The 56,333-nt window shown below is 65.8% G+C and carries 56 protein-coding genes (2 of these 56 running past the window's edge); 42 read left to right on the top strand and 14 right to left on the bottom strand.

Annotated elements, in window-relative coordinates:
• On the bottom strand, positions 1-12 hold the start of the coding sequence (locus QTI66_RS23420) for a BLUF domain-containing protein (protein ID WP_286562355.1). 387 nt of this gene lie to the left of the window's left edge; only the first 12 of its 399 coding nucleotides appear in the window; it begins with the start codon at positions 10-12; its stop codon lies beyond the left edge, outside the window.
• A gap of 102 nt (positions 13-114) precedes the next feature.
• Between QTI66_RS23420 and QTI66_RS23425 the strand changes: the two genes are divergently transcribed.
• Both QTI66_RS23425 and QTI66_RS23430 read left to right on the top strand, forming a co-directional pair.
• Positions 115-885, top strand: a complete 771-nt coding sequence (locus QTI66_RS23425) for a Crp/Fnr family transcriptional regulator (RefSeq protein ID WP_444815039.1) — start codon at positions 115-117, stop codon at positions 883-885.
• Positions 886-983: 98 nt separating this feature from the next.
• Complete coding sequence (locus tag QTI66_RS23430) at positions 984-2,297, top strand: polysaccharide biosynthesis protein (RefSeq protein ID WP_286562356.1); 1,314 nt, start codon at positions 984-986, stop codon at positions 2,295-2,297.
• A gap of 100 nt (positions 2,298-2,397) precedes the next feature.
• Here the strand turns inward: QTI66_RS23430 and QTI66_RS23435 are convergent, their stop codons facing one another.
• Positions 2,398-3,327: a glycosyltransferase family protein gene (locus tag QTI66_RS23435; RefSeq protein WP_286562358.1), complete on the bottom strand. Its 930-nt coding sequence runs from the start codon at positions 3,325-3,327 to the stop codon at positions 2,398-2,400.
• Positions 3,328-3,580: 253 nt separating this feature from the next.
• Here QTI66_RS23435 and glmU point away from each other — a divergent pair, with 253 nt between their 5' ends.
• Positions 3,581-4,993, top strand: coding sequence for a bifunctional UDP-N-acetylglucosamine diphosphorylase/glucosamine-1-phosphate N-acetyltransferase GlmU (gene glmU / locus QTI66_RS23440; protein ID WP_286562360.1), 1,413 nt, complete (start codon positions 3,581-3,583; stop codon positions 4,991-4,993).
• Positions 4,994-4,999: 6 nt separating this feature from the next.
• Here the strand turns inward: glmU and QTI66_RS23445 are convergent, their stop codons facing one another.
• On the bottom strand, positions 5,000-5,491 hold the full coding sequence (locus tag QTI66_RS23445; RefSeq protein WP_286562361.1) for an Lrp/AsnC family transcriptional regulator: 492 nt from the start codon (positions 5,489-5,491) through the stop codon (positions 5,000-5,002).
• A 142-nt stretch (positions 5,492-5,633) separates the two neighbouring features.
• On the opposite strand from QTI66_RS23445, the gene glmS reads away from it, so the two are divergent.
• From glmS to QTI66_RS23470, 5 genes are all read left to right on the top strand, one after another.
• Positions 5,634-7,514, top strand: coding sequence for a glutamine--fructose-6-phosphate transaminase (isomerizing) (gene glmS / locus QTI66_RS23450; RefSeq protein WP_286562363.1), 1,881 nt, complete (start codon positions 5,634-5,636; stop codon positions 7,512-7,514).
• Positions 7,515-7,766: 252 nt separating this feature from the next.
• Positions 7,767-9,350, top strand: coding sequence for an MFS transporter (locus QTI66_RS23455; protein WP_286562365.1), 1,584 nt, complete (start codon positions 7,767-7,769; stop codon positions 9,348-9,350).
• Between the two features lie 180 nt (positions 9,351-9,530).
• Positions 9,531-9,713 carry a hypothetical protein gene (locus QTI66_RS23460; RefSeq protein ID WP_286562367.1) on the top strand — a complete coding sequence of 61 codons (183 nt, stop codon included), beginning with the start codon at positions 9,531-9,533 and terminating at the stop codon, positions 9,711-9,713.
• Between the two features lie 203 nt (positions 9,714-9,916).
• A complete protein-coding gene (locus QTI66_RS23465; RefSeq protein WP_286562369.1) occupies positions 9,917-10,612 on the top strand; it encodes an SCO family protein in 696 nt (231 codons plus the stop codon).
• A 152-nt stretch (positions 10,613-10,764) separates the two neighbouring features.
• Positions 10,765-11,103, top strand: coding sequence for a VOC family protein (locus QTI66_RS23470; protein WP_286562370.1), 339 nt, complete (start codon positions 10,765-10,767; stop codon positions 11,101-11,103).
• A gap of 46 nt (positions 11,104-11,149) precedes the next feature.
• On the opposite strand, the gene QTI66_RS23475 is transcribed toward QTI66_RS23470, so the two are convergent.
• Entirely contained in the window at positions 11,150-12,040 is an 891-nt protein-coding gene (locus QTI66_RS23475) for a LysR family transcriptional regulator (RefSeq protein WP_286562372.1), read from the bottom strand.
• Positions 12,041-12,179: 139 nt separating this feature from the next.
• Here QTI66_RS23475 and QTI66_RS23480 point away from each other — a divergent pair, with 139 nt between their 5' ends.
• The 10 genes from QTI66_RS23480 (at position 12,180) to QTI66_RS23525 (ending at position 22,233) form a co-directional block, all read left to right on the top strand.
• Positions 12,180-12,731: a PCC domain-containing protein gene (locus QTI66_RS23480; protein ID WP_286562373.1), complete on the top strand. Its 552-nt coding sequence runs from the start codon at positions 12,180-12,182 to the stop codon at positions 12,729-12,731.
• On the top strand, positions 12,724-13,122 hold the full coding sequence (locus tag QTI66_RS23485) for a PPC domain-containing DNA-binding protein (RefSeq protein ID WP_286562374.1): 399 nt from the start codon (positions 12,724-12,726) through the stop codon (positions 13,120-13,122). Before QTI66_RS23480 ends, QTI66_RS23485 begins: the two co-directional genes overlap by 8 nt.
• Before the next feature lie 36 nt (positions 13,123-13,158).
• A complete protein-coding gene (locus QTI66_RS23490) occupies positions 13,159-13,965 on the top strand; it encodes an SDR family NAD(P)-dependent oxidoreductase (protein ID WP_286562375.1) in 807 nt (268 codons plus the stop codon).
• A 44-nt stretch (positions 13,966-14,009) separates the two neighbouring features.
• A complete protein-coding gene (locus QTI66_RS23495; protein WP_286562377.1) occupies positions 14,010-15,179 on the top strand; it encodes an acetyl-CoA acetyltransferase in 1,170 nt (389 codons plus the stop codon).
• Positions 15,176-16,765 (top strand): acyl-CoA synthetase, encoded by a 1,590-nt coding sequence (locus tag QTI66_RS23500; RefSeq protein ID WP_286562379.1) that lies wholly within the window; start codon positions 15,176-15,178, stop codon positions 16,763-16,765. Before QTI66_RS23495 ends, QTI66_RS23500 begins: the two co-directional genes overlap by 4 nt.
• Positions 16,766-16,808: 43 nt before the next feature.
• A complete protein-coding gene (locus QTI66_RS23505; RefSeq protein ID WP_286562380.1) occupies positions 16,809-17,825 on the top strand; it encodes a TRAP transporter substrate-binding protein in 1,017 nt (338 codons plus the stop codon).
• A gap of 323 nt (positions 17,826-18,148) precedes the next feature.
• Positions 18,149-19,945 (top strand): TRAP transporter large permease, encoded by a 1,797-nt coding sequence (locus tag QTI66_RS23510; protein ID WP_286562493.1) that lies wholly within the window; start codon positions 18,149-18,151, stop codon positions 19,943-19,945.
• A gap of 13 nt (positions 19,946-19,958) precedes the next feature.
• Positions 19,959-21,116: an alpha-hydroxy acid oxidase gene (locus tag QTI66_RS23515; RefSeq protein WP_286562381.1), complete on the top strand. Its 1,158-nt coding sequence runs from the start codon at positions 19,959-19,961 to the stop codon at positions 21,114-21,116.
• Positions 21,117-21,132: 16 nt separating this feature from the next.
• Positions 21,133-21,657 (top strand): gamma carbonic anhydrase family protein, encoded by a 525-nt coding sequence (locus QTI66_RS23520; RefSeq protein WP_286562382.1) that lies wholly within the window; start codon positions 21,133-21,135, stop codon positions 21,655-21,657.
• 144 nt (positions 21,658-21,801) lie between these two features.
• Positions 21,802-22,233, top strand: a complete 432-nt coding sequence (locus QTI66_RS23525) for a hypothetical protein (RefSeq protein WP_286562383.1) — start codon at positions 21,802-21,804, stop codon at positions 22,231-22,233.
• Positions 22,234-22,613: 380 nt separating this feature from the next.
• Here QTI66_RS23525 and QTI66_RS23530 read toward each other — a convergent pair whose 3' ends face one another.
• Entirely contained in the window at positions 22,614-24,098 is a 1,485-nt protein-coding gene (locus QTI66_RS23530) for a P-loop ATPase, Sll1717 family (RefSeq protein WP_286562384.1), read from the bottom strand.
• Between the two features lie 128 nt (positions 24,099-24,226).
• On the bottom strand, positions 24,227-25,645 hold the full coding sequence (locus tag QTI66_RS23535; protein ID WP_286562385.1) for an aminotransferase-like domain-containing protein: 1,419 nt from the start codon (positions 25,643-25,645) through the stop codon (positions 24,227-24,229).
• 95 nt (positions 25,646-25,740) lie between these two features.
• On the opposite strand from QTI66_RS23535, the gene QTI66_RS23540 reads away from it, so the two are divergent.
• The 4 genes from QTI66_RS23540 to QTI66_RS23555 all read left to right on the top strand — a co-directional run bounded on the left by QTI66_RS23540 (position 25,741) and on the right by QTI66_RS23555 (position 29,167).
• A complete protein-coding gene (locus QTI66_RS23540; protein ID WP_286562386.1) occupies positions 25,741-25,929 on the top strand; it encodes a DUF2970 domain-containing protein in 189 nt (62 codons plus the stop codon).
• A complete protein-coding gene (locus QTI66_RS23545) occupies positions 25,929-26,642 on the top strand; it encodes a c-type cytochrome (RefSeq protein ID WP_286562388.1) in 714 nt (237 codons plus the stop codon). The genes QTI66_RS23540 and QTI66_RS23545 overlap by 1 nt, the downstream gene beginning before the upstream one ends.
• Positions 26,639-27,916, top strand: coding sequence for a c-type cytochrome (locus QTI66_RS23550; RefSeq protein WP_286562389.1), 1,278 nt, complete (start codon positions 26,639-26,641; stop codon positions 27,914-27,916). Before QTI66_RS23545 ends, QTI66_RS23550 begins: the two co-directional genes overlap by 4 nt.
• Positions 27,917-28,042: 126 nt before the next feature.
• Positions 28,043-29,167: an MBL fold metallo-hydrolase gene (locus QTI66_RS23555; protein ID WP_286562390.1), complete on the top strand. Its 1,125-nt coding sequence runs from the start codon at positions 28,043-28,045 to the stop codon at positions 29,165-29,167.
• 118 nt (positions 29,168-29,285) lie between these two features.
• On the opposite strand, the gene QTI66_RS23560 is transcribed toward QTI66_RS23555, so the two are convergent.
• From QTI66_RS23560 to QTI66_RS23585, 6 genes are all read right to left on the bottom strand, one after another.
• On the bottom strand, positions 29,286-29,492 hold the full coding sequence (locus QTI66_RS23560) for a type II toxin-antitoxin system VapB family antitoxin (RefSeq protein ID WP_286562391.1): 207 nt from the start codon (positions 29,490-29,492) through the stop codon (positions 29,286-29,288).
• Between the two features lie 125 nt (positions 29,493-29,617).
• Positions 29,618-30,688 (bottom strand): MBL fold metallo-hydrolase, encoded by a 1,071-nt coding sequence (locus QTI66_RS23565; RefSeq protein ID WP_286562392.1) that lies wholly within the window; start codon positions 30,686-30,688, stop codon positions 29,618-29,620.
• Between the two features lie 58 nt (positions 30,689-30,746).
• Positions 30,747-32,138, bottom strand: coding sequence for a class II fumarate hydratase (locus QTI66_RS23570; protein ID WP_286562393.1), 1,392 nt, complete (start codon positions 32,136-32,138; stop codon positions 30,747-30,749).
• A gap of 2 nt (positions 32,139-32,140) precedes the next feature.
• Positions 32,141-33,115, bottom strand: a complete 975-nt coding sequence (locus tag QTI66_RS23575; protein WP_286562394.1) for a tripartite tricarboxylate transporter substrate binding protein BugD — start codon at positions 33,113-33,115, stop codon at positions 32,141-32,143.
• A 30-nt stretch (positions 33,116-33,145) separates the two neighbouring features.
• Positions 33,146-34,561, bottom strand: coding sequence for a cation:dicarboxylate symporter family transporter (locus tag QTI66_RS23580; protein WP_286562395.1), 1,416 nt, complete (start codon positions 34,559-34,561; stop codon positions 33,146-33,148).
• A 23-nt stretch (positions 34,562-34,584) separates the two neighbouring features.
• Positions 34,585-35,961 carry a class-II fumarase/aspartase family protein gene (locus QTI66_RS23585; RefSeq protein ID WP_286562397.1) on the bottom strand — a complete coding sequence of 459 codons (1,377 nt, stop codon included), beginning with the start codon at positions 35,959-35,961 and terminating at the stop codon, positions 34,585-34,587.
• 103 nt (positions 35,962-36,064) lie between these two features.
• On the opposite strand from QTI66_RS23585, the gene QTI66_RS23590 reads away from it, so the two are divergent.
• Positions 36,065-36,823: a GntR family transcriptional regulator gene (locus QTI66_RS23590; RefSeq protein WP_286562398.1), complete on the top strand. Its 759-nt coding sequence runs from the start codon at positions 36,065-36,067 to the stop codon at positions 36,821-36,823.
• Between the two features lie 22 nt (positions 36,824-36,845).
• On the opposite strand, the gene QTI66_RS23595 is transcribed toward QTI66_RS23590, so the two are convergent.
• The gene (locus tag QTI66_RS23595) at positions 36,846-37,592 is read right to left on the bottom strand and encodes a hypothetical protein (protein WP_286562400.1); all 747 of its coding nucleotides are present in this window, start codon (positions 37,590-37,592) and stop codon (positions 36,846-36,848) included.
• 158 nt (positions 37,593-37,750) lie between these two features.
• Entirely contained in the window at positions 37,751-38,212 is a 462-nt protein-coding gene (locus tag QTI66_RS23600) for a transcriptional repressor (RefSeq protein ID WP_286562401.1), read from the bottom strand.
• Between the two features lie 261 nt (positions 38,213-38,473).
• Between QTI66_RS23600 and QTI66_RS23605 the strand changes: the two genes are divergently transcribed.
• From QTI66_RS23605 to QTI66_RS23695, 19 genes are all read left to right on the top strand, one after another.
• Positions 38,474-40,834: a TonB-dependent receptor gene (locus tag QTI66_RS23605; protein WP_286562402.1), complete on the top strand. Its 2,361-nt coding sequence runs from the start codon at positions 38,474-38,476 to the stop codon at positions 40,832-40,834.
• 16 nt (positions 40,835-40,850) lie between these two features.
• The gene (locus QTI66_RS23610; protein WP_286562403.1) at positions 40,851-41,537 is read left to right on the top strand and encodes a Fe2+-dependent dioxygenase; all 687 of its coding nucleotides are present in this window, start codon (positions 40,851-40,853) and stop codon (positions 41,535-41,537) included.
• Between the two features lie 38 nt (positions 41,538-41,575).
• Complete coding sequence (locus QTI66_RS23615) at positions 41,576-41,881, top strand: PepSY domain-containing protein (RefSeq protein ID WP_286562404.1); 306 nt, start codon at positions 41,576-41,578, stop codon at positions 41,879-41,881.
• Positions 41,882-41,904: 23 nt separating this feature from the next.
• Positions 41,905-42,459 (top strand): cytochrome b/b6 domain-containing protein, encoded by a 555-nt coding sequence (locus QTI66_RS23620; protein ID WP_286562405.1) that lies wholly within the window; start codon positions 41,905-41,907, stop codon positions 42,457-42,459.
• A 78-nt stretch (positions 42,460-42,537) separates the two neighbouring features.
• Entirely contained in the window at positions 42,538-42,870 is a 333-nt protein-coding gene (locus QTI66_RS23625; protein ID WP_286562494.1) for a hypothetical protein, read from the top strand.
• A 78-nt stretch (positions 42,871-42,948) separates the two neighbouring features.
• Positions 42,949-43,932 (top strand): YcjF family protein, encoded by a 984-nt coding sequence (locus QTI66_RS23630; protein ID WP_286562407.1) that lies wholly within the window; start codon positions 42,949-42,951, stop codon positions 43,930-43,932.
• Between the two features lie 419 nt (positions 43,933-44,351).
• Positions 44,352-45,329: a Bug family tripartite tricarboxylate transporter substrate binding protein gene (locus QTI66_RS23635; RefSeq protein WP_286562495.1), complete on the top strand. Its 978-nt coding sequence runs from the start codon at positions 44,352-44,354 to the stop codon at positions 45,327-45,329.
• Between the two features lie 13 nt (positions 45,330-45,342).
• On the top strand, positions 45,343-46,158 hold the full coding sequence (locus tag QTI66_RS23640) for an SDR family oxidoreductase (protein ID WP_286562408.1): 816 nt from the start codon (positions 45,343-45,345) through the stop codon (positions 46,156-46,158).
• Between the two features lie 24 nt (positions 46,159-46,182).
• Positions 46,183-46,731 carry a cupin domain-containing protein gene (locus tag QTI66_RS23645; RefSeq protein ID WP_286562409.1) on the top strand — a complete coding sequence of 183 codons (549 nt, stop codon included), beginning with the start codon at positions 46,183-46,185 and terminating at the stop codon, positions 46,729-46,731.
• A gap of 11 nt (positions 46,732-46,742) precedes the next feature.
• Entirely contained in the window at positions 46,743-47,615 is an 873-nt protein-coding gene (locus tag QTI66_RS23650) for an alpha/beta fold hydrolase (RefSeq protein WP_286562410.1), read from the top strand.
• Between the two features lie 15 nt (positions 47,616-47,630).
• Positions 47,631-48,461 carry an IclR family transcriptional regulator gene (locus QTI66_RS23655; protein WP_286562411.1) on the top strand — a complete coding sequence of 277 codons (831 nt, stop codon included), beginning with the start codon at positions 47,631-47,633 and terminating at the stop codon, positions 48,459-48,461.
• Between the two features lie 20 nt (positions 48,462-48,481).
• Positions 48,482-49,321 carry an SDR family oxidoreductase gene (locus tag QTI66_RS23660; protein WP_286562412.1) on the top strand — a complete coding sequence of 280 codons (840 nt, stop codon included), beginning with the start codon at positions 48,482-48,484 and terminating at the stop codon, positions 49,319-49,321.
• Positions 49,314-51,023 (top strand): thiamine pyrophosphate-binding protein, encoded by a 1,710-nt coding sequence (locus QTI66_RS23665; protein WP_286562414.1) that lies wholly within the window; start codon positions 49,314-49,316, stop codon positions 51,021-51,023. Before QTI66_RS23660 ends, QTI66_RS23665 begins: the two co-directional genes overlap by 8 nt.
• 10 nt (positions 51,024-51,033) lie before the next feature.
• Positions 51,034-51,834, top strand: a complete 801-nt coding sequence (locus tag QTI66_RS23670; RefSeq protein ID WP_286562415.1) for an aspartate dehydrogenase — start codon at positions 51,034-51,036, stop codon at positions 51,832-51,834.
• A gap of 23 nt (positions 51,835-51,857) precedes the next feature.
• Positions 51,858-53,357, top strand: coding sequence for an aldehyde dehydrogenase (locus QTI66_RS23675; RefSeq protein WP_286562417.1), 1,500 nt, complete (start codon positions 51,858-51,860; stop codon positions 53,355-53,357).
• A 1-nt stretch (position 53,358) separates the two neighbouring features.
• Positions 53,359-54,330: a VOC family protein gene (locus tag QTI66_RS23680; protein WP_286562418.1), complete on the top strand. Its 972-nt coding sequence runs from the start codon at positions 53,359-53,361 to the stop codon at positions 54,328-54,330.
• A 5-nt stretch (positions 54,331-54,335) separates the two neighbouring features.
• Positions 54,336-55,340 (top strand): Bug family tripartite tricarboxylate transporter substrate binding protein, encoded by a 1,005-nt coding sequence (locus QTI66_RS23685; protein WP_286562496.1) that lies wholly within the window; start codon positions 54,336-54,338, stop codon positions 55,338-55,340.
• A 46-nt stretch (positions 55,341-55,386) separates the two neighbouring features.
• On the top strand, positions 55,387-55,605 hold the full coding sequence (locus QTI66_RS23690; protein WP_286562419.1) for a recombinase-like helix-turn-helix domain-containing protein: 219 nt from the start codon (positions 55,387-55,389) through the stop codon (positions 55,603-55,605).
• A 41-nt stretch (positions 55,606-55,646) separates the two neighbouring features.
• A protein-coding gene (locus QTI66_RS23695; protein WP_286562421.1) for a Rieske 2Fe-2S domain-containing protein crosses the window boundary here: on the top strand, positions 55,647-56,333 show its 5' portion. The gene runs 336 nt beyond the window's last position; the window shows 687 of its 1,023 coding nt (coding positions 1-687); its start codon is at positions 55,647-55,649; its stop codon lies off the right edge, out of view.

Raw genomic sequence — 56,333 nt, forward strand, 5'->3', positions numbered from 1 at the left:
AGACTCGGGCATGCAGGTCGAAAGAGTGATGGCCGGGAAAGTCTATGAAGCGCTTCAGCATCGTGAAATGTGAAAAGACACTTCCCGGCCGCCCCGCGCGCCTATAGTGGGCGCGTGAAGTCCGGGGAACCACTGGCCGCCGTCGCGCCACCGCAAGTCGAGAACCCGTGCGCGCACTGCCTGCTGCGTGCGAGCGGGGAGTTCCTTCCCGTTTCGCGCGCGGAGCGCGAGGCCATCGAGTCCTTTCGCAAAGGTGCCCGCGTCGTCAAGGCGGGCCGCGCCATCATCGATGAGCACCGTGCCAGCCGTCAGCTGTTCACGCTTTATTCGGGATGGGCATTCCGCTACAAGACCTTGAGCGACGGACGCCGGCAGATTCTCAGCTTTCTGCTGCCGGGCGACTTCTTGGGGCTGCAGGACGAGTTCGCGGATGGCCAGACGCATGGCGTGGAGGCGGCCACCGACGTTTCGCTGTGCGCCTTCGAGCGCGGTGAACTGTGGGAACTGTTCCGCTCGCAACCGAAGCTGGGCTACGACATCACCTGGCTGGCCGCGCGCGAGGAAAAAATCGTGGACGACAACCTGGTCAGCACCGGCCGGCGCAACGCCTCCGAACGCGTGGCGATGCTCTTGATGCACCTTTACCGCCGCGCACAGCGCGTGGGCATGGAGCGGGAGGGCTGGGTCGAGTTTCCTTTCAACCAGCAGCACATTGCGGATGCGTTGGGTTTGTCGCTGGTGCACACCAACAAGACCTTGCGCAGCCTGGCGCGACAGGGCCTGCACCGGATCGACAGTGGCTGGCTGCGCATCCTCGACCCGCAGGCCCTGGAGACGCTGGGCGACTATTTCGAACGGCCTGTGCGGCCTATGCCACTGATCTAGGGGCTTTCGCCCGCGCTGCGGGGCTGGATGGCGGTGGCTTCGCTTATTGTCGGGGCGGCATTTGCCATATCACTCGCGATACCAGCGCCCACTCCTTCATGAGCCTCATTGCCCGACTACGCCAGATTGCAATGGTCAGTGGCGTCGAAACATTCGGGGTGGCGATGGGCGGGGTGTCTGGCCTGCTCATCGTCAATGTGCTGCCCAAGGAGCAGTACGCGATCTACACGTTTGTGCTGGCATGCGTCACCCTCATGGCGGGCATCAGCGAATTGGGACTGTCGCATTGCGTCCTGCCCGTGGTGGGCCAGCGCGCCAGCGACCAGCATTGGGTGGTGGGCGTGTGCCATCAGATCTTCAGGCGGCGGTGGATGCTCATGTCCGCCGGCGTCGTGATCGTGTTGCCCTACTGGTTCTACACCTCGCAGGAGCATCACTGGCACAGCGCGCCGCATTGGGTCTCGGGGCTGCTGATGCTGGGGGTGGTCCTGCTCACGCTGCGCGAGAGCTTCCTGCACGTGGTGCTGCTCATCATGCGGCACATCCCTTCGCTCAACCGCATTGCGTTTGCCTCGCACACGGTGCGCTTTTCGCTGGTGGGCGCGGTGCTGCTCTTGCCGCTGGCAGCGTGGTCGGTGCCGGCATTGTTCGCGGCGACGGTGCTGGCCCTTGCAGTGTCGGTTCAGCTTCTGAAGCGGGCGTTCGCGCGCCACGGCATCGAAGACTGGCGCCTGAACGCCGACGAATGCCGCGTCGTCGACCGCGAGGCCTTGCGCGTGGCGCTGCCGCTGGTGCCCTCGGCCATCTTCTTTCATGTGCAGGGTGTCATCACGGTGCTGATCGTCTCCATCTTCGGAACGACGGACATGATGGCCGAGGTGGGTGCCTTTGGCCGGCTGGCGCTGGTGCTGACGGTGTTCGACCGCGTCACCAACATGTTGTTGTTTCCGGCCCTGGCGCGTTCGCCGGCGGGAGCGCGCTTTGTCTCGCGCCTCACGCGCATCCACGGTGCCTACCTGGTCATGATGTTCATGGTACTGGCCACCGCCGTGGCCTGGCCGCACTACTGGATGCTGCTGCTCGGACGCCAGTACGCCAGCATGGAGCCGTACCTCTGGATGGTGGTCGTGTCCTCCATCCTCATGAGCGCGGCGGGTTTTGCATTTCGCACGCTGGCCGTTCGCGGCGCCACGCAGAGGCAATGGGTCACGATTCCCCTCGTGATCCTGGTGCAGATCGTTTTTGTTGCGCTGGTGGGCGTCGACAACCTCAAGCTGGTGCTGGCCTTCAACCTCGTCACGAGCTGCACGCACTTTGCCTACCAGTACGGCATGTTGATCGCCAGTTTGCCCGGCTGGCGCAAGGAGCCTGCCGACGTGGCAACTGAGGCGAGTCAGCCCAAGGCTGACTGAGGAGACGTCGTCGAACAAGCCCCTCGTTGGGGCGGCTTCAGTGATGCCTCATGAACCGGGCGACGACGGAAGCAGCGTCTCCTTGTTTCCGCTCGAATTTCTAGGATTTGCGGTAGAAGCGCCCTATGGCTGCGGCCACGCCCAAGCTCATGCGCCGCAGCGCGAAGTGCAGGTCCGAATAGATGCGAATCGGCTGGTTGGCATATTGGTAGTACGCCTTGGTGGCAGGCGTGGGCGGCCGCCCCTTCAGGGCCCGGCGGATGTGCCGGCCCAGCCAGGGCTTGTTTGACCCGATGGCGTGCGAGAAGTAGTAACCGCCCTGCTGAAAGTCCATGGCCTCGGGACCGGCAGCGTTCAGTGGTGCGTGGTGCGCCATGAGCGCGAAGTTCATCGCGTCCTGGTCGGTCGAGTGGAACATGTCGTGCGCATGCCCGCTCTTGATGTGCTTGAGGCCGTCGTTGTACTCCAGCACATGCTCGCAGAGGTGACTCCACAGCGGCAGGAAGTCGGCGTACTGGCGTGGCACGCTCAGGAAGCCCGAGTTGAAATAGTGCGCGAGCTCCCGGCAGACACGAACTCCCCGATTGGCAAACCAGTCCGCCCACATGAGGCGCTTGGGGTGGCGCGGGGGCAGGGACCAGTTGATGTCTTCAATGATGCCGATGCCGCCGGAGAACCAGCATTCGATGTCGGACCAGCCGCACTTGACCACGATGTCCGGGTCCACATAAGCGACGGTGTCGCAGTCGGGGGACAGGTCTTCGAGCACGCGCAGCATGAAGGCGGGCTTGTAGTAAGCGAAGAACATGGGCGTCTCGAGCTTGACGAAGCAGATGCTGAATTCGTCGGTGATGCCAAGGCGCCCGGTTGTCGCGTCGAAGGAAGGGGACGTGACGATCCACTGCGCCAGGTCGCCCCGATATCCTGCCCACAACTCGCCGGCATATCGGGACGCTGCGAGCGAATTGGCCAGCGCTGCCACGCCGTAGTGGTAGTGGCCCTCGAACAGGGTGCAAAGTGTCGTTTTCATCAAGTGCGTTTGACCATGGATGCCGCGGCTCGGGTAGCGGGCCAGTGTAATCAAATCTGCCTCATGGCTACATGAAGTTACGGAGGTAAACATCAAGTTACGCACGGTCAGGGCCCGTTTTTGGCGAGTTTTGTTGACCCGGCGGCGAGTTCCGAAGGGTTTGTGCGTTCAAGCAAGCGTCGCGCCCGGAATGACAGCGCAGGCGCATCGATAATTCCCGCCAGTTTGCGAAACAGATCTGGAACAGAAACGAATGGCACCCATTCCCCAAGAAATCGACGGCCCCGTTGACGTCGTCGTGATGGCAGCCGGCAAGGGCACCCGCATGAAAAGCAGCCTGCCCAAGGTGCTGCACCGCCTGGCAGGCCGCGCGCTGGTGTCGCATGTGATCGACACCGCCATGCGGATTCATGCGCGCAAGGTGGTGGTCATCACCGGCCACGGCGCCAACGAAGTGGAAGCGGCCCTGGGTGGGCCCACGGACAAACCCATCGAATTCGCCCGCCAGATGCCCCAGTTGGGCACCGGGCACGCCGTGCAGAAGGCGCAATCGCACCTGCCCGATGACGGCACGGTCGTGATCCTGTCGGGTGACGTGCCCCTCATCGGCGAAGACACGCTCAAGGGCCTGATTGCCGCCAGCGCCGGCCGCCACATGGCCCTCTTGACCATCGATTTCGACGACCCGACGGGTTACGGGCGCATCGTGCGCGACGGCGAGGCCGTGCAGGCCATCGTCGAGCACAAGGACGCGACGCCCGCCCAGCGCGGGATCCGCGAGGTGTACAGCGGCGTGATGGCCGTGCCCGCCCGGCTGCTCAAGCCCTGGCTCGCGCGGCTGGACAACAAGAACGCCCAAGGCGAGTTCTACCTGACCGACATCGTCCGCTTCGCGACGGTCGACGGGGTCTCGGTCGTGGCCTATCGCACCGACGACGCGCTGCAGGTGGCGGGCGTCAACGACCCCGCCCAGTTGGCGCAACTGGAGCGTGCCTTCCAGCGGCGGCAGGCCGACGCCTTGCTCAAGCAAGGCGTTCGCATGGCGGATCCGTCACGCTTCGACCTGCGCGGAACATTGGCCTGCGAGGCCGACGTTGAAATCGACGTCAACTGCGTCTTTGAAGGCGCCGTGTCCCTGGGCGCGGGTGTTCGCATCGGCGCCAATTGCGTGATTGCCAATGCGCGCATCGAAGCCGGCGCCGTGATTCATCCCTTCACGCACATCGACGGCGAAAAAGCTGGCGTGACGGTGGGGCCGGCCTCGCTCGTGGGGCCGTTCGCGCGGCTGCGTCCCGGCGCCCGCCTGGGGGCCGAGGTGCACATCGGCAACTTCGTCGAGGTCAAGAATTCGACCCTGGCGGCCGGGGCCAAGGCCAACCACCTGGCCTACCTGGGCGACGCCACGGTCGGTGCGCGCGTCAACTACGGCGCGGGCAGCATCACGGCGAACTACGACGGCGCCAACAAGCACCGCACCATCATCGGCGATGACGTGCACGTGGGCAGCAACTGCGTGCTGATCGCGCCCGTCACCATCGGCGCGGGTGGCACGGTGGGCGGTGGATCGACGGTGAGCAAGAGCACCGAGCCGGGCGGCCTGACGGTGGCGCGCGCCCGGCAGGTGAGCTTTCCGAACTGGCTGCGTCCGGTCAAGAAGAAGCCCTGACGGACTTCAAGGTTGCGGCGGAAGCTGCACCCTGGACTGGAACTTCGCCCGCTTGACGCTGAAGAAGGCCTTCACGTTGCGCACATTGGCGTCTGCCGTGAACAGGCGCTGGGCGAGCTCGAGATAACCGGGCATGTCGCGTGCGCCAACGATGAGGACGAAATCGGGCCCGGGCGAGACGCGGTAGCACTGTTGCACCGACTCATCGGCGATGACGCGCGCCTCGAAGGCGTCGAGCGCTTCCGCCCCCTGTCGGTCCAGCGACACCTCGACCACCGCCTGGATGCCGTGCCCGACCAGGGGCGCCAACTTGTCGGGTGACAGGATGGCCACCTGACGCTCGATGACTCCCGACTGCCGCAGACGCTGCACCCGGCGCAGGCAAGTAGGCGGAGACACGTGAACCAGTTGCGCAAGTTGCTGATTTGTTCTGGACGCGTCTTCCTGAAGTGCGTCCAATAGGCGCAAATCGATCACGTCGATGATCAAAGATTCCATGGATCTTAAAAAAACGGAATAAATGAAAAATTCAACCTCATGCTGAAATTTTATTCCGAAACGACCACGAAAGAGAAAGCATTGTTCGCGGCCGGCGGCCTACCATCACCGCCTTCCCCAAAAGTACTTCGAAAGACATCCCATGTGCGGCATCGTTGGCGCAGCCTCCCATCGCAATATCGTCCCGGTCCTCGTCCAGGGTCTGCAACGCCTTGAATACCGCGGCTATGACTCCTGTGGCGTGGCAGTCCATGCGGGCGCATTGACCCGCACGCGCACGACCTCCCGCGTGGCCGACCTCGTCGACCAGGTGCGCGACGACAAGGTCGAAGGGCTCACCGGTATTGCGCACACGCGCTGGGCCACGCACGGTGCACCTGCAGTGCACAACGCACATCCCCATTTCAGCCACGGCCCGAACGCGCCGGTCGACAGCGACAAGCCGCCGCGCGTGGCCATCGTGCACAACGGCATCATCGAAAATCACGAACCCCTGCGCGCGGCGCTGCAGGCGCGCGGCTATGTGTTCTCGAGCCAGACGGACACCGAAGTCATCGTCCACCTCATCGACAGCCACTACGACGGCGATCTGTTCGAAGCCGTGAAGGCCACGGTGCAACAGTTGCAAGGCGCCTACGCCATTGCCGCCATCTGCCGTGACGAGCCGCATCGCGTCGTTGGTGCGCGCGCGGGTTCACCCCTCATCCTGGGCGTGGGCAAGGGTGGCGAAGAAAACTTCCTGGCGAGCGACGCCATGGCGCTGGCCGGCGTGACGGACCAGATCGTCTACCTTGAAGAAGGCGACGTGGTCGACATCCAGCCGGGCAAGTACTGGATTGTCGACCGCGCGCACAAGAGCGTGACGCGCCCGGTGCGCACCGTGCACGCGCACAGCGGGGCGGCCGAACTCGGCCCTTACCGCCACTACATGCAGAAAGAAATCTTCGAGCAGCCGCGCGCCATTGCCGACACGCTCGAAGGCATCGAAGGCATCGCTCCCGAATTGTTCGACGGCCTGTCGAGCGACGGCGCCACGAAGGCCAGCGCGCACCGCGTGTTCCAGGACATCGACAACGTGCTCATCCTTGCCTGCGGCACGAGCTACTACAGCGGCTGCACGGCCAAGTACTGGCTCGAATCGATTGCGAAGATCCCGACCCAAGTCGAGATCGCGAGCGAATACCGCTACCGCGAATCGGTGCCGAACCCCCGGACGCTGGTGGTCACCATCTCGCAATCGGGCGAAACGGCCGACACGCTGGCGGCCCTCAAGCATGCCCGCAGCATGGGCATGGAGCGGACGCTGACGATCTGCAACGTGTCGACCAGCGCGATGGTGCGAGAGTGCAAGCTGGCCTACATCACGCGCGCTGGCGTCGAGATCGGCGTGGCATCGACCAAGGCCTTCACCACGCAGCTGGCGGGTTTGTTCCTGCTTACGTTGGCGCTGGCCCAAGCCAAGGGACGCCTGAGCGCAGAAGACGAGGCGATGCACATCAAGCAGATGCGCCACCTGCCCGTCGCACTGCAATCGGTGCTGGCGCTGGAGCCGCAGATCATCAGCTGGTCGGAAGACTTTGCACGCAAGGAAAACGCGCTCTTCCTCGGTCGCGGCCTGCACTACCCGATCGCGCTCGAAGGCGCGCTCAAGCTCAAGGAAGTGACCTACATCCACGCCGAGGCCTATGCCGCCGGCGAACTCAAGCACGGCCCGCTGGCGCTTGTCACCAGCGAAATGCCGGTGGTCACCGTGGCGCCGAACGATGCCCTGCTGGAAAAGCTCAAGAGCAACCTGCAGGAAGTGCGTGCCCGCGGTGGCGTGCTGTACGTGCTGGCCGATGCGGACACGCACATCGAGAGCAGCGATGGCATTCACGTCATTCGCATGCCGGAGCACTACGGTGCGCTGAGCCCGCTGCTGCACGTGGTACCGCTGCAGCTGCTGGCGTATCACACGGCGTGCGCGCGTGGGACGGATGTGGACAAGCCCCGGAACCTGGCCAAGTCGGTGACGGTGGAGTAAGCACTCAACCGCCGCCGCCGCCGCCGCACGCGCGGGTGCGTGCGGCGGCCAATCTTGACGGGCAGTAGCCAGTCTTCGAACGCCATTGCCTTCGGGCGCATCAGCGCCTGAGGTACGCAACGCCCGTGTGTCCCTCGTATGGGAGGTTTCGCCCGCGACGACCTCCGCACACAATAGGATAGGCGCCTTGATCGGGACCATGACGTCTGCTGCGATGTGCAGCGCGCGCGTTTCCACCTTGAGCAGGCTTCGATGACCTCTTCTTCCCATTCGCTGTGGGCTCCTTTGCGCCTGCCCAGTTTCCGGGGCCTCTGGGCCGGCAGCGCCATCTATTTCACGGGAAATGCCATGCAGGTCATGGCGGCTTCTTGGCTGATGGTGGAGCTGACAAGCTCCTCTTTCCTGGCGGCCCTGGTGCAGACGGCCGTGTTCTTTCCGATGTTCCTGCTCGCGATGCCGGCGGGGGTGCTGGCCGACACCATGGATCGACGGCGGCTCATTCTCAATGCGCTGCGCGTCCAGGTGGGCGTCCTCCTGATCTTGTCGCTGCTCGCGGTGTTGGGGTGGGCGGGGCCCGCGACGCTGCTGGCGTTCACCTTCGCCGCAGGCTGCTGCACGGCGCTGCTGTCGCCCGCCTGGAACACAAGCCTCGCGGACACGGTGCCCCGCGCGGAAATGCCGCAAGCCATCACGGCCATGTCGATTGCATGGAACAGCGCACGCGCGCTCGGACCATCGATTGCCGGCTTCGTCTTCGCTTGGCAGGGTGCGGGGTGGGTGTTCGCCATGGCGGTGATGAGCGCCGGGGCGTTGATGTTGGCGGTGCGGCGCTGGCCGCCCGCCCCACATGCGAAGTCGCTGCTGCCGCCCGAGCGCCTGTGGAGCGGCACGCTCGCCGGCCTGCGCTATGCGCGGCATTCCCCAGTGATCCTGGCGCAACTATTGCGCACCATCGCCTACAGCGGAACGGGTTCGGCGTTGTGGGCTCTGCTGCCGGCTATCGCGGCACAGCAGCTGCAACTGGGCGCCACGGGTTTCGGCTTTCTGATGGGCTGCCTGGGAACGGGCGCGGTCGCCACCGGGTTGGTGCTTGGCAAGCTGCGCGCACGCCTGGGCTTGGAGCGACTGGTCGCGACGGGCTGCCTGGTGTTCGCCAGCGTGATGCTCGTCGCGGCGCTCGTGCGCATCCCCGCCGTGGTCTTCGTGGCATTGGCCATCGGGGGCGCCGCATGGATGGCGGTGATGGCCACCTTCAACACGGCGACCCAGTCCAGCACCCCGCCGTGGGTCCGGTCTCGTGCCGTCGCGTTGCACACCCTCAGCGCGCTGGGCTCGTTCGCCATCGGCTCGGCGTTCTGGGGCGTGGTCTCCGGCGTGGCCGGGCTGACGGTTGCGCTGATCCTCGCCGCCCTGGCCATGACGGCGGGCATCCTGCTCGCCCGCTGGTTTCCGCTGCGCATGGGGGAAGGGCCGGAGATCACGCCTGTCGCGTTCTGGGAAGACATGTACATCAAGGAGCAGCCGCTTCCGGACGATGGCCCGGTGGCCGTGGAACTGAGCTATCACATCCGCGCCGGCGAAGCCGACGAGTTCCTGCGTGCGGTGACACAACTGCGCGCTTCGCGAAGACGCGATGGCGCCATCATGTGGCGTGTGTACCGCGACTTGGGCGATCCGTCGCTCTACCTGGAGCGCTTCATCGTCGCGTCCTGGGCCGACTATTTGCATCAGCGCGCACGGGCCACGCTGGCGGACCAGGAGCTTGAACGCCGCGTGCGCGAATTCCTGGAAGAGAGCGAGGCGGTGACGACCCAGCACTACATCGCGGTGCGGTGAGGCAGGAAGGCGGGTTTGGTCTTGTCCGGGCGTTCAGGGCAATGTGCGCTCGCGGGACGCAGGGCAAGCTGTGTGATCGCTTCGCGTGGCTCGTCCCGGCCTCCCCAATTTTGAGGAGGTCAAGAATGTAACGCGTCGTTACATTTGTTTTGTACTTTCCCCTGCGCCAAGAAGCCACCGATGACGAAACGCCAGCATCCGACCGTGACCCTGCTACAACAGCGCCTGGAGGAGGCGCAGGTGAATGGCGATGCCGAAGCAGCGAGCGAGATCCGCGCCCAACTTGCGCGCATCGAAATACGCGAACTCAGTCCAAAGCAGCTTGCGGCCCAAGCGCAACATATCGCAAGCCAGTGCGAATAGGGGCGACGATTCCTGTCCTTGCAGGCTGAGGCGCGCAATCGCGGCCGGCCCTGCGTGCCTTGGGTCGCGGAGGATTTCACCATTTGACGCTGTGATTTGACGGTGTGCCGAATCCGGCTAACGCCTCGCCTCGCCGCTGCCTTACCGTTCGCCCTCATCCCCTGATCACATCAAGACGAGAGGAGAGCAGCAATGCGCCATGTTTGGACGGCGAGCAGCGCCGCGAGGGCGAACGGGATTCGCCGGGCCAGCCCATGACGCGTTCCGGTCACCTGCAAGCTCCGGGGCGAAGGGCCTTTCTGGCAGCGCTGCCATGCGTGGCGATGGTCGCTATTGGCGCGCCGAAGCTTGCGACGGCTCATCCCGGTCACTCGCCGCCGGCGCCAGGGAGCACTCCGTCGAGGCAGACGATGGTGCAGCCCACGCGGCCGCTCGCGCGCATCGCGCTTCGCATGGCCCGCGGCGGATCGTCTGATCTGCGCTCGCTCCTCGACGGGCGGGTAACGGCCGTGCAGCTCATGTTCACAGGCTGCGGTACGACCTGCCTGACGCAAGGCGCGCTCTTTGCGGCCCTGCAGGACAGGCTGCTGTCCGGCAAGCCCCGCGACCATCGTTTGCTGTCGATCAGCATCGATGCGCTGGGTGACGATCCGAAGGTGTTGTCCGATTGGTTGGGGAAGTTCAGTGCGCAAGGCGCGCTTTGGACGGCCGGCGTTCCTTCAGTACGGGAGACGGAGAAGCTGCTTGCCGAGTTCAGCATCGAGTCCCGCTCGGTCAACGCGGCCGAACACCTGAACCGCGTCTTCGTGGTCGATCCGCGCGGCTTCCTCAGGGTGGTGACGGCCCTGGATCCGTCTGCCGACCAGGTGATGCAGGCCATGGATCTGGCGCGGGCCTAACGTTCGTCACTCACGACCGCTGTTGGGCGGGCGAGCCACGGCTACATGGCAGGCTGGCAGACGGGGCACAGGCGCCCGGGCACCTTGCGCTCGCCGACACAGGCCAGCTAGAGTCGCCCGCGACGCTGCTCATTCTTCAATCGGAAGCCGCCATGCCACTCACGCTGCTGCTGCGATGCGACGACCTCGAAGCGACGAGGGCGCATTACCGGGACGTGCTCGGATTCACCACCTCCGATCCCGCGCAAGGCATTCTGACGGTCGCCAAGGAGGATTGCACCCTGATCTTCACGCCGGACGACCTGTGGAAGTCGCCGCCGGTTTTCTCGGGGACGGTCTATTTCGCCATCGCGGACGTGGACGGTTATTTCGACGCCGTCAAGAACAAGGCGACGATCGCGTGGCCGCTCCAGGACATGGACTACGGCACACGGGAGTTCGGCGTGCGCGACTGCAACGGCTATCACCTCGCGTTCCGTCGGAAGGCGTGACATCGCGACGGCAGTCGCGTTGCCGATAGCGGGCGCACGACCTCCTTCATCCCCCGCGCTGCGGAATCTTCGGCAGGTACGACAGCAGCGCCTTCACCAGCGGTGAATCGTCCGACTTGCGCCAGACGGCGACGGTCTCGACCACCGTCTTCTCGCCCTTCATGCTGCGATAGACCACGCCTTCGCGGTGCAGGGCCTGCACGCTGCCGGGCACCAGCGCCACGCCGATGCCGCCGGACACCAGACTGACGATGGTGTGCATCTGCCTGGCTGGAAACAGTTGCGGGCTGAAGCCGTGGCGCATGCAGGTGGCAACGATGGCGTCGAACATCATCGGGCCCTGATGCCGCTCGAAGCCCAGGAAGCGTTCGTTCGATAGCTTTTCCAGCGCGATTCGCGTACCGCCCGCCATCGGGTGCGACGCGGGCAATGCCACCACCAACGGCTCGGTGTGAACCAGCCGCGTGTTCAAGGCCGCCGGCAGGTCGGGCGTGCGAAACACCAATCCCACGTCGAGCCCGCCGCTTTCGACGTCGTGAATGATCTGGTCGGTCGTGCCTTCCTGCAGCGAGATCTTCACGCGCTGGTAGTCCTCGGTGAAGCTGCGCATCGTGGGCGGCAGGAAGGAATAGGCGGGCAGGCTGATGAAGCCCAGCGAAAGCGTGCCCATCAGGCCCTGCGCCGCCTCGCGTGCACGCTTGCGCATGGTGTCGGCCGCGGCGAGCACGGCGCGTGCGTCGCGCAGTGCGTCTTCACCGGCGCGGGTGAGGGCGATGCGGCGCGAGGTTCGCTCCAGCAAAGTGACGCCCAACTCCTCTTCGAGTTCCTTGATCGCCAGGCTCACGGGCGGCTGTGTGAGGTGCAGTCGTTCGGCCGCGCGCCCGAAGTGCAGCTCTTCGGAAACGGCCACGAAACAGCGCAGGTGACGCATGTCCATCTATTTGCCCTTTGTATCGATCGATCTGAATTCTAAATTTCTTTAAATCAAAGTGCGAACCTAGACTGCATCCATACCGGACATGCAAACCACGCGTTGCCGGGAAAGCTTCCACAAGTAGCAGCAGGAGACAAGACCCATGTCAGATCGCATGCCGGGCCCGCCCCGGTCCCGGACCTTTGTCCATCCCGGCCCCTTCGGCGCCGTGCGCATCGAAACGCTGTGTGCCGGCCAGGGCCGCCACTTCCGTCTTGCGCTTCCATCGGGCTCCTCGCTCTACGACGGCATCGTCGATGCGTTGGCCAGCGTCGACGTGCAGAACGCTTCGATGACGCTGATCGACGGCGACCTCGACGCGCTGAGCTTCTGCCTGGCACGCGCCGACGTCACCAAGCGGGTGGTCGCTGCATATACCAAGCCGCAGTCGGTGCGCGGCGCACGCTTCATCTTCGGCAACGCCACGCTGGGCAAGTCCCCTTCAGGCGCACCGGTCGTGCATTGCCACGCGGTCTTTCGCATGGCGGACGGCAAGGTGCGCGGCGGCCATTTGCTGACCGAGCAATGCATCGTCGGTGCGCATCCAGTCATGGTCGTTGCGACGTCCCTCGACGGCTTCGACCTGCGCATCAGCTACGACGAAGAAACCCACATGCCCCTCATGCGCCCCCAATCGGAGATCCAGCATGCCTGACATTCGCACGGTCGAAAGCGGCCAGATGGGCCGCGTGGCTTATGGCCGCATTGCCCCCAACGAGGACCTGGTGCAGAGCGTTGAAAAGCTCTGCCTGGCCCAGGGCTTTCGCAACGCCTTCGTGCGTGGTGCGCTGGGCAGCCTGGTCGATGCCTGCCTCTCCAATTCCGACGGCTCCTGCCTGGTGATCCGCGGCCCCGCCGCCGAGATCGTGAGCCTGGCCGGCGAGGTCCGCGCCCAGCCGGATGGTTCACTGCAAGCGTCGCTGACCGGCGTTGTCGTCGATGCCGACGGCCTGGTCTATGGCGGGCCCTTTGTGCCCGGTGCGAACCCGGTCTGCGTGACGTTCGAGGTGACGCTCGAAGAGTGGCTGCCGGCTACCGAATCCTGATTTCCTTTTTCAACCCCAACAAAGACACACATCATCATGAGCACCCCAACACAAGCCCGCATCGCCGTCGTCACCGGAGGTGCCCGGGGCATCGGCCGCGCTGTCGGCGAATGGTTTCTTCGCCACGACTACAAGGTCGTGCTGCTCGACCGCGACACGGCCACGCTCGACAGCGCGATCACCGAGATCGCACGCCCCGACGACGTGGTCGGCGTCCATTGCGACGTGTCCGATCCTTCGCAGGTCGACCGCGCCGTGACCGCCATCATCGGCCGCTTCGGCCGTGTCGACGCGCTGGTCAACAACGCCGGCGTGGCCGTCTTCAAGCCGGTGCTGGAAACGTCGTTCAAGGAATGGCGCGAGGTGATGGCGACGAATCTCGACGGCGCATTCCTTTGCACGCAGGCCTTTGGCGCCGTGATGGCGAAGAACGGCGGCGGCGCCATTGTCAACGTGGCCTCGATCTCGGGTCTTCGCGCCAGCACGCTGCGCGTGGCCTATGGCACCAGCAAGGCGGCGCTCATTCACATGACGAAGCAGCATGCCGTCGAACTCGGCGATGCCGGCGTGCGCGTGAACGTCATTGCCCCCGGCCCGGTCGAGACCGAGATGGCCAAGCTCGTGCACAGCGTGGCGATCCGCTCCGACTACTACGACGCGATTCCCCTGAACCGCTATGGCACCACGGATGAGATGGCCAACGTCATCGGCTTCCTGTGCAGCCCGGAGGCGAGCTTCGTCAACGGCCAGGTCGTGGCCGTTGACGGTGGCTTCGACGCGGCGGGCGTCGGCCTGCCCACGCTGCGCCTGCGCAAGACCGAAGCCGAGCCGATCGCCGCCTGACCCGGCCTCACCCGATCACTTATCTGCACCCAAGGAACCAAGACATGACACAGCAACCGCACATCATCGGCTGGGGCCACACGCGCTTCGGCAAGCTCGACGCCGCCGAGCCGGAGCAACTCATCCGCGAGGCCGTCGAGCCGGCATTGCAAACAGCTGGCCTGCAAGCGAGCGACATCGACGGCATTTTCGTCGGGCATTTCAACGGTGGATTTCTTCCGCAGGACTTCACCAGCTCGCTGGTCGCGCTGGCCTTCCCCGAGCTGCGCCACGTGCCTGCCACGCGCACCGAGAATGCATGCGCAACGGGTTCCTCCGCCATCTGGGCGGCGCTGGATGCCGTGCAGGCCGGGCGCGTCAAGCGCGCGCTGGTGGTGGGCTTCGAGATCATGAACGCGGTCTCCACGCCGAAGGTTGCGGAGACGCTGCTGCGTTGCTCCTACGTCAAGGAAGAAGGCACGACGCCCTCCGGTTTCGCCGGCGTGTTCGGCAAGATCGCGAGCAGCTATTTCGAGCGCTTCGGCGACCAGAGCGACGCGCTCGCCTCCATCGCCGCGAAGAACCACGCCAATGGCATGCACAACCCCTATGCGCACATGCGCCGTGACTTGGGCTTCGACTTCTGCCGCAACGCATCGGACAAGAACCCGTTCGTCGCCGGACCGCTCAAGCGCTCGGACTGCTCGCTCGTGTCCGATGGCGCCGCTGCCTTGGTCATCTCGGCCGATCCGAATGGCAACGCCACGGTGACGCCGATTCGCTGGCGTTCGCGCACGCAGGTCAATGAGTTTCTGCCGCTGTCGCGCCGCGATCCGACGCGCTTCGAGGGTGCAGCCCTCGCATGGCAACGAGGAATGGACGCAGCGCAGGCCAAGCTCGATGACCTGGGTTTTGTCGAGACGCACGACTGCTTCACCGTGGCCGAACTGCTCGAGTACGAAGCCATGGGCCTGGCACCGCACGGCCAGGGCGCACGCGTCATCCTCGACGGCGTGACGCGCCGCGACGGCAAGCTGCCCGTCAACCTCTCGGGCGGACTGAAGTCGCGCGGCCATCCGATCGGCGCCACCGGCGTGTCGCAACACGTCATGGCCGCCATGCAACTGTCCGGCACGGCCGGCGACATGCAGGTCGGCAATCCGAAGCTCGGCGCGGTGTTCAACATGGGTGGGGCGGCGGTGGCGAACTACCTGAGCGTTCTGGAGGCTGTGTGAGCCACCATCAGGTCGCGAACCTCGCGTCGCTGCTCTCGCAGACGGCGGCGCTGTTCCCGGAGCGCGCGGGGCTGATCCACGGCGAGCGCGTCTGGACGTGGCGCGAGATCGATGCGCGCGTCAACGCACTGGTGCAAGGCCTTCGCTCGCTCGGCATGAAAGCCGGCGACAAGATGCTCGTGCAGTCGCGCAACAACGCGGCCCTGTTCGAGAGCTGCTGGGCTGCCTTCCGCCTTGGCGCGGTCTGGGTGCCGACCAACTTCCGTCTCACGCCGCCAGAGATCGCCTACCTTGGCAGCTCCAGCGAAGCGACCGTGATGCTGGCCGAGGACTGCTTCGCCGGCCACGTCGATGCGGTGAAAGAAGCTTCTTCGCTTCTGCAGCACGTCGTCACGATCGGCAAGGCACGCGACGGCGAGATCAACTATGAAAGTCTGGTCGCCGACAACCTCGGTGCGCCACACGACGCAGCCGAAGTCGAAGCCGACACCCCCCTCTGGTACTTCTACACCTCCGGCACCACCGGCCGCCCGAAGGCTGCGATGCTGACCCACGGCCAGATGGCTTTCGTGGTCACCAACCACCTGGCCGACCTGATTCCCGGCACCGACGAGAACGATCGCTCCATCGCGGTCGCACCGTTGTCGCATGGGGCCGGCATCCACGCCCTGCTCAACGTCGCACGCGGCGCTGCCACCGTGCTGTTGCCTTCGGACAAGCTCGAGCCCGAGGTCTTCTGGCAACTGGTTGAAGAGCACCGCGTGAGCAACGTCTTCACGGTGCCGACCATCGTCAAGATGCTGGTGGAAGACCCGGCTGTGGACCGCTACGACCACAGCTCGCTGCGCTACATGATCTACGCCGGTGCGCCCATGTACCGCGCCGACCAGAAGCGCGCGTTGCAGAAGCTCGGCAAGGTGCTGGTGCAGTACTTCGGCCTGGGCGAGGTGACGGGTTGCATCACGGTGCTGCCGCCCTCCATGCACTCGGCGGAAGATGCGGATCCGAACGCCAACGTCGGCTCCTGCGGACGCCCGCGCACCGGCATGCAGGTTGCCATCCTCGACGAACAGATGCAGCCGGTGCCAACCGGCACGGTCGGCGAAATCTGCTGCCGCGGCCCGGCGGTCTTCGCTGGCTACTTCAACAACCCCGAAGCCACGGCCAAGGCCTTGCGCTGTGGCTGGTTCCACACCGGCGACCTCGGCCGCGTGGACGAAAGGGGCCTGCTCTACATCACGGGCCGCGAGTCCGACATGTACATCTCGGGCGGCTCCAACGTGTACCCGCGCGAAGTGGAAGAAGTGCTGCTCATGCATCCGGGCGTGGCCGAGGTTGCCGTGCTCGGCATGCCCGACGAGAAGTGGGGCGAGATCGGCGTCGCAGTCATCGTCGCGAGCCAATCCGGCCTCACCGCCGAGGAATTGCTCGCGCACCTGGACGGGCGCTGCGCCAAGTACCGCTGGCCGCGTCACTTTCTCTTCTGGGACTCGTTGCCCAAGTCCGGTTACGGAAAGGTCACGAAGAAAGACATCCGCACTCGCCTCATCGAGCGCGGCGAACTGCAACCAGCCGTTCTCGGCTGAGCCCGATATCCATCGCCACACACCCCCATAACGGAGACAAGACATGACCATTTCACGACGCACCCTTCTTCGCAGCGCCGCTGCCGCCGCCGTTGTCGCAGCCCCGCTGACCAGTGCCTTCTCGCAGACCAAGGCCGAGTTCACCTACAAGTACGCGAACAACCTGCCGGTCACGCACCCGATGAACCTGCGTGCCAAGGAAATGGCCGACGCCATCCGCACCGAGACCAACGGTCGCGTCGACATCCAGATCTTCCCGAACAACCAGCTCGGCTCCGACACCGACGTGCTCAGCCAGCTGCGTTCGGGCGGCGTGGAGTTCTTCACCTTGTCGGGCCTGATCCTGTCGACGCTCGTGCCGGCCGCGTCGATCAGCGGCGTGGGCTTTGCCTTCAACGACTACCCCAGCGTGTGGAAGGCCATGGATGGCGACCTGGGCGCCTACATCCGCGCGCAGATCACCAAGGCCGGCATCGTGCCGATGGACAAGATCTGGGACAACGGGTTCCGCCAGATCACTTCGTCGAGCAAGCCGATCGCGACGCCTGCGGACCTGAAGGGCTTCAAGATCCGCGTGCCGGTGTCGCCGCTGTGGACCTCGATGTTCAAGGCGCTCGACGCGGCGCCTGCGTCCATCAACTTTGCAGAGGTGTATTCCGCGCTGCAGACGAAAATCGTCGACGGCCAGGAGAACCCGCTGGCGATCATCTCGACGGCCAAGCTCTTCGAAGTGCAGAAGTACTGCTCGCTGTCCAACCACATGTGGGACGGCTTCTGGTTCCTGGCCAGCCGCAAGGCCTGGGAGAAGCTGCCTGCCGACCTGCGGACCATCGTTGCCAAGCACATCAATGGGGCCGCCCTCAAGGAGCGCGACGACGTTGCGCTGCTCAATGCCGGGCTTCAAAAGGAACTGGCCACCAAGGGCATGACCTTCAACCAGCCGGACGCCGCCGCCTTCCGCGACCAACTTCGCAAGGCTGGCTTCTACGCGGAGTGGAAGGGCAAGTATGGCGACGAGGCTTGGGCTCTGCTAGAGCGTTCTGTCGGCAAGCTGGCATGAGCGCCGTGACGGGCCGCCCCGAGCAAGCTCGCGCCCCCTCGGGGGGCAGCGAAGGACACGAAGTGCCAAGCGTGGGGGCGACAGCTTTCGCCGTGACGGGCCGCCCCGAGCAAGCTCGCACCCCCTCGGGGGGCAGCGAAGGACACGAAGTGCCAAGCGTGGGGGCGAGAGCTTCCGCTGTGACCCACCCCACGCGGGCTGGACGTAAGGTCCAGCCAGACACCGGGCCTGCCACGGAAGCGGCCCCTCTGCACGCGCACGGCCACGGCCTGCAGGCGTCGTCGTCGGTGAACCCTGCTTCGCCGGCCGCTCGCCTGGACCGCATGCTGGGTCGCGCCGTTGAATTCGTTGCGGGCGGGCTCGTGCTGGCGGACATCGCCGTGTTGCTGGCCGGCGTCGTGGCGCGCTTCGTGTTCCACAAGCCGCTCATCTGGTCTGACGAACTCGCCTCGATGCTGTTCATCTGGCTGGCGATGCTCGGCGCCGTCGTGGCCCTTCGGCGCGGCGAGCACATGCGCATGACGGCGGTGGTCTCGCGGCAGACGCCCGCGCGCCAGCAGTTGTTCGATTCCATCAGCGTGTGCGCGTCGCTCGCCTTCCTGGCGATGGTGGCGTGGCCGGCGTGGGAATACGCGTCGGAAGAACGCTTCATCACCACGCCGGCTCTTGAAATCTCGAATGCCTGGCGGGCCGGCGCACTGCCGGTCGGCATCGTGTTGATGATGTTGTTCTCGGTGCTGCGCCTGTTCAAGGATGGGCAATGGCGCACGAGCACGAAGGCCGTGGCCATCGTCGCGATTCTGGTCGGCGCGTTTGCGCTCGGCCACGGCGTGTTCCAGGACCTGGGCCGATTGAACCTGTTGATCTTCTTCGTGGGCGTGGTGGCTGCGAGCGTGTTCAGCGGCATTCCCATTGCCTTTGCGTTCGGGCTCGGCACCTTCGGCTACCTGGCACTCGGAACAGACACCGCGCTGCCGGTAATCGTCGGCCGCATGGACGAAGGCATGTCGCACCTGATCCTGCTGGCCGTGCCGCTCTTCGTGTTTCTCGGGTTGCTCATCGAGATGACGGGCATGGCCAAGGCCATGATCGCCTTCCTCGCTGGCTTGCTGGGCCATGTGCGCGGCGGCCTGCAGTTCGTGCTGGTCGGGGCGATGTACCTTGTCTCCGGCATCTCGGGCTCCAAGGCCGCCGACATGGCCGCGGTGGCGCCCGCGCTCTTTCCTGAGATGAAGAACCGGGGCGCCAGCGAAGGCGACCTGGTGGCGCTGCTGTCGGCCACCGGTGCGCAGACCGAAACCGTGCCACCGAGCCTGGTGCTGATCACCATCGGCTCGGTGACGGGCGTCTCGATCGCGGCGCTGTTCACCGGCGGCCTGCTGCCTGCGGTGGTGCTGGGGCTCACGCTGTGTGTCGTGGTCTGGTTCCGTGCCCGGGGCGAGGATCTGAGCCATGTGGTGCGCCCCTCGTGGGCACAGGTGGGCAAGCTGGCGGCGATCGCGGTGCCTGCATTGGCCTTGCCTTTCATCATCCGTGCGGCGGTGGTCGAAGGCGTGGCCACGGCCACCGAGGTCTCGACCATCGGCATCGTCTACGCGGTGTTGTCGGGCCTGCTGGTGTATCGCCAGTTCGACTGGAAGCGCGTCGGGCCGATGCTGGTGGCGACCGCTTCGCTGTCGGGCGCCATCCTGCTGATCATCGGCACCGCGACGGCCATGGCCTGGGGACTGACCCAGTCGGGCTTCTCCAGTTCGCTGGCGCAGATCATGGGCGGCTTGCCGGGCGGTGCGCCGATGTTCCTGGCCGTCTCGCTGGTCACCTTCGTGATTCTCGGCTCGGTGCTCGAGGGCATTCCGGCCATCGTGCTCTTCGGGCCGCTGCTGTTCCCGATTGCGCGCCAGCTCGGCATCCACGAGGTGCACTACTCGATGGTGGTCGTGCTGTCGATGGGCCTGGGCTTGTTCGCTCCGCCGCTGGGCGTGGGCTACTACGCGGCATGCGCCATCGGGCGGATCCATCCCGACAAGGGCATTCGTCCCATCATCGCGTACATGCTCGCGCTGCTGGTCGGCACGATCGTGGTCGCGGCGGTGCCGTGGTTGTCGATCGGTTTCCTTTGAAGCCGGCGGCACCATGAGCGTCATCACCTGCGTCGAAGACCTTCGCGTGCTCGCCAAGCGGCGGGTGCCCCGCATGTTCTACGACTACGCCGATTCGGGCTCGTGGACCGAGGAAACCTATAGGCGCAACCAGAGCGACTTCCAGTCGATCCAGTTGCGCCAGCGCGTGGCGGTCAACATGGAGAACCGCAGCACGGCCACGACCATGGCGGGCCAGGTGGCCAGCATGCCGGTGGCGATTGCCCCGGTGGGGCTCACCGGCATGCAGCACGCCGATGGCGAGATATTGGCGGCGCGCGCGGCCGAGAAGTTCGGCGTTCCCTTCACCTTGTCGACGATGAGCATCTGCTCCATCGAGGACATCGCCGAGCACACGAGCGCGCCCTTCTGGTTCCAGCTCTACATGATGCGCGACCGCGTCGCCATGGCGCGGATGATCGACCGCGCCAAGGCCGCGAAGTGCAGCGCGCTGGTGTTGACGCTGGACCTGCAGGTGATCGGTCAGCGCCACAAGGACCTGAAGAACGGCCTGACCGCACCGCCGCGGCCCACGCTGGACAACCTCATCAACCTCGCCACCAAGCCCGGCTGGTGCCTGGCGATGGCGCGCACGAAGCGACACACCTTTCGCAACCTGGTGGGCCACGTCGAGGGCGTCAGCGACATGCGCTCGCTTTCGGCATGGACCGTCGAGCAGTTCGACCCGCGCCTGTCGTGGGCCGATGTTGCGTGGGTGCGCGCGCGCTGGGACGGCCCGCTCATCCTCAAGGGCATCATGGAAGTCGAGGATGCCGAACTCGCGGTGAACGCCGGCGCCGACGCGATCGTCGTCAGCAACCACGGCGGCAGGCAACTCGACGGTGCGCCGTCCTCCATCAGGGCACTGCCCGCCATCGCCGATGCCGTCGGCGCAAAGACCGAGGTGTGGATGGACGGCGGCATCCGTTCAGGCCAGGACGTGCTCAAGGCCTGGGCGATGGGCGCCCGCGGCACGATGGTCGGACGGGCCATGGCCTATGGCTTGGGTGCGATGGGCGAGGCAGGCGTCACGCGCATGCTGCAGATCCTGCACAAGGAGCTGGACATCAGCATGGCCTTTTGCGGGCACACCGACATTCGCAACGTGGACCGCCGCATTCTGGTGGCGGGCACTTATCCATTGGCACCTTGAGACTCAGGAAACAGACATGGCCATCTTCAGCCTGCCCCCTTATGAAACCCGGATCGACGAGGGCGCCTGGGTCGCACCCGGCGCTGCCGTCATCGGCGCCGTCACGCTCGCGCGGCGTGCCAGCGTGTGGTTCAACGCCGTCATCCGCGGCGACAACGAGCGCATCGAAGTCGGCGAGGACAGCAATGTGCAGGAAGGTGCGGTGCTGCACACGGACATCGGCTTTCCGCTGAAGATCGGCAAGCGCGTGAGCATCGGGCACCAGGCCATGCTGCACGGCTGCCAGATCGGCGACGGATCGCTCATCGGCATCCAGGCCGTCATCATGAATGGCGCCGAAATCGGCCGGCATTGCATCGTGGGTGCGGGCGCGGTGGTGACCGAGGGCAAGGTGTTCCCGGACAACGTGCTCATCGTCGGTTGCCCGGCGAAGGTCGTGCGCGAACTGCGCAGCGAGGAGATTGCGGGTCTGGGGAACAACGCGCACGATTATGTGGAGCGTGCGCAGCGCTACAAGGTGACGCTTCAGCCGGCGGGTTGATTGCCGGCGGCGGTACTCGATGAGCGCGGGTACGCTGGCGCGGCCTTTGGATTTGGCCGCTCCATCGTTGAAATCAGGGTCGCCCTATACGCGCTTGCGACGGCTTCCTACGCCGCCGGCCTGGCATCGCAACAATGATGCGGCATGGCCGAGCTTCATGCTTCCTTCACGTTGCGACATCGAGCGCTTCGCGTCGTTGCCGTCCTGACCGGCATTGCGTTGTTGACGGCGTGCTCGGGCAGCCTGCAGCTTCTCGATGGCGGCAAGAGCTACCCCGGTACGTGGAACAGCGCCACGGGCCAGATCGAAGCAACGATCGACGGCACGCACTACGCCGGCAACTACAGCGATCCTCCCAATGTCGGCATTGGCCTTGGCGTCGGCAGCTTTGGTTGGGGCGGCACGGGCGGCGGCGTCGGCCTGTCGACGGGCACCGGCGGCGGAGGCGGGCGCGCGATCATGACCTCCAGCGACGGCCGCGCCATCCAGTGCTTTTTCGCTACCTCGTTCGGGAAGGGACAGGGCGAGTGCCAGGGGACGGATGGGCGGCGCTTTCTGTTGATGATTGGCGGGTAGGGGATGGAAGTGGCGCAAGGGCTTGGCCTCGATCTTCGTCGGCATGCCGCGGCTCTTTTCATGAGACCCAAGGATTGGCGTCGGCGCTCCAATTGCATGGAGCATCGCCGCGCGATGAACCATGCTTAAGCTGAAGACCGACTCCCGCTGCCGCGCAATCGATAACCGCCCTGGGTGAGAGCGAAGCTGGTGTCATCGATGGCCGTGCCAGGCACTCCAACCCGGCGGGCGCGCAGGACCAATGCGCTATACGCAAGGCGTTCCATTTCGTGCTCCTCGTAGTGCGTGTTGATGTTCAGGGGTTGGCATGCCCGGATAACGAATGCCGTCCCGCAATTTCCAGGGCGTCTTCGAAACAAAACGCTTCTGAACGGCCCGCACTACTTGACGTTCAGGATGTTGCGGTACGCCGGCTGCAGCTCCCACGTCATGCCGTCGTCAAGATTCGTGTCCACCTCCAGCAGGTCGGGCCGCGCCTCGAAGGTCACGAACTCCGGCACCGCCAGCGACGTCTTGCCGGCGTTGTTGCCGTTGATGAAGCCGCACTTGAACAAGAAGCGCGCCAACTGCAGGCTGTCGCGAAAGGGCACGCCATCGACCAGGGGAATGTTCTTCTCGCCCGCCTTGCCCACATAGCGCTCCTCGATGCGCTGCAAAAGCTCCGTGGTGGTGTAGCGCCTCGACCCGCCCGAAAAGCATTCAACCAGCCGCCGCATGTCGCCGAACTGGTACTGGTGTTCCTTGTAGAGGTCCGCCAGCCGCCGCTTGCCGAACTCGCCCATCACCTGCGTGACGTGGTGGATGCCGACGCGCTCCTTGTTGTCGCGCGCGGCCAAGGCGCCCGCCATGCGGCACAGTTGAGCGATCCAGCGCGGGCGCCCGCCGGCGAGCACGCGCAGCACATGCTCGGCCGGCGCGGTGGCCTGCCCCCATTTCATGCGGCTGACGAAAGCGAGCGCAATCAGCGCCTCGGCGTCGTCGCGGCTATTCCATGTGCGGGCGATGTCTGAATCAGGGTCCGTGCGCTGCAGGTACGCGAGGATCCGGTTGGCCAGCAGCATCTTTTGCTGCGTCGCGGACCAGACGATTTCGGTGCGGTATTGCTCGACCTTGTCCATGTCCTCGGCCGAGGTCAGGCTGGCCCACACGTCGGTGCGGACGCTGGCGCGAATGCCGATGCCAGTGGTTTCCTTCACCAGGTTGCGGCAGGCCGAGAAAAAGGAAGAGGTGAAAGCCTGCTGCGCCGGCGAGTTCTGGAACTTGGCGTCCAGGTCGTCGAGCAGGAACCACACCGGCCGCTTCAAGCCGTCTTCGCGGTCGACGCGCTGCAGCAGGCGCTCGTGGTTGGCGGTGGGGCGCGGCGTGGGCGTCAGGTCGAGCACGCCGCCCACGTTGATCTTGCCGACCAGCCGCGACAGCAGCGCACCCACCAGGTTGCGCCCGGCAAAGCCCGCCACCTCGGCCGATTCGACCAGGGCCATCTGGTTGTCGTTCCATGCAAAGCCGATGTCGCGCGCCAGCTCCACGTTGATGGCACCGCAGATCACCTGCTTCCAGTAGTTCTCCAGCAGCGTGTGGTTGTCCGTTGCCGGCGGCTCCTTCATGGCCACCAGTTGCGATGGCACGACCGACAGCACGATGGCACGCTGGTCGGCTGGCGCGCTGCGCAACTGATGCGCGAAGCGCACGATGAGGGCCGACTTGCCAGTGCCCTTTCGGCCGTTGGCAATCCACAGGCGATGCCGGGGGTCGAGGAAGTCCGCGAAGGCGGGCTGGTCGACGAAGTAGGACATCAGCACCGACTCGTCCTCGTCCTCGCCGGCGTCGTTGCCGAAGAGCGTCTTGTCGTCGAGCGCGATCTTCATGAGGGCCACATCGGTCGGGCGTGAAGTGGCTCATGATATTCGTGATGGGCCGCACGCGGCACGCGATTCGGATACAGCGCATGGCCTATTGCATTTCGCTTGAGCGCTGCCGCCGCGGGGCAATGCGTTCAGGCCAACTCCGCTATCAGCCGCCCCAGCGACGCCATCGCCTTTTCGCTGCGCGCGTCCCACACGTGGCCGTAGTTCAGGCGCAGGCAATTCGTGAACCCACGCGTCGCCGAAAAAATCGGACCCGGCGCCACGCTGATGCCCAGTGCCAGCGCGCGCCGATGGACCTCCAGCGCATCCACCTGCCTCGGCAACTCGACCCACAGGAAGTACCCGCCCAGCGGACGCGTGGCGCGCGTGCCGGCCGGAAAGTGATGGCCCAGTGCCTGCATGAACGTGGTCTGCTGCGTCGCGAGCGCATGGCGCAGTTTGCGCAGATGCCGGTCGAAGCCGCCGCTTTCCAGATAGCCCGCCAACGCCGCCTGGGTGGGCGCGGAGGTGCTGAGCGTGGTCGTGAGTTTCTGGTGCGCGACCTTGCGCGCGAACTGCCCCGCCGCGACCCAGCCCACACGGTAGCCCGGCGCGAGCGACTTCGAAAAGGAGGAGCAGTGCATGACCAGCCCTTGCGCGTCGAAGGCCTTCGCCGGCAAGGGACGCTTGTCGCCGAAGTAAAGCTCCGCATACACGTCGTCCTCGATCAGCGGAATGCCGTGCTGCGCCAGCAGTTGGACGAGCGATTGCTTCTTGTCCTGCGGCATCGAGCTTCCCAGCGGGTTCTGGAAGGTGGTCATGAGCCAGCACGCGGCGGGCTTGCGACGCACGATGGCGCGCTCCAGCGCGTCGAGGTCGATGCCCTCGCGCGCATGCGTCGGTACCTCGATGGCCTTGAGGCCGAGGCGCTCCAATGCCTGCAGCGCCGCATAGAAGGTCGGCGATTCGACAATGACCGAATCCCCCGGCCGCGTCACCGCCGCCAGGCAGAGGTTGAGCGCTTCCAGCGCACCGTTGGTGATGACGATCTCATCGGTGTGCACCTGGAATCCATCCGCCAGGTAGCGCAGCGAGATCTGGCGGCGCAGTGCGGCGCTGCCGGGCGTCAGGTCATCGACGGTGCTCCATGGATCAAGTGACTTTGCACTGCGGGCCATGAACTGCCCAAGCCGCTCCAGGGGAAAGTGCACAGGGCTTGGAAAGGCCGAGCCAAAAGGCACGACCTTGCGCGTCATGCTCGCTTCGAGGATTTCGAAGACATGGTCGCTGACGTCCAGCGGCACGGCGCGTTCCACGGGGCGCGAGGTGGCCTCGGCTTCCGGCAGCGCTTCGCGCTTGCCGCCGCGCGCAACGTAGTAGCCCGAGCGGTCCCTGGCGCGGATGAGGCCGCGCGCCTCCAGCAGGTAGTAGGCCTTGAACACGGTGGATGCGCTCACGCCGCGGCTTTCGCCGGTGTGGCGCACGGAGGGCAGCCGGTCGCCCGTTCGCAGCGTTCCGTTGCGGATGGACGCCTCCATGTCGGCGGCAAGGGCTTCGTATCGCTTCATGTCCCGGATTGTGCTGCGCACGCTGAGATCTGATACGCAAAATTCTCAGGAAACTGAATCTGTTTTTTTGAAGGGCAGGGCGGCATAGTTGGGGCATGTCCATCTTCCTTCGTACCCTGCGCGCCGTCTTGTGGAGCTTCATCGGCCTGGGCGGCCGTCGTGCCGATGCGGAAGTTCGCACGGCCAATGTGGGCCTGTTGCCGCTGCTGGCGGTGGCGTTCGTGCTGGTGTTGATGTTCGTCGGGACTCTCATTGCGCTCGTGCGCTTTGTTGTCGCGCCGTGATGGCGTACCGACTGCTGCAACGGGCGCTGGTGACCGTGCTTGTCGCGTTGAGCGCCGGCGCGGCGTGGGCACAGGGCGCCGCCAACAGCGCCATGGAACCCAAGGTCGCTGCGTGCATTGCTTGTCATGGCCGCGAAGGTGCTGTGAGCGCAGCCGCCTACTTTCCGAGGCTGGCCGGCAAGCCGGCGGGTTACCTCTTCAATCAACTGCAAAGCTTCAGGGACGGACGTCGATTGAATTCGGACATGGCCCATCTGGTGCGCAACATGACGGACGACTACCTGAAGGAGATCGCTCAATACTTTGCCGATCTCGATTTGCCTTATCCCACGGTCGCGCAAACATCCGATGCGTCCACTGCCATGCTGGCGCGGGGTGCGCAACTGGTGCGCGCCGGTGACCCGGTGCGCGGAATTCCCGCATGCGCCAGTTGCCACGGCGCCGCACTCACGGGCGTGCAGCCCGGCATTCCCGGGCTTGTCGGCCTGCCGCGCCTGTACCTGGCATCGCAATTGGGCGATTGGCTGGACGACAACCGGCATGCCAAGGCGCCGGACTGCATGTCCGAAGTGGCGCGAAAGCTGACGGCCGCCGACGTGAACGCCGTCGCCAGCTGGCTCGCGCTGCAACCCGTGCCCGCCGACGCCAAGGCCAAGCCTTTGAACAGCGTGCCGGCGTCGCTGCCGATGCCATGCAGTGCGGTGCAACCATGAGGCGCTCTGCCATCTACGCGCTGGCAGCCTTGGCGGCATTGCTGTCGATCGCAGTCCTCGCTGTCGTGATGCTGAACGTGCAAGGCGAAGACGAACTCCCAAGCCACGCGGCCGCCTTTGAAAGCTCACCCGCCATGGTGGAGCGAGGACGCTACCTCGCCCTGGCCGGCAACTGCGCGGGTTGCCACACGCCCCGCGGCGGTGTGCCCTACGCAGGCGGCGTGGGCATCGACACGCCCTTCGGCGCGGTTTACGCGAGCAACCTGACGTCGTCCAAGACGCATGGCATTGGCCAGTGGTCCGCAGCGGAGTTCTGGCGTGCCATGCACAACGGCCGTTCCAGGGATGGACGCCTGCTGTATCCCGCCTTTCCCTATCCCAGCTTCACGACGGTGACGCGTGGGGATTCCGATGCCATCTACGCCTACCTCCGCACGGTGCCGCCCGCGGAGACGCCGAACAAGGCGCATGCCCTGCGATTTCCCTACGACACGCAGGCCGCGTTGGCGGTGTGGCGTGCGGTGGCCTTCCGGCCGGGCGGCTTCGAGCCCGCGCCGACCGAGTCAGCAGCGTGGAATCGAGGGGCCTATCTGGTCGGCGGGCTGGGGCATTGCATCGCATGCCATGGCGCGCGGGATTCGCTGGGCGCCACGGTGAAGAGCGTGGGGCTCTCGGGTGGCAACACACCCGTCGATGCGTGGTTGGCGCCATCGCTCGTGTCCGCATCGGCTGATGGGCAAGTGCATTGGTCGCAGGGCGAGTTGGCCCAGTTCCTCAAGACCGGCAGTTCGCCACGCGGTGCGGCAATGGGTCCCATGGCGGACGTCGTGTTCAACAGCACGCAGCATCTGGCGGATGCCGACGTGGACGCCATCGCCACCTACCTCCAGCGCTTGCCCACGGCTGCCGTGCCAGCACCTGCGCCGCGGCCTGCTTCAATGCGGCGCGACGCCGCCACGATGGCGCGCGGCGCAAAGGTCTATGACCAGCAGTGCGCCTACTGTCACGGAGACCAAGGGCAGGGCAAGGCGGGCGACTTTCCGCCGCTGGCGGGCAACCGGGGCGTGACGGCGGCCCATCCGGCCAACCTGATCCAGATCGTTCGGCTCGGCGGCTACCCACCCACGACCCAAGGCAACCCACGCCCCGCCGGCATGCCGCCATTCGGATCGCAACTCGACGATTCGCAGATCGCCGCCGTGCTGACCTATGTGCGCGCTTCGTGGGGCAATGACGCGCCCGCCGTTACGTCGGGCGACACCCTGCGACGTTGAGCGCACGGCGTCGGTGCGCCTGCCGGTCGGAAGGGATCGTCCTGCGTCCAGGATCTATAAACTTGTGCCGAGCGTTCAACCGCGCCGCAGTGCCTTGCACCCACGGCGCTCCACAGGAAGCACAACGTGAAATCACTTGGCAAGAGAGCGCAAGGCGAGCGGCTTGAACGCGTGAAGGCGTCGCCGCGCTGGAGCGGTGAGAGCTTTCGCAACGTGCATCCGATTGCCCCAGGCCTGCGGGATCCTGAGGCGAAGATGCCCTCCATCAGCGAGTTCATCTGCGGCGGTGAAAGGACGGTGCCGCGCGGTCCGCTGCCTTCGATGGATCCCTTGCCGGCTTGGGCCAAAGCACCCGAAAGCGGCCTGCGCGCCACATGGCTTGGCCATTCGACGGTGCTGATCGAGATCGAAGGCTTGCGCCTGCTGACCGATCCGGTCTGGGGCGCGCGGGCATCGCCCTCACGGCTCGTCGGCCCCAAGCGATTCCAGCCCATGCCGGTGTCACTGCGCGCGTTGCCGCCCATCGACCTCGTGCTTGTTTCGCACGACCACTACGACCATCTCGACTATCCGACCATTCGCGAGCTGGCCAAGCGCGACGTGCCCTTTGTGACCTCGCTTGGCGTCGGCGCGCACCTCGAGGCGTGGGGCGTGCGGGCCGAGCGCATCGTGGAGCTCGATTGGTGGGAGTCTTACCAGCTGCCGCGCAGCGAGGTTACGGTGACTGCCGCGCCATCGCAGCATTTCTCCGGCCGCAGCCTGAAAGACCGCAACGCCACCTTGTGGTCCTCGCTCGCCATTCGCTCATCGCGACACAGCGTGTTCTTCAGCGGCGACACCGGCCTGACGGATGAATACCGCACGATCCGCGAGCGCCTCGGTCCGTTTGACTTGGTGATGCTGGAGGTCGGTGCTTTTCATCCCGCCTGGGGCGACATCCACCTTGGTCCGGAAAACGCGCTCAAGGCGCACGGGCTTCTCGGCGGCGGCGCCTTCCTGCCGGTGCACTGGGGCACGTTCGCCCTCGCCACGCACGACTGGGACCAGCCGCCCGAGACCTTGCTGCGCCTTGCTCCCACCACGGGCGCGCAGCTCGTCATGCCGCGCCTGGGCGAGGCGTTTGAACCGGCGCATGCGGACGGCAAGGTCGAGGCTTGGTGGCGCGGCGTGGACACGGGCGCACCGCAAGCCGGCCGCGAGACGCCCGAGGTGCCAGTGTTGCCGAAGGCGATGTCGTGGCCGCTGGATTGAACCTGCCCAATCACCATCGGATGGGCGATCACCTTGGCCGCCCCAATCATCAACCCGAGCAGGCCGTCGTTCCGTTTTCGGAAGTGATCAATCCACACTGAGGTTTCGACCAGCACATTTATCGAGTGGGTGCCTCAGGGCGGCGCCGTGGTACTTCCAGCAAGTCCGGTTCGGTTCCGCCCAGCGCGGCAAGGCGCTTTCCGGCCTGTACGCGAATGAAGGTCTCAACGGCTTCGCGCAGCAGGTCGGACGGACTCATTCCGGGGTCGGCAACTTCCACAGCCCTCTCAAAGAGTGCGTCGTCAATCGTCAGCGTGATACTCATGCGGGCTCCTTGGGCATTCAAGACCGATGCCACAGGTGCCGATTTTGGCGCTCAAGCCCGTTGGTATTCAGAATTTCCTGCACCTTCGCAGCGTGTCTCCGGCGTCGGACAACGCGACGCGTCGCCTACTTCAACCCCACCCACCACCGCACATTGCTGCGCGCCTGCCCGATGGTGACCACCTCGCCGAACTCCGGCGTGGCCAGGTCGACCTTCTTCGCTGCCGCCTGCTCGGCAATGCCGTCCAGCGGCGCGTGCCATGTGTGGAAGGCGAGGTCGAAGGTGCTGTTGTGCACGGGCAGCAGCAGCCTGGCGCGAAGGTCTTGCGATGCCTGCACGGTCTCCGCCGGCGTCATGTGCACCGAAGGCCACCATGCGTCGTATTCGCCGTTCTCGATCATGGCCAGGTCGAAGGGGCCCAGGCGATCGCCGATGCTGCGAAAGCTCGCGCTGTAGCCCGAGTCGCCGCTGTAGAAGATGCGCTGCCCGCCGCCATCGATCACCCACGAGGTCCACAGCGTCGAGTCGCGGTCCGACAGGGTGCGGCCCGAGAAATGCTGCGAGGGTGTCGAGGTGATCTGCACCTCGCCCAGCCTGGCGGACTGCCACCAGTCGAGCTCGGTGATGCGCTCGCGCGGCACACCCATGTCCACCAGTCGCTGGCCCAATCCGAGCGGTACGAAAAAGCGCTGCGCTCGCGTTGCCAGAAAAGCGATGGACGCTTCGTCGAGGTGGTCGTAGTGGTCATGCGAAACGATCACCCCGTCGATGGGTGGCAGTTGCTGCAATCCGATCGGCGGCGCATGAAAGCGCTTGGGCCCCATGAATGAAAAGGGCGATGCACGCTCGCTGAACATCGGATCGGTCAGCCAGTAGCGGCCGCCCAGCTTCAGCAGCGTCGTGGAATGCCCGATCCGCACGACGTGGTTGGCCTTGGGGTCCAGCGACTCCAGCTGCGCGGTCGTCAGCGGCCGCACGGGGATGCGGTCCACCGGCTCGGTCGCCGTCTTGGTGCCGAAGACGAAGCGCGACCAGATCTTCATCGCGTTTTCCGTCGGGCGCGCGTCCGGGTTGGGGATGTTGTGAAAAGTGCAGCCCTTGAACTGGGGCGAAGCCGCAAAGGGCGATTCGCAGTGACCGCCCGTGTTGCCGCAAGCCGCGATTGCGAGCACCGTGGAAGCCAGGAGGAGGCGCATGCCGGTTTTCATGCGCGCGAGCTTAAGCGGGATCGGGCGATTCTTGAAACGGTCGTGCTTACTGCCGGCGGACCATCTTCGCGGCATCGACCATCCTGTCGTAAGTCGCTTCGTCGAGCAATCCGAGCGACAAGGCGGCCGCTCGCGGGGAAACTCCCTGCTCGAGCGCCTCTGCGGTGATCCGTGCCACCTTGTCATAACCCAGCAGCGGATTGAGCGCCGTCACCAGCAGCAAGGCGTTCTCGACATTGCGGGCCAACTGCGGGCCGTCGACTTCGAGACCATCGACCAGCCGATGGGCAAACACGCGCGATGCGTCTGCGAGCACGCGGATCGATTGCAGCAGGTTGGCGATCAGCACCGGCTTGGCGACGTTCAGCTCAAAGTTGCCCGATGCGTTGGCCAGCGTGATGGTTGCGTGATTGCCCACGACCTGCATGCAGGCCTGCGCCAGGGCTTCCGCGATCGTCGGGTTGCGCTTGCCCGGCATGATGGAACTGGTCAGGCCGTCGTCCGGAATCTTCAGCTCCCCCAATCCGCAACGCGGACCCGATCCAAGCCAGCGCACGTCGTTGGCAATCTTGATGAGCGAAGTCGCAATGACGTTGAGCGCGCCTGACGCTTCGACCAACGCGTCGTGTGCGGCCATGCCCTCGAACTTCGACGGGTTCGGAGCGAAGGTTTGGCCGGTGAGCGCGCTGATCTCCTCGCAGAAGAACACATCGAAATCGGGCGGTGCATTCAAGCCGGTGCCTGCCGCTGTTCCGCCCTGTGGCAACGACAGGAGCCGCGGCATCGCGGCGTCGATGCGGTCGATGCCGTGGCCGACCTGGCGGGCAAAGGTGTCGAAGGCCTGGCCCATGGTAATGGGCACCGCGTCCATCAGGTGGGTCCGCGCGATCTTCAGCACATCGGCAAAGGCCGCGGCGCGCCCGTTCAGGCTGGCCCGCAGCAATTGCAGCGAAGGCTTCAGCCGCTCTTCGAGTTCCAGCACCGTCACGACATGCATGACCGTCGGAAAGCTGTCGTTGGATGACTGCGATGCGTTGACGTGGTCGTTGGGATGCACCGGGGACTTGGTGCCCAAGGGCTGGCCCAGCAGTTCGTTGGCCCGGTTCGCGACGACCTCGTTCGCATTCATGTTGGTCTGCGTGCCCGAGCCCGTCTGCCACACGGTGAGCGGGAAGTGGGCATCGAATCGCCCATCCCGCAACTCGTCGGCGGCCGCCACGATCGGCTCGGCCAGATTCGGCGCCAGCGTTCCGCAACGCAGGTTGGCACGCGCCGCTGCCATCTTCTGCAAGCCGAAAGCGTGGATGAGGCATGCCGGAAAGCGCTCTTCGCCGATCAAGAACACGCCCAGCGCGCGCTGCGTTTGCGCGCCCCAATACCGGTCGCCGGGAATCTCGACCGGGCCGAACGCGTCGTGCTCGATGCGTGCCGGGCCCATGTTCAGTCCAGCGAGATGTTGGTCTTGGCTGCCACGACCTTCCAGCGTGCGACTTCGCTTTCGGTGTGCTTGCCCAGTGCGGCGCCGGTGTATTGCTCGGCCGGCAACAGTTGAATGGCCTGCTCCGCCATCTTGTCGGTGAAGGCCTTGTCCGTCATGACTTTCTGGTAAGCCGCCTGCACCTTGTCCAGCACCGGTTGCGGCGTGCCCTTGGGTGCGTAGATGCCGTACCAGGTCGAGGCCTCGAAGCCGGGCAGCACCGTCTCGGCGAGCGTGGGCACGTCCTTGAGTTGCGGCAGCCGCACCTTCGATGTCACGGCCAGCGGGCGCACCTTGGCTTCCTTGATCTGGGGCAGGGCGGTGTTGGTCTGGTCGAACATGCCGTCGATCTGGCCACCGATGACATCGATGAGCGCCGGCCCGGCGCCTTTGTATGGCACCTGCGAGATCTTCATGCCGGCGGTGGAAGCAACGAGCGCCGCGATCAGGTGCGAGCTGGAGCCAACGCCTGCGTTGCCGATGAAAAGCTTGTCGGGGTTCGCCTTGCCGAAGTCGACAAGCGCCTTGATGTCCTTGGCGGGATGCTCCTTGCGCACCATCAGCACCAGCGGCGTGTCGGGAAAGCGGAACACGGGCGCGAAGTCTTTCACCGGGTCGTAGTTGAGCTTCTTGTACAGGGCCGGCGCTGCGCCCATGTAGCCCATGTGGCCCACCAGCATGGTGTAGCCGTCCGGCTGCGCACGCGCCGCCTTGGCCGCGCCCACCGTGCCACCCGCGCCGGGCGAGTTGTCGATGATGATCGGCTGGCCGATCTCGCGCGCCACGCGCTCGGCGATGCTGCGCGCCAGCGCATCGGTCGGCCCGCCTGCCGAAAAAGGCACGATCCAGGTGACGGGCTTGGTGGGGTAGCTTTGCGCCATCGCGCTGCCTGCGGCCAGCATCAAAGACAGTGCGGCGAGTTTCCAGTTCGGCTTCATGATGAATTCCTTGGAGAGTTGAATGGGGGCTTAGCGGGCCGGAGCCGGCGCGTGCATGTCGATGCCGGTGGGATGCGGATTGGCGTCGCTCATGTCTTCCGGCAGCAGGTTGCCGTCGTCCAGTTGCGCATCGGCAGCGGCAGTGGCGGGGTAGCGCTCGGGGTACAGGTGGCGCTCCGCAACCTTCGGGTCGAAGGTGCCGGACCACTTGGCGACCACCACCACGGCGACGCTGTTGCCCACCGTGTTGCAGGTCGCAATGGCCATCGACAGGAATCGGTACACGCCGAAGATCACAGCGAGGCCTTCGACCGGAAGAATGCCGGTGGAAGTTACCGTCGCCGCGAACACCACGAAGGAGCCGCCCGACACCGTCGCCGCGCCCTTGGAGGTGAGCAGCATCAGCAGCAGGATGCCGATCTGGTGGTCGAAGGACAGCGGCACACCCCAGGCATGCGAGATGAACATCACGCCCATTGCCATGAAGATCGAGGTGCCGTCCAGGTTGAAGGCGTAGCCGGTGGGCAGCACGAGGCCCACCGTCTGCTTGGCGCAGCCCAGGCGCTCCAGCTTGATGAGAAGGCGGGGCAGGGCGCTTTCCGAGGAAGCCGTGCCGAGCACGATGAGGATCTCGTCCTTGATGTAGCGCAGGAAGCGCCACAGGCTGAAGCCCGCGATCTTCGCGATGAGGCCGAGCACCACGAAGATGAACAGTGCGATCACCGCATAGAAGCTCAGCACCAGTTCCGCGAGCGCCACCAGCACTGCACTGCCGTTGCTGCCCACCGAATACGCCACCGCGCCGAAGGTGCCGATGGGCGCGAGTTTCATCACGAGGTTGATGAAGGAGAAGAGCACTTCGGAGATGTAGTCCAGCCCACCGTTGACCTTCTCGCGACGCCCTTCGGGAATCGCCAGGATGCCGATGCCGACCATGACGGCCAGCACCACCACCTGCAGCAACTCGCCCTTGGCAAAGGCGCCCACGAAGTTGTCCGGCACGATGTGCGCCATGAACTCCAGGAAGCCTTGTGGCGCCGCTGCGGCTTTGGCGATCGGTGCGGCTGAGCCGCCTGCGACCGTCGTCATGCCCTTGCCGATCTCCAGCAGGTTGCCGGCCAGCATGCCGACGCACAGCGCAATGGTCGAGATGATCTCGAAGTAGACGATGGAGCGCCATCCCACGCGCCCGGCGCTCTTCACGTCGCCGGCCGACGCGATGCCGTGCACGATGGTCAGGAACACCAGCGGCGCCACACCGGCCTTGATGAGCGACAGGAACATGTCGCCCAGCAGCTTGAGTTGCGATGCGAACTTCGGAAATGCAAAGCCGACCACGATGCCCAGGATCAGCGACAGCAGCACCTGCATGCCGAGCTTGCGATACCAGGGCAGCTTTTTCGCGGGCGCCGTCAGCACGGCCCCGGGCGTGGATGTGTTCGTCATGGTTGTCTTTCCGGTGCGGGGCTTCAGGCGCTGACTTCGGCGGACAGCGCCAGCGCGCGGTCGACCATCTGCGGCGCCAGGCCGAGATAGTTGGCGGGGTCGGTGAGGCGGTCGATGGTGGCGCGGTCGAAGTGCTTGGTGACTTCGGGCAGGGCCGCCAGCGCTTCGGCCAGCGTGCCGCCCTTTTCATTGACCGCGCGGCAGGCGTCGTAGACCACGTCGTGCGCCTGCTGGCGGCCGATGTGCGGCGCCATGCCCATCATCACGGCCTCGGCGACGATCAGGCCCTTGGTGATGCCGAGGTTGTGCGCCATGCGTGCTTCGTCCACGATCAGGCCGCCGAGTGCGAACTTGGCCTGGTGCAGTGCGCCGGAGGTGAGGATGAAGCTCTCGGGAATCGCAATCCATTCCGCATGCCACGGCCCGGTGGCGCGCTCGAAGTCCTGCACCATTGCATCCACCATCAGGCCTGCGTGCTGGCGCACTGCCTTGGAAGCAGCCAGCATCAGTTCGCTGGAGATCGGATTGCGCTTTTGCGGCATCGTGCTCGATGCGCCGCGCCCCTTGACGAAGGGCTCGTACACCTCGGCAAATTCGGTGGACGCCATGATCATGATGTCCAGCGCGATCTTGCCGAGCGAGCCCGTGACCAGCGCCAGCAGGTTCACCGCTTCTGCAAAGCCGTCGCGTGCCACATGCCAAGTCGTGGCCGGCACACCGAGCTTCAGTTCCGCGGCCATCGCCTTCTGCACCTCGAATCCCTTGTCGCCCAGCGACGCGAGCGTGCCCGCGGCACCGGCAAATTCGACGACCGCCACGCGAGGACGAAGCTCTGCGATGCGCTGCTGATGGCGGTCGAACATTGCCAGCCAGATCGCGACCTTGTAGCCGAAGGTCACGGGCAAGGCTTGCTGCAAATGCGTGCGTCCGGCCATGGGCGTGTCGCGATGCTTTTTCGCGAGCGATGCCAGGATGCCGCGCAGTTCGCGGATGTCGCTGTCGATGCTGTCCAGCGCGTCGCGCACCTGGAGCGCGACGGCCGTGTCCATGATGTCCTGCGTGGTCGCGCCCCAGTGCACATAGCGGCCGGATTCGCCGCACATCGCGACCATCTGGTGCACCAGCGGCAGGATGGGGTAGCCCACGATGTCGGTCTCTTCGCGCATGTGGTCGAAGTCGATGCGCTCGATCTTCGATTCGCGTGCAATCACGTCGGCCGCTTCCTGCGGGATGACGCCGCAGCGCGCTTCGGCGCGGGCCAAGGCAATCTCCGCGTCGATATAGCGCTGGATCAACGCGCCGTCGGAGAAAATCGTGCGCATCTTTTGCGTTCCGAAGGCATCCCGGAACAGGATGGAATCAACGACCGTGCTGGCCATGGGAAGCGATGAAGTCGACATGGGGTGCCTTTGGAGAAGTGAAGAGAGAACAATATGTTCGGACATATAGGACTGTAATATGTTCGGACATAACCACATCTGGGGTATACCCTGACGCCTGCCCATGACTGAACTGCTGGATCCCGCCCCTCAAAAGGCCAACTTCACGAACATCGCCCGTCACCTGACGGAGGCGATCAGCTCCGGGCATTTCGCTGTCGGCGCGCTGTTGCCCACCGAACTGGAGCTGTGCAAGCACTACGGCACCAGCCGCCATACCGTGCGCGCAGCCTTGGCGGAGTTGCAGCAGCTGGGCCTGGTCACGCGGCGCAAGAACGTGGGCACGCGCGTGGTGTCCGCCAAGCCGCGGGCGAGCTTCAGGCCTTCATTGGCGTCGGTGGACGACCTGGTGCAGTTCGGCGAGGAGCACCTGCGGGTGGTGCAATCCATCGAGCAGCAGACAGTGGCCGGCGAACTCGCCCGCGAACTGGGTTGCGCCGATGGCACGGCATGGCTGCGGATCTCGAGCCTGCGCATGGTCGGCGACGACGGCGGCGCACCCATCGGATGGACCGACGTGTACATCGACCCGGCCTATGCGGACATTGCGGACGTGGTGAGGGATTCGCCCGACACGCTCATCAGCTCGCTCATCGAGGAGCGCTATGACCGCCACATTGCCGAGATCCATCAGGACGTGCGCGCGTTCTCCATCGAGGACGCGGCGATGGCCAGGGCGCTCAAGCTGAAGGTGGGCTCATCGGCCCTGAAGATCCTGCGCCGCTACTTCGACGCGCAGGGGCAGGTGTTCGAGGTGTCGGTGTCGGTGCATCCGGCCGACCGGTTTTCGGTGTCGATGCGGCTGCAGCGCGCGCCGGTCTGAGCGATCAGCGGCCGGCAGTTCTTCAGCGCCCCGCGCGACGCCACCAGGCGCGCGTCCACACCGCCAGCGGAATGAGGGCCAATGCCGCGCACAGCATCCAGCTGCGATCACCGTTTTCAAGGTAGGGCATCAACGCATGGCCCAACCGGGCCGAACCTGCGCCGCCCACCCCACGCACGAGGACCTCGGCCACAGCCTCGATCATCATCTGCGTGCCCAGCACAAAGAGAATCACCGCGGACAACCTGAACGCCCAGTGCGTGCCGCGGCGCACCTCCAGTGCCCGCCACGCCAGTGCCAGCAGGGCGCATGCGGCCAAGCCCAGCGCCACTCCCCCTGCCACATCCGCGAGCGGCTCCTGCGCCGAGATGAAACGGATGAGCAGAACTGCCTCGAGCGCCTCGCGCAATGCGCTGAAGGCTGCAAAGGCGAGCACGGCCACGCCCGTTGCGCGCTGCGAATACCAGGATTCCAGCACCCGCGTGGCGTGAACGCCGATGCCCGCCACCGATGCCATCGTCCCGCAGGACACCAGCGCCAGCGACAGTCCGAAGCCAAAGGTGAGCGCGATGTCGAACCATTCGTTCATGCCGGAAGGCGGCAACGCGGCGACGATGCCCGCGGCCGCTGCCATGCCGCACGCGACGCCCGCGAGCGCCCAACGAATCAGCTCGGGCCTGCCGCCGTGGCGCGCTGCGCCCGTGAGCGCAAGGATGACCAAAAGCAGTTCGCACGACTCTCGGGTGATGACGACAAAGGCCTCGAACATGAACGAATGCTGTGTAAGGGAGGAGACCCCGGGCAGCCGGATTGGCGTGCGTATTTTGCCTTTGGCGGGTCACAAAGTTTCCCGGAATGCCAAGAGGCCGGGGGAGTGGCCGGGGCATGGCGGCCTGGCTCGCTGCGTGGCGCGAGCCTGCCGCGCGTTCAGCGTGGATCCGGTTCCGTGCGGCAGGCGTCGGATGTGATGCTCGCGCCGCAGCGCGTGCAAACCGCAATCGCGTGGCCGTCAAGCGCCGCCTCGGCACGACGCTCGATCGCGAAGTAGACGCTCCGAACCCGCCCGTCGCCCGGCATCCAGGCCCGCTGCACCACACCGGCGTCTTCCAGTACCTTGAGCGCGCGGTACACCTTGGACATGGGCATGTCCCGGCCTGCATCGAGCAAGGCCCTGTAGATGCCGTGCACATCCGGCGCCGCCACCTTCATGGCCAGCAGGGTGGCCAGGACGTCGGCATGGTGCGGGCCGACCCTGCGCCGATCCTGCCGTCCAAGGCCCGTGCGAATCCTGGCGATGAGTTCGGCCTTGGCGAGCGACTGGTCCACGCCCTTGCTCTCGCCCGACGCAATGTCCTGTCGCGGCCGCAAGGGGGCGCTGAGTTCAAGCATGGATTCTCCTGAGGCGGCTGCAAGACATCGTCGTTGACATACTGAAGTAGGACGGCAGCGTACTACGATTTGTATTGAAAACGACGGATTCACCTGTGTTGTGTTCAGGAAACAAGCAACGAATGAAGTAGAAGTCAGCGTGCTACTTTTGTAACGAGTCGATATACTCCGCGTCGATCTTTTCATCGGCGAGCCAATCCGGAACTCCGGACAGCCAGCCTTCCACCCTTCGCGACACGGTCGCGTCCACTGGAGGCCAAATTGGCTCGAACTTCTCGCCGCCGCGTGGCGGCGCAGCGCACCGCTGCAACCGTCCGTCCCCTGTCCACCGAAACCGCGTCAGCGGCGGCGCCTGCAGCCTTCGCGGCATTTCCGCTGGGCGCGATGATGCTGGCGGCCTCCGTCAGCAGCTGGGCCCAGACGCCCGCCGCGCCGGCACAGGGCGGCTCGCTCGCCACCATCACCGTGGAAGAGCAGGCCGACATCCAGAGCAAGGACAGCTTCCAGACGAAGAAGACCAACATCGGCAAGGGAAACCAGGACATCCGCGACATCCCCCAGTCGATCAACGTCATCACTGAAAAGCTGATGGAAGACGCCAAGCTCGACACCCTGAAAGACGCGCTGCACTACTCCGCCGGCATCACCTTCGCCGCCACTGAAAACGGCACCGACCAGGACATCCGCCTGCGCGGCTTCCCCGTGGCCACCGTGGGCGACCTGCTGATCGACGGCATGCGCGACCCCTCGCAGTACGACCGCGACACCTTCAATCTCGACCGCGTGGAAGTGCTGCGCGGCTCCGCCTCGATGATCTTCGGCCGTGGCTCCACGGGCGGCGTGATCAACCAGGTGACCAAGAAGCCCTGGCTGGCAGACGAGACGGACCTGATCGGCACCGTGGGTTCCAACGGCTTCTACCGCACGACCGCAGACCTGAACAAGCGCGTGGGCGAAGACTCGGCCTTGCGCATCAACGCCATGTGGAACAAGGCGGACAACGACGGCGCAAAGATCGACAAGTACGGCGTGGCGCCCAGCTACAGCTGGGGCATCGGCTCGCGCGATGAATTCCTGATCGGCGCCTTCTACCTGAACGTCGACAACGTGCCGATGTCGAGCCAGCGCTACCTGCAGAACGGCACCTTCAAGGATGGCGTGGCGCAAGGCACCATCCCCGACATCTCGCCCGGCAACTTCTACGGCACCCAGAGCGACTACCTCAAGGGCAAGGCCGCCTATGGCAACGCCTACTGGATCCACCGCTTCGACGACGCCGGCGAGTTGAAGACGCAGATTCGCAGCGGCCAGTTCGACCGTTCGCAGTGGAGCACGACGGGCGCTTTCTGCAACCGGATTCCCACGACCAACGCAGCCGGCCAGCAGGCGGCGTGCCCGGCCGCCGGCACCGTCAACGCGTCGAACCTGTCGCAGGGCACCTACGTTTACGGCCTGGGTCTCGCGCCGCGCAAGGACCAGTACAACGGCACCTACCTGCAAAGCGACTACAGCAACGCCTTTAACTGGGGCGGCATGCGCCACAACATCCTCACCGGCATCGACGCGTCGCACGAAACGGCGGACCGCTTTGGCGCCTGGGGCATCGTGGGCACCAACTACTACAAGGGCTACACGACAGTGGGCAACCCGAACGACGGCCGCACCTTGCCGGTCAGCCCGGTATACCGCCCGACCAGCGACTACTCGGCCAACAACTTCGGCGCCTACTTGCAGGACCTGGTGCAGGTGTCGCAGGACTGGAAGATCCTGGGCGGCGTGCGCTGGGACAACTTCAAGGGCGACTTCTCGCAGATCACCTACCCGAACACCAACACCACGACGCCCGGCGCCATTGCGCAGTCGCACCTGTCGGAATCGCCGTGGAGCTACCGTGCCGGCGTGCTGTACCAGCCGTCGCCCACGCAGTCGTACCACTTCTCGTACAGCACCTCGTTCAACACCGCGGCCGACACCTACCAGTACGTGCAGCCGAAGGACGCGAACACGCCGCCTGAAGAAAGCCGCAACATCGAACTCGGCGCCAAGCTGGACTGGCTCGACGGCAAGCTCTCGACGCGCGCAGCCCTCTTCCGCACCGAGAAGTACAACGAACGCACCACCGACTCCGATTTCGCCAACACCAGCTACCTGCTGTCAGGCAAGCGCCATTCGCAGGGCCTGGAATTCGAGATGGTCGGCCGCCTCACGCCGCAGTGGGAAATCTACGTGTCGTACGCCTACATCCCGGAAGCCAAGATCGACAAGATCGGCAGCACGAACGCCAACGTCGTCGGATCGGATGTGGGCCTGACGCCCAAGCACAGCGGCGCGACCTGGATCAGCTACCAGGCCACGCCCAAGCTGCGCATGGCCGGCGGCTTGCGCGGCGCATCGCAGAACCGTCCGCTGCAAGGCGTCACGGGTGCGGCGTCGACGACCAACTACGTGCCCGGTTACCTGGTGGGCGACGCGATGTTCGAATACAAGTTCACGCCCGACGTGTTCGCGCAGTTCAACGTGACCAACATCACCAACCGGCTCTATGGTGACCAGCTGTATCCGGGCTTCGTGATCGCGGGCCAGCAACGCACCTACCAGGCGACCGTCGGGGTGCGCTTCTAAGCCATAGACTTGCACCATGCTGCTGCGAATCCCAGAGGTCCTGACCCGCGACGAGCTTCGTCGTGCCAACGAGATCCTTGCCAGGGCGCCCTGGGAAGACGGTCGCCTCACGGCCGGCGAGCAGTCGGCGCGCGCCAAGAACAACGAGCAGCTGCGCGAAGACTGCGACGAAACCCGCGCCGTGCAACAGTTGCTCCTGCACGGCCTGGAGCGGCACCAGATCTTCTTCTCGGCCGCCTTGCCCAAGCAGATCTCGCCGCCCTTGTTCAATCGCTACGGCGGTGCGTCCAACAGCTTCGGGAACCACGTGGACAGCTCGGTGCGCTTCCTGCGCAACGGCGCAGGCCGCGTGCGCACCGACGTGTCCTGCACCGTGTTCCTGAGCGATCCGCAGGACTACGACGGCGGCGAACTCGTCATCGAAGACACCTTCGGTGAGCAGACCGTCAAGCTGGCGGCCGGCGACATGGTCATCTATCCGGGCACCAGCGTGCACCGGGTCGAGCCCGTGACGCGGGGCTTTCGGGTGGCGAGCTATTTCTGGATCCAGAGCATGGTGCGCAGCGACGAGCAGCGCAGGCTGCTGTTCGACATGGACAACCACCTGCGCCATTTGCGCAGCACCTGCGGCGAGACCGATCGCGGCGTGATCGGCCTCACCAGCACTTATCACAACCTGCTTCGCATGTGGCTCGACACCTGAGTCCGGCGCGGCATTCCTCGCATCGAGGTAGAACTTTCATGATCCAACGATTCGTCTCCGTCCTGGCCGCCGTTGCGGCGCTTTCCCTGGGCCTGTGCGGCGCTGCCTTCGCGCAGATCGTCAACCACGACACGGTGCGCTGCGACCCGGTCCCCAAGGAAGAAATGAAGCCGCAAATGGAATTGCAGCAAAAGCTCAAGGACGAGGGCTGGAAAGTTCGCCAGGTCAAGAACTTCAACGGCTGCTACGAGGTCTATGGCTTCGACAACACCGGCCGCCGCGTGGAGGCCTTCTTCCATCCCAAGACCTTCGCCAAGATCGGCGAAGTGAAGCAGCCCGAATAGGCGCAGCAGCAGCACGGCGCGCGATGTCGCAGGCCAACGGCAGCGTGAAGGTGTGGGACCTGTTGCAACGGGTTCTGCATTGGGGCCTGGTGGCGTCCATCGCCCTGTGCTGGTGGGCGGGCGAAGAGAGGTTGTCGCTGCACATCGCCTGTGGCTATGTCGTGCTCGCCATCGCAGGTTCGCGCAGCGCATGGGGATGGATCGGGAGCCGACACGCCCGATTCGCAAGCTTTGTGCACGGGCCCGGCGTGGTGCTGCGCTACATGCGGGACATCGCACGTGGCGAAGAGCGTCGCTACCTGGGCCACAACCCGCTTGGCGGCTGGATGGTGCTGACGCTGCTGCTGTGCATTGCGGTCGTGTGCACAAGCGGCATCCTCTACACGACCGATCGGTTCTGGGGGCTGGCGTGGGTCGAGATGACGCACCGCGTTTCGGCATGGACGCTCGTGGGGCTGGTGGCATTTCACCTTGCCGGCGTCGTGTTCACGAGCTGGCGCCATCGCGAAAACCTGGTGGCGGCGATGGTCTGCGGTCGCAAGCGCACGAGCGAGCACGACAAGCCTGTTGCGCCCTGATGGCGCGACCCCGCGCGCCATTCACGGTGCTTTACCATTGCGCACCTATGGTGCAGTGCAGGAAGTTCCCCCGTGGCAATGACAGATGATCAGATCCTGAAGATCGTCGATCGCGCGGTCGACGGCTTTCAGGGCGAGCTGAACGATCTCGAAAGCGCCATCGGCATGCTGCTCATTGGCCGGCACTACGGCTGGCGCGTGATCTTCCTGATCCACAGTCCGGCCACCGTGCGCAAGTACACCAAGCTGCTCGGCCTGAAGAACCTGCGCGACGTGCTGCCGGAAGTCGGCGTGCTGGCGCATCGCTCCAACGCATGGCGCCTGCTCGACGACAGCAAGAATTTCTGGAAGGTCGTGCGCGGGCAGATCGCCGGCATCCGCAGCGCCAAGGCGGAAACACCGCCGCGCTGAGCGAATTGCGGGCGCAGGCCGGAACCTTCGGGGCTCACGCTGAACGAACAAGGTCCCTTTAACCGGAGAGACCGCACCGTGACCCCATCCGAAACCAAAGCCATCGTGACGCTGAGCCTGCTGGCCGCCTTCGTCGATGGCGACAAGCACGAGCGCGAGCGCGCCGAGATCAAGCGCATTGCTGAAGGCTTGTCGCAGGCCGACGGCGTGCATCTGCCGACGCTCTATCAGGACGTGCTGATGAAGCGCGTGTCGCTCTCCTCCGTGGCCGCGGACCTGCAAGGCACGGACGCCAGGCAACTGGCCTATGAGATGGCGGTGTGCGTGTGCGATGCCGATGGCACGCAGTCCGAACCGGAGCGCAAGTTCCTGGCGGAAGTGCGCAGCACGCTGGGCCTCGACGCCGCGGCATCGACAGCGTTTGCGCAGCAGGCGGAGGCGATCGCCGCGGTGCCGCTGACGCCGGCGGTCGTTGCGGCGGCAACGCCTTCCGTCGTGACGGCGGCGCCTTCGGCCGCTGCGCCGGTCGCACCGGTCAACGCGGTGAACGAGGCCGAACTCGACCAGGCCATCCTCAACGCGGCCATCCTCAACGGCGCACTGGAACTGCTGCCCGAAACGCTCTCGACCATGGCCATCATTCCGCTGCAGATGAAGCTGGTCTACCGCATCGGCCAGGCGCACGGCTACGAGCTCGACACCGGCCACGTGAAGGACTTCCTGGCTACGGTCGGTGTCGGCTTGACGTCGCAGTATCTCGAGCAGGCCGGACGCAAGCTGCTGGGCGGCCTGTTGGGGAAGATCGGCGGCGGACTGCTTCGCGGTGTCGGCAACCAGGCCGTCAGCTCGGGACTGAGCTTTGCGACCACCTATGCGCTGGGCCACGTCGCCAAGCGCTACTACGCCGGCGGCCGAACGTTGTCGACGCAGATGCTGAAGGACGCCTACGCGAGCGTGACGCAGGAGGCGCAAGGCCTTCAGGCGCGCTACCTGCCCGCGATGCAGGAGAAGGCGCGCACGCTGGACGCGAGCAAGATCCTGTCGATGGTTCGCGGCGCATAAGGTGGGGATAGTCCGTCTCGGCGAGAGCCGAAACGGGTTCGCTGCGCACAAAGAACAAGCCGCGCGTGCGGCCGCGCAGGGGCTCCCCGGCAAGGGCGGGTGCCCCGATCAGCAAAGGCTTTGAAGCCTTGCATGCCGACTCATTTCACACGGCGCGATTTCGGCGTTCCGGCAGCAAATCGAACCGCTTGAGCGCCATCCCCGGCGTTCCCCCAAAACGTAAACGAACGTAAATCTACGGGTTAACCCCCATCAGATTTGGCCTTTACGCGCCTATTCTTCGTCCATCGTTTCACAAATAAAACGCTGTTTCTTTAGTGAAACGTCGAAGCAGCAGATCGAAGCAGGTTCCAGCGCCCCGGACTCCTTCAGATCGGCGCCCAGTCCGCATCTTTTTTTCGCACAAGAAGCACACCATGATGAAGCACTCTCGTCGACAGGTTCTCGCTCTGGCGTTGTCCGCAGCCGCAGCCTGTTCCACTGCACCGGCCTGGGCCCAGGCCTACCCCGCCAAGCCCATCACGATCGTGGTGGCCTATCCGGCCGGCGGCGACACCGACGCGCTGGCGCGGGTGTTCGGCGAAAAGCTGTCGGCGCGCATCGGACAGCCCGTGGTCATCGACAACCGTCCCGGCGCCAGCGGCGTGATCGGCTCGGCATTCGTCGCCAAGGCACCCGCCGACGGCTACACGCTGCTGCTGGCGCCCAGCACCTTCTCGATTGCGCAACTGGTGCTCAAGACCAACGGCTCGGGCTACGACGTGCTCAACGGCTTCACGCCCATCATCGAAACCGGCACGCTGCCGCTGTTCCTCGTGGCGGGCGCGGGCGCCAACATGAAGTCCTTCAAGGACGTGACCGCCGCAGCGAAGGCGCAGCAACTGTCCTATGCCAGCCCCGGCAGCGGATCGCCCATGCACATCCTGGGCGAACTGGTGAACAAGGCAGCCGGCATCGAACTGCGCCAGGTTCCCTATCGCGGCGTGGCACCCGCGGTGAACGACGTACTCGGCGGCCACCTGCCACTCACCTACATGACGCTCGGCCCCGTCGCGCCCTACATCCCCGGCGGCAAGATGGTCCCACTGGCCGTGGCCGACACCAAGCGCTCGCCGCTCGCACCCAACGTGCCGACATTTGAAGAGCTGGGCCTGAAGGGCGTGGAAGTCGGCGCATGGCACGGCCTCTTCGGCCCCAAGGGCATGCCGGCCGATGTGGTGAAGACGCTCAACGGCCACTTCAACGAAATCCTGAAGATGCCCGACGTGGTGTCGCGCATGACCACGCTCGGCGCGATCCCGCTCGGCGGCGCGCCCGAGGTGCTGGCCAAGACCAACGCCGCCGACTTCGAGCGCTTCGGCAAGGTCATCAAGGAACTGGGCATCCAGGCCGACTGATTCACACAACACCATGACCGACGTCAACACCACTCCCGATCCCGCCGCCCTGCAGGCGCTGCTGGCCGAACTGCCCGCCAACCTTTTGGCCGGCCGCCGCGTGCTGGTGACCGGCGCGGCCCGGGGCCTGGGCCTCGCCTTTGCCAAGTGCATCGCCCAGTCCGGCGCCAGCGTGGTGCTCGCCGACATCCTGGCCGACCTTGCGCACAGCGAAGCGCAAGCGCTGCGCGATGCGGGCTTCAAGGCCCACGCGGTGGCGGTCGACCTGTGCGATCCGCAATCCATCGACGCTTGCGCCGCGGCTGCCGTCAAGGCGCTCGGCGGCCTGGACGGGCTGGTCAACAACGCCGCCATCACCAACTCGGGCGGACGTGACGCGCACGCCCTGGACATCGCCACCTGGGACCGCGTGATGGACGTCAACGTGCGCGGCACCTGGCTCATGAGCCGCGCCTGCCAGCCGGCACTGGCGGCCGCGGGCCGCGGCGCCATCGTCAACCTCGCGTCCGACACGGCCCTGTGGGGCGCGCCCAACCTGCTCGCCTATGCGTCGAGCAAGGGTGCGGTGATTTCCATGACGCGCTCGCTGGCGCGCGAATGGGGTGGCGACGGCATCACGGTCAACGCCGTGGCGCCCGGCCTTACGCTGGTCGAGGCCACCGAATACGTGCCCATGGCGCGCCACCAGAAGTATCTGGAAGGCCGCGCCATCCCGCGCGAACAGCAGGCGGTCGACGTCTGCGGCGCGGTGCTCTTTTCCCTTTCAAGCCTGTCGCGCTTCGTGACCGGCCAGTTGCTCGCCGTCAACGGCGGCTTCGTGATGAACTGATTTTTAGCCCCAAGGAGTTTTTCGATGAGCGATTTGTCCGAACAACAAAAGATCGACGCAACGGCCGGCAGCACGCTGTTGCAGCCCGAAGGCACGAGCCTCGAAGCGTGGATGAACACCCGCATCGCGCGCTACTCGACCCGCAAGTACGACTGGGACGCGCTGAAGTTCCAGGCCGACTACGACCCCAAGTTCCGCCGTGCGCAGATGCGCTATGTGGGCACCGGCGGCACCGGCGTCGCGAAGGACGTCAACACCGTGCCGGCCGAGAACTTCACCTTCTCGACCATGGTGATCCCCGCCGGCCATGAAGGCCCGCCGCACCTGCACACCGACGTGGAAGAAGTGTTCTTCCTCATCCGCGGCAAGCTCAAGGTCGTCATCGAGAAAGACGGCGAGCGCTTCGAGACCATCATGACCGACCGCGACCTGATCTCGGTGCCGCCCGGCGTGTACCGCGAAGAGATCAACATCGGCGACGAAGACGCGCTGATGTGCGTGATGCTCGGCGCGCAGAAGCCGGTCACGCCGACCTATCCCGCGGACCATCCGCTGGCCAAGATCAAGCGCTGAGCGAGGCTGAGATGAACGACGCCGCCGTGAACCCACCATCCGCACTTGCGCCTTCGGAACTGGCACGCCTGGATGCGCGCTTTCCGGCGCGCAAGCTGCCGGTGCGCGGCGGCGCGGTCGTCAGCATTCGCGAATGCGGCAGCGGGCCGGCCATCGTGTGCCTGCACGGCATCGGATCGGGCGCGGCTTCGTGGCTCGACACGGCCTTGCTGCTCGAAGCCAATGCGCGCGTCATCGCCTGGGACGCACCGGGCTACGGGGATTCCACGCCGCTCGACGCCAAGGTGCCCACGGCCGCGGACTATGCGGACCGCCTGCATGCGCTCGTCGATGCACTGGCCCTGGATTCTTTCGTGCTCGTCGGGCATTCGCTGGGCGCCATCACCGCGGGTCGTGCGGCGCGCACGGATTCGCCGCTCGCCGCACGCATCAAGCAACTGTTGCTCATCAGCCCCGCGAGCGGCTACGGCGCAGCAGCGCGCACCGACGCCGGTGTGCGGGTTCGCGCGCAGCGCTTCGCCACGCTGGAAGAGATCGGCATTGCCGGCATGGCCGCGCAGGCCCACGCCCGGCTGCTGTCCGCCAATGCGAGCGAATCGGCACGCCAATGGGTTCGCTGGAACATGGCCCGCCTCAATGAAGCGGGCTACAGCCAGGCGGTGGAACTGCTCTGCGGCGCCGATTTGCTGGCCGACCTGCCGCCCCCCATGCCGGTGCGCGTGGCCTGCGGTGCGCTCGACGTCGTCACCACGCCGCAGTCGTGCCGCGAAGTCGCCACGCAATGCGGCGTGAAGCTCGAGCTCATCGAAAAAGCCGGCCACGCCAGCTACGTCGAACAACCGCAAGCCGTCGCCGCACTCCTGCGCGGCGTGCTTGCCGCATAAGAAAAGAAAGACACCATGACGAACGAAGTGATCGAAGAAGGCGCAGATCGCTACAACGTGCCCGCGCTCGAACGCGGCCTGCGCGTGCTGTGCGAATTCAGCCGCGAGAACCGCACGCTCTCCGCACCCGAACTCTCGCGCCGCTTCGACCTGCCGCGCTCGACCGTGTTCCGCCTGCTCACCACGCTGGAGAACATGGGCTTCGTCGAGAAGACCGAAGGCGGTCGCGACTATCGCCTGGGCCTGGCGGTGCTGCGCCTTGGCTTCGAATACCTGGCCTCGCTGGAGCTCACGCAACTGGGCACGCCCTTGCTGCAGCGCCTGTCGGAAGAGCTGCACACGCCCTGCAACCTGGTCGTGCGCGACGGCCGCTCCATCGTGTACGTGGCCAAGGTGTCTCCGCCTTCGGTGTTCATGAGTGCGGTGACGGTGGGTACGCGCTTGCCGGCCCACGCCACGGTGCTCGGCCGCGTCCTGCTGGAAGACCTGACGCTGGTGCAACTGCGCGCGCTGTTCCCGGAAGACAAGCTCGAGACCTTCTCGCCGAGCACACCGAAGACGGTCAACGAACTCTTCGACATGGTGCAGGCCGACCGCCAGCGCGGCTATGTGCTGGGCGAGGGCTTTTTCGAATCGAACATCTCCAGCATCGCGGCGCCGGTGCGCGACCACAGCGGCCACATCGTCGCGGCGCTGGGCACGACGATCACCGCCGACCACATCGAGGCGAGCCAGATCGACGCGATGGTGCAGCGCGTGCGCGACACCGCCGATGCGATCTCGGGCCTTCTCAACTATTCGCCCAGCGGCAAGGTGGTGGCACTGCGCGGCGGCGAGCGCGCCTGACCCGCATCGAGGCAACGACCATGAGCACGCCCATCATCTCTTCCACCTTCTTTTCGCCGCATGCGCTGGCAGGCCGCGTCGCCGTGGTGACCGGCGGTTCGTCCGGCATCGGGCTGGCAACAGTCGAACTGCTGCTCGACTGCGGCGCCGCCGTCGCCCTGTGCGGCCGCAATGCCGAGCGCCTGGACAGCGCGGTGGCCGGCCTGCGTGCTGCACGCCCGCAAGCCAGGCTGTTTGCACGCACCTGCGACGTGCTCGACGCCAACGCGGTGCGCAGCTTTGCCGCGCAATGCGAAGCCGCCCTCGGCCCCGCGTCGATGCTCATCAACAACGCCGGACAGGGCCGCGTCTCCACCTTCGCCGACACCGACGACAAGGCCTGGACCGACGAACTGCACCTGAAGTTCTTCTCGGTCATCAACCCGACGCGCGCCTTCCTGCCGCAGCTCACCGCACAGCGCGAGGTGCTCGGCGATGCGGCCATCGTCTGCGCCAACTCGCTGCTGGCGCGCCAGCCCGAGCCGCACATGGTCGCGACCTCGGCGGCACGTGCCGGCCTGCTGAACCTGGTGCGCTCGATGGCCACCGAGTTCGCGCCCCAGGGCGTGCGCGTCAACGGCATCCTGATCGGCCTCATCGAATCGGGCCAGTGGCGCCGCCGCTTCGAGGCGCGCGACGACAAGTCGCTCGACTGGGCGGCGTGGAGCCAACAGCTCGCCCACGACAAACACATTCCGCTGGGTCGCCTGGGGCTTCCGTCCGAAGCCGCGCGCGCGATTCTTTTCCTGGCCACGCCCCTGTCTTCCTACACAACAGGCAGCCATCTCGATATCTCTGGAGGTCATTCCCGTCATGCGTAATTCATCCAACCCCGTGACCGTCGGCGCAGTCGTCGCGGCTTTTCTCGAACAATGCGGCGTCAAGGCGGCGTTCGGTGTGATCTCGATCCACAACATGCCGATCCTCGATGCCTTTGCACAGCGCGGCGCGATCCGCTTCGTCTCGGCGCGTGGCGAGGCCGGCGCGGGCAATATGGCCGATGCGTATGCGCGTTCCACGGCCAGCCTGGGCGTGTGCGTCACCAGCACCGGCCCGGCGGCAGGCAACATCGCCGGCAGCATGGTCGAAGCATTGACCGCCGGCGCACCCGTGCTGCACATCACGGGCCAGATCGAGACGCCTTATCTCGACAAGGGCATGTCGTACATCCACGAAGCGCCGGACCAGCTGACGATGCTCAAGGCGGTGTCGAAGGCGGCCTTCCGCGTGCGCAGCGTGGAAACGGTGCTGGGCACGCTCAAGCGCGCCGTGCAGGTCGCGCTGACGGCGCCCACCGGCCCGGTCAGCGTGGAGATTCCGATCGACATCCAGTCGGCGCTCACCACGATGCCCGAAGACCTGTCGCCGCTGCCGGTCGAAGCCGCTGTTCCCTCGGCTGCCGCACTCGATTCGCTGGCGGCGCGGCTTGCGCAAGCCAGGCGCCCGATGCTGTGGGTGGGCGGCGGTGCGCGCCATGCCGCATCCGCGATCAAGCGCCTGCAGAAGCTGGGCTTCGGCGTGGTCACCACCACGCAGGGCCGCGGCACCGTGCCGGAAGACGATGCCGGCTCGCTGGGCGCCTACAACATCCAGAAGCCGGTCGAGGCCTTCTATCAAAGCTGCGACGCGATGCTCGTGGTCGGTTCGCGCCTGCGGGGCAACGAGACGCTCAAATACGAACTCAAGCTGCCGCGCCCGCTCTATCGCATCGATGCCGACGGCGCTGCCGAAGGCCGGGGCTATGCCACCGAAGCCTTCGTTTGCGGTGACTCGGCGCTGGCCCTCAACGGCCTGGCGGATCGCCTCGAAGCCGCGAAGTACAAGGCCGACCCGGCGCTGCTCAAGGACCTGCGCGCCGCGCACGACCAGGCAGTCGCCACCCTGCGCGATGGCCTTGGCCCGTACGCCGAGCTGGTTCAGCAGATCCAGGCCGTGGCCGGCCGCAAGTTCAACTGGGTGCGCGACGTGACCGTGTCCAACAGCACCTGGGGCAACCGCGAACTGCGCGTGTTCGAACCCAGCGCCGGCGTGCACGCCACGGGCGGCGGCATCGGCCAGGGCATGCCCATGGCAATCGGCGCGGCCATCGGCGCGACCGAGACGGCATCGGGCCGCAAGACCTTCTGCCTGGCAGGCGACGGCGGTTTCATCCTGAACCTGGGCGAGCTCGCCTGCATGGTGCAGGAGCGCGCCGACATGGTGATCGTGCTCATGAACGACAAGAGCTACGGCGTCATCAAGAACATCCAGGACGCGCAATACGGCGGTCGCCGCTGCTATGCCGAACTGCACACGCCCGACTACGCGCTGCTGTGCAAGTCGCTGGCGCTGCCGCATGCACGCGTGCAGAGCCTGGAGGAACTGAAGGGCCAACTGGCGGAAGCCGTGGGCACGCCAGGCCCTTTCCTGCTCGAGATCGACATGCTGGCCATCGGCAGCTTCAAGACGACCTTTGCAGGCCCGCCGACCAACACCATCACGCAGATTCCGGCGCTCGGCGCGGCGGCAGTCGCTGGCAAGTGAGCACAGGACCATGTTGAACGTTGCACTCATCGGCTGCGGTGCCATCGGCACGGCGATGCTGAAGCTGGTCCAGGACGATGCGTCGCTGGCCGTCGTGGCCATCGTCGTCCCGCCCGAAGGCGTGGCAGCGGCGCAGGCTGCGGCCCGGACGCTCGCGGCGCGCGCCGAGGTGGTCACGCAAGTGCCCGCCACCGGCATCGACCTGATCGTCGAGACGGCCGGCCATGCCGCGATCGGGCAGCACGTGCTGCCGGCGCTGCAGCGCGGCACGCCCTGCGTCGTCGCTTCCGTCGGCGCGCTGTCCGAACGCGGTCTGGCCGAAGCGCTGGAGCGCGCTGCCGTTGAAGGCCAGACGCAGGTGCAATTGATCGCCGGCGCGATCGGCGCCATCGACGCGCTGGCCGCCGCCCGCGTGGGTGGGCTGGACACGGTGCGCTACACCGGCCGGAAGCCGCCGAAGGCCTGGAAGGGCACGCCGGCAGAGCAGGGCCGCGACCTGGACACGCTCACCACCGAAACGGTCATCTTCGAAGGCAGTGCGCGTGAAGCCGCCTTGCTCTATCCCAAGAACGCGAACGTGGCGGCCACCGTGTCGCTCGCGGGCCTGGGCCTGGACCACACCTATGTGCGCCTGATCGCCGACCCGGCAGTGGCCGAGAACGTGCACGTCGTCGAGGCCGAAGGCGCCTTTGGCAGCTTCGAGCTGACCATGCGCAACAACCCGCTGGCGGCCAACCCCAAGACGTCGGCGCTGACGGTCTACAGCGCGGTGCGCGCACTGCGCAATCGCGTCGCCGCCCTGGCCATCTGACAGACAAGAAAACGAGAGCCCCCATGATCTCTTCCCAACTCCTTCCCATCAACGTGGCCGGCGAATGGCGCCTGGGCGGCGGCGATGCGTACGAGAGCCTGTACCCGGCCACGGGCGAGCCCATCGCGCAACTGCGCGCTGCCAGCCTGGCCGACGTCGACGAGGCCATCACGCGTGCGCACCATGCCTTCCTCACGAGCGGCTGGGCGCAGAAGCTGCCGCACGAACGTGCTGCCGTGCTGCATCGCGTTGCGCACCTGATTCGCGAACAAGCTGAGACGTTGGCGCAGAAGCAGCGCCTGGACAACGGCAAGCCGATCAACGAAACGCGCGCCCTGGTGGCGAGCGCTGCGGGCACCTTCCAGTTCTTCGCAGCAGCACTGGAAACGCTGGAAGAAAGCATCACGCCTTCGCGCGGCCCCTTCGTCACGATGAGCGTGCACGAGCCCATGGGCGTGGTCGCCGCGATCACGCCATGGAACTCGCCGATCGCGAGCGAAGCGCAGAAGCTGGCGCCCGCGCTGGCGGCCGGCAATGCGGTGGTCGTCAAGCCGGCCGAAGTCACGCCGCTGATGGCGCTGGAACTGGCGCGCATCTGCGAGGAAGCCGGCGTGCCCAAGGGCATCGTCAGCGTGCTGCCGGGCAAGGGTTCGGTCATCGGCGATGCGATCACCAAGCATCCGCTGGTCAAGCGCGTGTCCTTCACCGGCGGCACGACCACCGGCAAGCACATCGCGCACATCGCGGCCGACAAGATGATGCCGGTGTCGCTCGAACTCGGCGGCAAGTCGGCGACCATGGTGCTCGAAGACGCGGACCTCGACCATGCGGTCAGCGGCGTGCTCTACGGCATCTTCAGTTCCTCGGGCGAATCGTGCATCGCGGGCTCGCGCCTCTTCGTCGCGCGCAGGGTCTACGACGAGTTCGTCACGCGGCTGGCCGAAGGCGCGAACGCCTTGCGTGTCGGCGACCCGGCTTCGGAACAAACGCAGATGGGTCCGTTGATCACGGCCAAGCATCGCGAAAGCATCGAGCGCTATGTGGCGCTCGGCGTGTCCGAAGGCGGCCACATCCGCACCGGCGGTGTGCGCCCGCATGGCGACGGTCGCGACAAGGGCTACTTCTACACGCCGACCATCCTGGAAGGCCTCACCAACAGCGCACGCACCACGCAGGAAGAGATCTTCGGCCCGGTGCTGGTGGCGATGCCCTTCGACAACGAGGACGACCTCATCGCGCAGGCCAACGACAGCATCTACGCACTGGCCGCCGGCGTGTGGAGCCGCGACTTCAAGCGCGCATGGCGCATCGGCCGCGCGGTGCAGGCCGGCACGGTCTGGGTCAACACCTACAAGCAGTTCTCGGTGTCCACGCCCTTCGGCGGCTGGCGCGACAGCGGCCTCGGCCGCGAGAAGGGCCGCGAGGGCATCTTCCAGTACATGGAGCAGAAGAGCATGTACTGGGGCACCAACGAAGAGCCGCTGCCCTGGGCCGGCGTCACGCATCGCGCATGGAGCAACTGACATGAGCGTCCTTGGAATCGACCAGATCACCTACGTGTCGGACGACCTGCCGACGTGCAAGACCTTCTTCGCCGACTGGGGCCTCACGCTCCAGTCCGAAGCCGGCGACGTGCTGAACTTCGAATGCCTCAACGGTTGCCGCGTGGTCGTCGCGTCGCTCGACAAGCCCGGCCTGCCGCCCGCGATGGAAGACGGCCCGACCTTGCGCGAAGTCGTGTGGGGCGTGGAGAGCGATGCGGACCTGGACCGCTACGCCGCAGCCATCGCGAAGGAGCCCGGCTTCTTCGACGAGGTCGTGGATGGTGCACGCCGCATCGGCTGCATCGACCCGAACGGCCTCGCGGTTCGCCTGCAAGTCTCGCGCAAGCACGACGTCGAGATCGACTGCGGCGCGATGAACACCTGGAACAGCAAGACGCGCATCAACCAGCCCGCGCCGATCTACGAACGCGCCACGCCCATCGAAGTCGGCCACGTCGTGTTCTTCGTGACCGATGTGCTGGCGACCAGCGCCTTCTACCGCGACAACTTCGGCTTCGTCTCCTCCGACAGCTATCCCAACCGCGGCGCCTTCATGCGCTGCGCCCCGGACGGCGGCCATCATGACCTGTTCCTGTTGCAGCTTCCTTCGGGCAAGCGCGGACTTAACCACGTGGCCTTCACCGTGCGCGACATCCACGAGGTGTTCGGCGGCGGCCTGCACTTCTCGCGCCGTGGCTGGGAAACACAACTCGGCCCGGGTCGTCATCCGGTGTCGTCGGCCTACTTCTGGTACTTCAAGAACCCGGCCGGCGGCCTCATCGAGTACTACGCCGATGAAGACCAATTGACCGCCGACTGGCAGCCACGCGAGTTCGAGCCGGGCCCGACGGTGTTCGCCGAATGGGCAGTCGACGGCGGCCTCGACGGCAACACGCGCCGCCAGAAAAACGTCGAAGGCCCACAAGGCAAGTTCCTGACGGAAAAGAAGTGACCACCATGCAACGCCGCTCGACGCTCAAGGTCCTCGCGACCACGCTGGTCGCCTTCGCCGCCGTGGCTTCCACGCACGCCCAGGCCGACGCGCAGGCGGATGCCCAGAAGCAGCTGGCGTCCGACCGCTTCACCATCGTCTCGCCCTTCCCGCCCGGTGGCCCGGTCGACACGCTGGCCCGCATCCTCTCGGACGGCCTTGCCAAGCGCTACGGCCAGGCAGCCGTCGTGGAGAACATGGCGGGCGCCGCCGGCAACATCGGCATCGACAAGGTCAAGCGCGCGAAGGCCGATGGCCACACGCTGCTCGTGGTGCCGGCCGGCAACCTCACGATCAACCCGACGCTGATGCCGAACTTCCCGTTCAACATCGAAAAGGACTTCGCGCCCGTCACCATGCTGGCGAAGGCGCCCAACGTGCTGGTGGCATCGCCCACCTCGGGCATCAAGAGCGCGAAGGAACTCGTGGCGATGGCCAAGGCCAAGCCCGGCACGCTGTCGTATGCATCGCCCGGCGTTGGCAGCGGCCTGCACCTGGCGGGCGAGCTGTTCAAGCAGCAGGCCGCCGTCGACCTGCTGCACGTTCCCTACAAGGGCACCGCCCCTGCCATCAACGACGTGCTCGGCGGCACGGTGCCCTTGATGTTCAGCAACCTGCCGGCCACGCTGCCCTTCATCAAGAGCGGCAAGCTCGTGGCGCTGGGCATCACCGAAGCAAAGCGCAGCCCGGTCGCACCCGAGATCCCGACGCTGGCGGAGCAGGGCATCCAGGGCGTGAACGTGACCTCGTGGTATGGCCTGCTGGCACCCGCTGGCACGCCGCCCGCCGTGGTCGAGCAACTCGCCAGGGACGCCGCCGCGATGCTCGCGCAGCCGGACGTCGCCGAACGCCTGAAGGCGCAAGGCATGACCGAGGCCACGATGAAGCCCGCCGAATTCGCCGCCGCCATGCGCGAAGAAACCGCCGTGTGGGCCCGGATCATCAAGGCCCGCAACATCGTCGCCGAGTAAGCGACGCACCCCCTACACCCACCACCTCACCTCGATGGAGCGAACCATGACCGACCGCTATCTCGATCCCCACCAGGCGCGCACGCGCACCCCCACCACCTACGAAGACCTGCTGGGCGACGCCATCGAGCGCGCCTACGCCGCCGGTGTCCATGACCTGGCTAGCCTGGTCGAACGCCTCAACGACAGCGGCCTGGCCAGCCCCACCGGCGCGCCGTGGACCGAGGCCAATTACCGCGAAGCGATGGCCGCACTCGGCGTCTGAGCCTGTCCCCAACTTTCTTCCCAATCAAGAGGAACACCATCATGACCCCCACCCACGATGACCCGGTCGACAAGCTGCTCGAAATCGGCCTGAAGGATCTCTGGTACCCCATCTGCCCGACGGGCTTCATCAAGGACTCGCCGGTGTCGCTGCGCCGCCTGGGCCGCAAACTGGCCCTGTGGCGCGACAACGCCGGCAAGCTGCACGCACTGGAAGACCGCTGCCCGCACCGCGGCGCACCGCTGTCGCAAGGCGTGGTGCTGGGCGACCGCCTCTCGTGCCCCTACCACGGCGTCGAAGTGCGCCGCGATGGCGTGGTGATGCGCGTGCCCGGCAGCCCCGGCTGCAAGCTCGAAGGCTCGCAGGCCACGCGCTTCTTCCACGTGGAAGAAAAGGCCGGTGCCGTGTGGCTCTACAACTCGAAGGAATCGGTCGAGACGCCGCCGCCGCTGGTGCTGCCCGAGCAGCTGACCAACGACGATGAGTACTCCAGCTTCCTGTGCTACGCCGAGTGGAAGGGCGACTACCGCTACGTGCTCGACAACGTGATGGACCCGATGCACGGCACCTTCCTGCACAAGCAGTCGCACTCGATGGCCGAGGGCGACTCCACCGCCAAGTTCGGCGTGCGCCAGACCGACACCGGCTTCTTCTTCGAAAAGGAAGGCCAGCGCAACGTCAACTTCGACTGGACCGAATGGGCCGACACGGGCGTGCACTGGATGCGC

The sequence above is a fragment of the Variovorax brevis genome, assembly GCF_030317105.1.
GTDB classification, from domain to species: Bacteria; Pseudomonadota; Gammaproteobacteria; order Burkholderiales; family Burkholderiaceae_C; genus Variovorax; species Variovorax brevis.

Bases quoted from the DNA above. Each gene is read 5' to 3' on its own strand.
- QTI66_RS23680 (WP_286562418.1), top strand. From the start codon at position 53,359: ATGAGCGTCCTTGGAATCGACCAGATCACCTACGTGTCGGACGACCTG.
- QTI66_RS23445 (WP_286562361.1), bottom strand. From the start codon at position 5,491: ATGGAATCTTTGATCATCGACGTGATCGATTTGCGCCTATTGGACGCA.
- QTI66_RS23585 (WP_286562397.1), bottom strand. From the start codon at position 35,961: ATGTCGACTTCATCGCTTCCCATGGCCAGCACGGTCGTTGATTCCATC.
- QTI66_RS23470 (WP_286562370.1), top strand. From the start codon at position 10,765: ATGCCACTCACGCTGCTGCTGCGATGCGACGACCTCGAAGCGACGAGG.
- QTI66_RS23640 (WP_286562408.1), top strand. From the start codon at position 45,343: ATGACCGACGTCAACACCACTCCCGATCCCGCCGCCCTGCAGGCGCTG.
- QTI66_RS23670 (WP_286562415.1), top strand. From the start codon at position 51,034: ATGTTGAACGTTGCACTCATCGGCTGCGGTGCCATCGGCACGGCGATG.
- QTI66_RS23435 (WP_286562358.1), bottom strand. From the start codon at position 3,327: ATGAAAACGACACTTTGCACCCTGTTCGAGGGCCACTACCACTACGGC.
- QTI66_RS23515 (WP_286562381.1), top strand. From the start codon at position 19,959: ATGAGCGTCATCACCTGCGTCGAAGACCTTCGCGTGCTCGCCAAGCGG.
- QTI66_RS23570 (WP_286562393.1), bottom strand. From the start codon at position 32,138: ATGGGCCCGGCACGCATCGAGCACGACGCGTTCGGCCCGGTCGAGATT.
- QTI66_RS23600 (WP_286562401.1), bottom strand. From the start codon at position 38,212: ATGCTTGAACTCAGCGCCCCCTTGCGGCCGCGACAGGACATTGCGTCG.
- QTI66_RS23655 (WP_286562411.1), top strand. From the start codon at position 47,631: ATGACGAACGAAGTGATCGAAGAAGGCGCAGATCGCTACAACGTGCCC.
- QTI66_RS23620 (WP_286562405.1), top strand. From the start codon at position 41,905: ATGTCGCAGGCCAACGGCAGCGTGAAGGTGTGGGACCTGTTGCAACGG.
- glmS (WP_286562363.1), top strand. From the start codon at position 5,634: ATGTGCGGCATCGTTGGCGCAGCCTCCCATCGCAATATCGTCCCGGTC.
- QTI66_RS23460 (WP_286562367.1), top strand. From the start codon at position 9,531: ATGACGAAACGCCAGCATCCGACCGTGACCCTGCTACAACAGCGCCTG.
- QTI66_RS23690 (WP_286562419.1), top strand. From the start codon at position 55,387: ATGACCGACCGCTATCTCGATCCCCACCAGGCGCGCACGCGCACCCCC.
- QTI66_RS23565 (WP_286562392.1), bottom strand. From the start codon at position 30,688: ATGCGCCTCCTCCTGGCTTCCACGGTGCTCGCAATCGCGGCTTGCGGC.
- QTI66_RS23580 (WP_286562395.1), bottom strand. From the start codon at position 34,561: ATGACGAACACATCCACGCCCGGGGCCGTGCTGACGGCGCCCGCGAAA.
- QTI66_RS23550 (WP_286562389.1), top strand. From the start codon at position 26,639: ATGAGGCGCTCTGCCATCTACGCGCTGGCAGCCTTGGCGGCATTGCTG.
- QTI66_RS23560 (WP_286562391.1), bottom strand. From the start codon at position 29,492: ATGAGTATCACGCTGACGATTGACGACGCACTCTTTGAGAGGGCTGTG.
- QTI66_RS23590 (WP_286562398.1), top strand. From the start codon at position 36,065: ATGACTGAACTGCTGGATCCCGCCCCTCAAAAGGCCAACTTCACGAAC.
- QTI66_RS23575 (WP_286562394.1), bottom strand. From the start codon at position 33,115: ATGAAGCCGAACTGGAAACTCGCCGCACTGTCTTTGATGCTGGCCGCA.
- QTI66_RS23625 (WP_286562494.1), top strand. From the start codon at position 42,538: ATGACAGATGATCAGATCCTGAAGATCGTCGATCGCGCGGTCGACGGC.
- QTI66_RS23475 (WP_286562372.1), bottom strand. From the start codon at position 12,040: ATGGACATGCGTCACCTGCGCTGTTTCGTGGCCGTTTCCGAAGAGCTG.
- QTI66_RS23530 (WP_286562384.1), bottom strand. From the start codon at position 24,098: ATGAAGATCGCGCTCGACGACAAGACGCTCTTCGGCAACGACGCCGGC.
- QTI66_RS23490 (WP_286562375.1), top strand. From the start codon at position 13,159: ATGAGCACCCCAACACAAGCCCGCATCGCCGTCGTCACCGGAGGTGCC.
- QTI66_RS23455 (WP_286562365.1), top strand. From the start codon at position 7,767: ATGACCTCTTCTTCCCATTCGCTGTGGGCTCCTTTGCGCCTGCCCAGT.
- QTI66_RS23430 (WP_286562356.1), top strand. From the start codon at position 984: ATGAGCCTCATTGCCCGACTACGCCAGATTGCAATGGTCAGTGGCGTC.
- QTI66_RS23610 (WP_286562403.1), top strand. From the start codon at position 40,851: ATGCTGCTGCGAATCCCAGAGGTCCTGACCCGCGACGAGCTTCGTCGT.
- QTI66_RS23595 (WP_286562400.1), bottom strand. From the start codon at position 37,592: ATGTTCGAGGCCTTTGTCGTCATCACCCGAGAGTCGTGCGAACTGCTT.
- QTI66_RS23615 (WP_286562404.1), top strand. From the start codon at position 41,576: ATGATCCAACGATTCGTCTCCGTCCTGGCCGCCGTTGCGGCGCTTTCC.
- QTI66_RS23635 (WP_286562495.1), top strand. From the start codon at position 44,352: ATGAAGCACTCTCGTCGACAGGTTCTCGCTCTGGCGTTGTCCGCAGCC.
- QTI66_RS23510 (WP_286562493.1), top strand. From the start codon at position 18,149: ATGCTGGGTCGCGCCGTTGAATTCGTTGCGGGCGGGCTCGTGCTGGCG.
- QTI66_RS23675 (WP_286562417.1), top strand. From the start codon at position 51,858: ATGATCTCTTCCCAACTCCTTCCCATCAACGTGGCCGGCGAATGGCGC.
- QTI66_RS23540 (WP_286562386.1), top strand. From the start codon at position 25,741: ATGTCCATCTTCCTTCGTACCCTGCGCGCCGTCTTGTGGAGCTTCATC.
- QTI66_RS23480 (WP_286562373.1), top strand. From the start codon at position 12,180: ATGTCAGATCGCATGCCGGGCCCGCCCCGGTCCCGGACCTTTGTCCAT.
- QTI66_RS23645 (WP_286562409.1), top strand. From the start codon at position 46,183: ATGAGCGATTTGTCCGAACAACAAAAGATCGACGCAACGGCCGGCAGC.
- QTI66_RS23495 (WP_286562377.1), top strand. From the start codon at position 14,010: ATGACACAGCAACCGCACATCATCGGCTGGGGCCACACGCGCTTCGGC.
- QTI66_RS23505 (WP_286562380.1), top strand. From the start codon at position 16,809: ATGACCATTTCACGACGCACCCTTCTTCGCAGCGCCGCTGCCGCCGCC.
- QTI66_RS23535 (WP_286562385.1), bottom strand. From the start codon at position 25,645: ATGAAGCGATACGAAGCCCTTGCCGCCGACATGGAGGCGTCCATCCGC.
- QTI66_RS23665 (WP_286562414.1), top strand. From the start codon at position 49,314: ATGCGTAATTCATCCAACCCCGTGACCGTCGGCGCAGTCGTCGCGGCT.
- glmU (WP_286562360.1), top strand. From the start codon at position 3,581: ATGGCACCCATTCCCCAAGAAATCGACGGCCCCGTTGACGTCGTCGTG.
- QTI66_RS23650 (WP_286562410.1), top strand. From the start codon at position 46,743: ATGAACGACGCCGCCGTGAACCCACCATCCGCACTTGCGCCTTCGGAA.
- QTI66_RS23520 (WP_286562382.1), top strand. From the start codon at position 21,133: ATGGCCATCTTCAGCCTGCCCCCTTATGAAACCCGGATCGACGAGGGC.
- QTI66_RS23545 (WP_286562388.1), top strand. From the start codon at position 25,929: ATGGCGTACCGACTGCTGCAACGGGCGCTGGTGACCGTGCTTGTCGCG.
- QTI66_RS23485 (WP_286562374.1), top strand. From the start codon at position 12,724: ATGCCTGACATTCGCACGGTCGAAAGCGGCCAGATGGGCCGCGTGGCT.
- QTI66_RS23525 (WP_286562383.1), top strand. From the start codon at position 21,802: ATGGCCGAGCTTCATGCTTCCTTCACGTTGCGACATCGAGCGCTTCGC.
- QTI66_RS23660 (WP_286562412.1), top strand. From the start codon at position 48,482: ATGAGCACGCCCATCATCTCTTCCACCTTCTTTTCGCCGCATGCGCTG.
- QTI66_RS23685 (WP_286562496.1), top strand. From the start codon at position 54,336: ATGCAACGCCGCTCGACGCTCAAGGTCCTCGCGACCACGCTGGTCGCC.